Below are 56,049 nucleotides of genomic sequence, written 5' to 3' on the forward strand. Positions count from 1 at the left end.
GTGGTCGGCTTCGACCGGCCCACCTTCGTGCCCTTCATCAACCCCAACCGCACCACGCTGTTCTCCGCGCAGCTGTTCTACCAGCACATCTTCGACCACGAGTACGAGCGCGGCCAGTTCGGCCCGGTGGGCATGCCCGACTGGGAGAACAACGTGATCGCCACGCTGCTGATGAAGGCCTTCCTCGTCAACGACCGCGTCAGCCCGCAGCTGATCACGGCCTACGACGTGCAGGCCCGCGCGCTGGTCACGTCGCCGCAGGTCGACTGGATCGTCACCGACAAGTTCAAGATCAGCTTCGGCGGCAACTTCAAGCTGCGCAACGGCGACGAGCGCTGGAAGTTCGACGACTGCCGCTCGTGCAACCCGTTCGCGCCGTTCACCGCGCCGTTCGGCGATGCCGACCCCACCACCGCCTACTCGCGCGGCCTCGGTGGCCTCGAACCCCTCGGGCGCTTCCGCGCCGGCCCCATCGGCGCCGCATGGAAGGAGAACGAGATCTTCCTCACCGCCAGGTATCAGTTCTGAAGCCGCTCCGAAGAACCCCCCAGCGCTTCGTTCGCATCAGGAGACAACGATCATGGACCGTAAACACCTCAAGCCGTCGAGGCTCGTCCTCGCCGCGTTCGCCGCTGCCTGCCTCGGCCCTGCTCAGGCCGCCACGGAGGCCGACGTCGAGGCCTCGTTCAACCCCTACAAGAACGGCTTCCCGAGCTTCCCCGGGATGGCGCCCGGCCTGGTGATCAACAAGGCCAACGTCGAGCAGTTCAAGGACGCGATCGACGCGGGCCAGTACCTGGCCGTCAAGAACGGCTGGACCGAAATGACGGTCGGGCCGACCACGCAGTTCACGCTGACCAAGTACTACATCGACGCGACCAAGGCCAATCTCAACAAGGCCAAGCTCGGCGAGAAGACCGGCCAGATCACCGGCTTCGCGGCCGGTCGGCCGTTCCCGGAAGAGCCCCAGGAGGCCGACCCGCGCGCCGGCGAGAAGATCGCCTGGAACTACAAGTACGGCATCAACTGGGGCGACAACGCCGCGATCTACCCGTTCTACTGGAAGTACCGCAACATGACGAGCGGCCAGGTCGAGCGCACGCTGAAGTTCAACTTCCACTTCCTGAACTTCAAGCACCGTGTGCAGCACGCCCCGGTGCCCGAGGTGACGCCCAACCCCTCGGAGCTGTTCCGCGGCATCTACCTGACGGTGCTCGAACCGCAGGACCTGAAGAACACGCAGCTCCTGATCCAGCGCTACGAGAACGACCTGAAGTTCGACGACGCCTACCTCTACCTCGGCTTCCAGCGCCGCGTGCGCCGGCTCGCCACCGGGCAGACGACGGACGCCTTCCTCGGCGCGGACATCATGATCGAGGACTTCGAGGGCTACAACGGCCGCATCTCGGACATGAAGTGGACGTTCAAGGGCACGAAGAACATCTTGATGCCTTACTACAACCACAACGAACTCAAGCTCGCCGACGACCTGAAGGAGCCCGATGGCTACAAGTTCGTGGACTTCGGCGGCCAGGGCGGCTGCTTCCCGAACATCACCTGGCAGCTGCGCAAGGTCTATGTGCTGGAGGCGGTGCCGGTGAATCCAGCGCATCCGATCAGCAAGCGCACGCTGCACATCGACGCGCAGGTCTACAACATCAACCGCACGCTGATCTACGACCGCAAGGGCGAGCTGTGGAAGACCTTCACGATCGGCAAGTCGCACCCCGATNCACATCGACGCGCAGGTCTACAACATCAACCGCACGCTGATCTACGACCGCAAGGGCGAGCTGTGGAAGACCTTCACGATCGGCAAGTCGCACCCCGATCACCACCTGCCGGTCAACAAGGGCACCGGCATCGCGATCGACGACTCGTTCTCGGTGGTCGACGTGCAGGCCAAGCACTGCACCACCGGCCAGTTCAAGGGCCAGGTCGATCCCAAGCTCAACCCGCCCAGCCTGTTCCAGGTGCAGAACCTGCGCGGAGGAGACTGACATGACGGCACCCACCCTCAGCCGTGCGGCGATGGAGAAGGTGATCCGCACCTACTACGACGGCTGCAACGAGGCCGACGAGGCGAAGATGATCGCGTGCTTCGTGCCGGAGGCCGTGCACTACTTCCCGGCCGGCATGTACGGCGGTGCCTTCCGCGGCGCCGCGCAGATCGCCCACCGCTGGCGGACGGCCGTGGAGACGCTGGGCTCCTACTGGACCATCGACGCGCTGGTGATCGACGCCGAGACGGCCGAGGCGGCGATCGAGTGGACGCACTTCAAGACGAACCAGGACAAGGTGCTGCGCGGTGCCGAGTGCGTGGTGTTCGACCGCGCCTCGGGGCTGATCCGCGAGATCCGCGCCTTCTATGCGTCGCCGCAGGCCGAGGGCATCGCCCGGCTCGAGCTGGGGGACTTCGACTACGCCGGGCGCGGCTACCGGGTCACGTCGCCGCGCAAGCCGGCCTGAGCCGCCTCACGCCAGCCACTGGCTGGCCACCACCTGCACGCCCAGGCCGACGCTGAACAGCGCCACGACCACGCTGAGCGCGCGGTGGTAGCGGCCGAGGTGCGTGGCGGTCAGGCGCATCGGTAGCGCCACGGCCCAGGACAGCGCGGCCATGCCGGCCACCGAGCCCAGGCCGAACAGCACGACGTAGAGCAGGCCGATCCAGGGGTCGCGCACCTGCTGCAGCGTCAGCAGCACTAGCGCGGCCGAGCCGGCCAGCCCGTGCACCATGCCGACCAGCAGCGCGCGCAGCGGCAGCGGGCGGTGTTCGTGCCGGTGCTGGCGGCGGTCGTGCGGCGTGGTGTCGTCGCGGTGCGAGTGCGCGTGGAAGTGCTGGGTGGCCGTGGGGATGTCGAGCGAGGCGGCGGCCTCGGCCGGTGCATGCGTGTGGGCGTGGAAGTGCACGCGCTCGCGCCACAGCCGACGCAGCAGGTCCAGGCCCAGCAGCACCAGCATCACGCCGACGGCGCCTTCGAGGCCATGCACCCAGCGCTCCGACAGCACCACGCCGATCACCATCACCATGCCGCCGAACAGCAGCAGCGTGACGGTGTGGCCCAGTCCCCAGAACACGCCCTGGCGGACGGCGCGGCGGGTGTCCTTCTCGCGCGTGACCAGCGTGGCCACGGCGGCCAAGTGGTCGGCCTCCAGCGCATGCTGCATGCCGAACAGCAGGCCGAACAGGAGCACGGTGCCGGTGATCATGAGGTGGGCAATCCGAGGGCGCAGAGGCTGCTGGGCGAAGTGGCTGCATTCTCGGCGATCGGCGCAGCGGGCTGCAGGCGCGGTGGAACGACGAATCCCTTCAATCCACCGGCCCGGTCGCGATGCCCAACGCGGCACCGACGGCCTCGATGCGCTGCCGCTGGATGGCCGTGCCGACAGCCGGCCCGCGCTCGCCGCGCGCTGCCGCCGCGGCGGCGATCTGCGCCGTGTCGACGGCCCGGGCCGCAGCGAGCGCGGCCGCCAGCCGCGGCGACGGCGCATAGGGCGTGTCCTCGAAGCCGAGCCGGCCGCGCGCGTCGCATTCGCAGGCCAGCAGCACCTCGTCGAAACGCGCCGGCTTGCGAAAGGCGTCGCAGCGCTCGAGCAGGCGCACCAACGCGGCCGCGCCGAACTCGCCGCTGCGGTGCACGTTGCCGTGTTCGCGCGCCACCACGTCGGCGAGTTCGCGGCAGTCGGTCGGCACGCGCAGCCGCTCGTTCAGCGCCCGCAGCAGAGCCACGCTGCGCTGCTCGTGGCCGATGTGGCGCGGCAACAGCTCGGCCGGGGTGTTGCCCTTGCCGAGGTCGTGGCCGAGGCAGGCATAGCGCACCGTCAACGGCGCGTCGAGCCGGGCACTCATGTCCAGCACCATCATCAGGTGCACGCCGGTGTCGACCTCGGGGTGGTGCTCGGCGCGCTGCGGCACGCCCCACAGCCGTGCGACCTCGGGCAGCAGCCGCTGCAGCGCGCCGCATTCGCGCAGCAGCTCGAACATGCGCGAAGGGCAGCGCTCCATCAGGCCGCGGGCGAGTTCCTGCCACACGCGTTCGGGAACGAGGTGGTCGACCTCGCCGCTGTCGACCATGCCGCGCATCAGGGCCAGCGTCTCGGGCGCAACGGAGAAGCCGTCGAAGCGCGCCACGAAGCGCGCGACCCGCAGGATGCGCACCGGGTCCTCGGCAAAGGCCGGCGACACATGACGCAGCACGCGGGCCGCGAGGTCGTGCTGTCCGCCGTAGGGGTCGATCAGCGTGCCGTCGGCGGCGCGGGCGATGGCGTTGATGGTCAGGTCGCGTCGCGCCAGGTCCTGTTCCAGCGTCACGTCCGGCGCGGCGTGGAAGCTGAAGCCGTGGTAGCCCGGCCGGGTCTTGCGTTCGGAGCGTGCGAGTGCGTACTCCTCATGCGTCTGCGGGTGCAGGAAGACGGGGAAGTCACGCCCGACCGCCAGAAAGCCCGCATCGAGCATCGCTTGCGGCGTGCTGCCGACGACCACCCAGTCCCGGTCTCGAACGGCGATTCCCAGCAGTTCGTCGCGCACCGCACCACCGACAACGAAAACTTGAGCGTCTTGTGGCGCTGCCACGACGAAATGGACCCCTTGTTCGGGGGGTGGGCCTTGAGTCACGGGGTACCGCTCAAAGGACAGGGCGCATACAAATGGACACAGCGAGATGCAGCCTCTCCGACGCCAAAAGCGTCACCGCTGCAAAAGCATCTTAAACAGGGAAATGTCATGTTTATCAAACCGCTACTGGCCGCCGTGGTGCTCGCAAGCGCTCTCGCACCGAGTTTCGCCGACCAGAAAGCTCAACCGGCGACCGCGGTCCAGCCGACCGAAAGCGAAGTCGCGCTGAGCGCCACCGCACCGGCTTCGGAGCCGAGCAACCTCGCGTTGATGCTGGCCGCCGTGGGCGTGCTCGGTTTCGTCGCACACCGCCGCGGCCGTCACCGCTGAGCGCGCGTCAGGCAGCGCAACGACAACGGGCCTTCGGGCCCGTTTCTCATGGGGTGGCCGTCCGCGCCGTGCGGTACGGCTCCTCGAAGTCCAGGAACTCCTGTTCGGCCAGGGCCTCGGCCACCCAGGCCTGCATACCGGGCAGCGCGAACACCGCGTCGATGTAGGCCTCCACCTCCGGCGGCACCGGCAGGCCATAGGTCCTCAGCCGGCTGCACACCGGCGCGAAATAGGCGTCGGCGATGGTGAAGCGGCCGAACAGCAGCGGACCGCCGTGCTCGCCCAGCAACTCTGACCACAGTTCGACGATGCGCCGCAGATCGGCCCTCACGCCGGGCTGCTCTCGCAGCAGGCGGGCGCCCACATCGGGCAGTGCGGCCTCGACGTTCAGCGGGCAGTGGGTGCGCAGCGCACCGAAGCCGGCGTGCATTTCGGCGCAGACGCTGCGAGCGCGGGCGCGCGCCTTCGGATCGACCGGCCACAGGCCCGCCTGCGGAAACTTCTCGGCCAGGTACTCGGCGATCGCCAGTGTGTCCCAGACCACGAAGCCGTCGTCATCGATGAGCACCGGCACCTTGCCCGCCGGGGTGTGCCGGGCCAGCGCCTGCTGGAACTTCGAATCGGCCGCGAGGCTGTCGAAGCGGATCATCACTTCCTCGAAGGGAATGCCGGCCTGGCGCATCAGCACCCAGGGCCGCAGCGACCACGACGAATAGTTCTTGTTGCCGATCACGAGTTGCATGGGGCCTCCTGAGCGGTCGATGCTAGCGGGGCGCGACGCGCCCCGGATTGCATTCGGTGCATCGGATTGATGCGCGTTCCGGCGGCGCCCGGGCCGCACGAGCCGGTCAGTAGCGCCGTGCCAGCGCGCGCAGTCCGTCGAGCCGTGCCGGTCCGCGCCCGGGGCTCAGGTAGCTCGGCCCGATCGCCTCCAGCGCTGCCGGCGTGATGCCGAGCGCCTGCAGGCCGGGGAGGGTGCCGCTGGCGATGCTGGGCACACGCATCGACGCGAGGTTGTCGGCCGACATCAGCGGCACGCCGGGCGCCAGCCCCATCAGCGCGGCCTGGGCGCGGCCCAGCGCGTCGGACAGCGGCAGCACGGGCCGCTCGTGGCCCGACCAGCGGCCGGCGAGCCGCACCAGTTCGGCCAGCGTGTAGACGTGCGGGCCGACGCATTCCACGACCTCGGGCACCGGCGACGGCGACACCAGGCTGCGCACGATCGCCGCGGCCACGTCCTCGACCCACACCGGCTGGAACTTCGCGTCGGCGCCCGCCAGCGGCATCAGCGGGAACACCGCCTGCAACTGCACGAACAGGTTCAGGAAGCGGTCGCCGGACCCGAAGATGACCGACGGCCGCAGCACCGTCAGATCGAGCCCGGCGGCGCGCAGCGCGGCTTCGCCGGCGGCCTTGGAGCGCAGGTAGTTCGAGGGCGCGTCGGCCGCGGCGCCTAGCGCGCTCACGTGCACCATGCGCCGCACGCCGGCCACCCTGCAGGCCCGCGCCAGCCGCTGTGGCAGCGTGACGTGCACGCGCTCGAACTCGGCGGCGCTGCCATGCAGGATCGCCACCAGGTTGATCACCGCATCGCGGCCGAACAGCAGCCGTGTCAGCCGACCGTCGTCGCCGAGATCCGTCTCGACCAGTTCGACCGTCGGCAGCATTGCCAACCGCTTGGCGCGCTCGGCTCGACGGCTGGGCACCGTGAGGCGGGCACCCGCCGCACCGAAGTGCTCGACGAGCTTCTCGCACAAGGCGCTGCCGACGAAGCCGGTGCCGCCGAGGATCAGCAGGTTCTTCATGGAGGGGCTTTCAGGGCAGATCGCGCTCGACCGGAATGGGGGCGCCGGCGTGCGGGCCGATCGCTGCGCCCAGCCGTGCGCGCAGCGACTGCGGTTGGCCGCTCAGCAGCGCGGCATAGTCGGTGGCGTTGGACAGCACCTTCTTCACGTAGTCGCGTGTCTCGGTGAACGGGATGTTCTCGGCCCAGGCCGCCGCGTCGAGCGACGGCCCCTCGCGCCACTTGCGCGGCCGGTTCGGGCCGGCGTTGTAGCCGGCCGCCGCCATGGCCTGCGAGCCATCGAAACTGTCGAGCACCATCTTCAGGTAGCCGGTGCCGAGCCGCAGGTTGGTGCCGTGCTCGGTGATGCGATCCTGGGTGTAGTCGATGCCGAGCTTGCGGGCGGTCCACTTGGCGGTGGCGGGCATCAGCTGCATCAGCCCCGAGGCGCCGACCGACGAGCGCGCGCTGGTGACGAAGCGCGACTCCTGGCGGATCAGGCCGTACACATAGGCCGGGTCCAGACCCGCCTCGCGCGAGCGCGCGACCACGTCGCTGCGGTAGGGCGTGGGGAAGCGCTGCGCCATGTCGACCTGCTCGCGGGTGCGCTCGCTGGTGTTGATGCAGCGGTCCCACACTTGGCGTTCGCAGGCCAGCTGCGCGGCGGCCAGCAGCTCGCGCTCGCCCATGCCGAACAGCGAGAAGTTCCATTCGCGCACGCCTTCGCTGCGCAGGTCGAGTTCGATCAGCAGCAGCGCGCGCTTCAGGCCGGGGTGCTGCGCCGCGGCGTTGCGCTCCTCGGGGGTGAGCGGCGCCGGTGCGGCGGGCAGGACCAGCGGTTGCCCGAGGTCTTCCATGGCCAGCTTGCCGTAGAAGTGCAGCGGGTTCGCGATCGTCGCAAGCAGCTCGCGCCCCTGCGCGCCCAGCGCGCCGCCTTCCTGGCTGCTGCCGGCCAGCGCCTGCAGCGCGCGGGCCTTCCAGTAGATCCACGCGGGCTCGCGCTGCTCGCTGGCGCTCATCGCGGTGACGGCCTGCATCACCTGCTGCCAGCGGCCCGCGCCGTTGTTGGCGCGCAGTGCAGCGCGCAGCTTCCACGCCAGCGTGTCGTCGGGCAGCGCCACGTCGACGCTGCCGGTGCGCGTCAGCTCGGCGCGCTGGAAGTGGTCGGACGCGCTGTCGCTGAGCTTGAGCGCCGCCTGCTTGCCGATGCTGGCCCAGACCCACGCAGACAGTTCGGCCGGCAGCCGCGCGGCCCAGCGGTCGTTCATCGCGGTGGCCGCCACGTCGGGGTCGTTCGCGGCGCTGCGGATCAGCGCCAGCGCGGTCAGCTCGCTCGCGGTGCGGCCCTGGGTCGCGGCCTTGCGCGTCAGGTAGCGCTGCGGGTTGTCGCTCAGTTCACCGACCGCACTGGCCACGTCGTCGCCCAGCAGCGCGGCGGCCTGGCGCGCCATGCGCGGGCGGTTGGCCTCGACCGCCAGCCGCGTCTTGCGCCAGACGTCGTCGCGGTGGATCCGCTTGACCTCGAACAGCGTGCTGGCCAGCAACGCGCAGCCGTCGTCGGCGTCGCGCTGCGCCAGCCAGGCGCTGCGGGCCTCGTCCGTCACGTCCTGGCCGTCGAGGTGACGCGTCAGCAGCGCATAGCAGCGCACCTCGCGGTCGTCGTCGAGCTTGAAGCGCGGGTACTCCGCGCGGAAGTTGCTCCAGTCGCGGCGGCGGCCCAGCTCGAGCAGCCAGTCGTTGCGCAGGCGGTCCTCGACATAGGTGCCGGGCCAGCGCGCATAGAAGGCATCGAGCTCGTCCTGCTGCGCTTCGGCGAGGCGGTTGCCGAGGTCCCAGTAGTCGGGCCACATCGCGAGCGGGTGGTTCGCGGCCAGCGCGGCAGCGCGCGTGGCGGCCAGGCGGGGCTTGTCGCGCTTGCGCAGTGCCTCGCGGGCTTCGAGAACGGTGTCGTTGGCGGTCTGCGCGGCGATCGGCGCAGAGGGCAAGGCCAGGGCCCCGGTGATCGCGGCAAGGGCGACCGCGCGGAGCAAGGGGTGGCAGCGAAGGGGTGTCGGGGTCTGGGGGGTCATGCCACGGAGGGAGCCGTCTCGATCGGCTTCGGTTCCGCTCGAATTTAACGCAGTCCCCTGAGCGTGCGTGTGGCGCGCTCCTGAGGACAGGGTCAATCGACCCCCGTCTCGCCGATGGCCTGGCGCGTCGATGCACCCTGCGCCTGCACCCAGCTCGCGAAGCGCTGGACCTCGGCGCGGTCGCGCTTGCCGCCGGCGATGATCAGCCAGTAGGCGTAGGGGCTGCGGGTTCGGAAGGCCGGCCCGAAAGGCTCGACCAGCTCGCCGCGCGCCAGCGATTCGTCGACCAGGGCCAGCCGGGCCAGCGCGATGCCCTGGCCGGCCAGCGCGGCCTGCACCTGCTGGTAGGTGAAATTCAGGTAGATCCAGCGACGTGGCTCCAGTGCGGGCAGCGCCTGCACCGCCAGCCAGTGACGCCAGCTGACGAACTGGGTGCTCGCCTGCAGGCTGTCTTCTTCCAGCAGCGTGTGCAGCGCCAGGTCGGCCGGCGTGCGCAATGGCGGCGCGGCGCCGCTGGCGGCCTGCTCCAGCAGGCGCGGGCTCACCACCGGCGTCAGCGTCTCGCCGAACAGCCGCAGCGCGCCGGCCGGGGCGCGCTGCGCGCTGCAGTAGCGGATCACGATCTCCACCTCGGGGTCGTCCAGGTCGGCCAGCCGGTCGTTCGCGTCGATGCGGATGTCGAGGTCGGGGTGGTCGCGCTGGTAGGCCTCGATGCGCGGCAGCAGCCACAGCGAGGCGAACGACGGGAAGGTGTTGAGGTTCACGCCGCGCCGGCCGCGCGCGCTGCGGATCTGGCGAACGCCGGCATCGAGCCGCTCCAGCGCCGGCGTCACCGCGGCCAGCAACGCGACACCGTCGCCGGTGAGCGCGACGCTGCGCGTGCCGCGCGTGAACAGCGAGCTGCCCACCTCGTCCTCCAGCGACTGGATCTGGCGGCTGATGGCCGGTTGTGTGAGGTGCAGTTCCTCGGCCGCGGCGCGGAAGCTGAGGTGGCGCGCCACCGCCTCAAAGGCGCGGATCGGGCCGACGGCGAGCGGGCGCTGGCGCGAGGTATTCATGCGTTCAGATCATCAATGCGGGGCCGCGATCTCATTGGATCGACGATCGATTGTTCACGATGATATGACGCATGGACTCGCAAATACAGGGTCCTTGGGAGCGCAACATGAGCATGCATCAATCGCAAGAATCGACCAGCCGGGCGGACCCCGTCTGGCGGCTCGGCAGCGGCCAGACGCTGCGTCTGCAGGCCACCCGCAACGCCCGCTGGCTGCGGCTGCGCGAAGGCCGGCTCTGGGTGACCGCCGAGGGTCGCCTCGGCGCCCAGACGCCGGAAGACTGGTGGCTCGCGGCCGGGCAGAGCCTGCGGCTGCCGGCCGGTACCGAGGTGCTGGCCGAGGGCTGGTCGGCGGCCAGCTTCGAGGTGCTGGAAGAGCCGGCGGCGTGACGCGACCGGTGGCCGTGCCCGTCTACCGGGCCGGCTTGCGGCGGCGTGGCGCGGCGGCAGCGGGCTTACGGACCCGCGCCGCCTGCGCCCGCAGCGCGGCCTCCAGTGCCAGCCGCGCCCAGGGCCGAAGCGCGTCGGGCGATTCGCTCGCCTCGTCGGGCGGCGTCCAGTAGCTCATCGTCGCGGTCCGCACCACGCCATCGCGCGAGCTTTCGTAGACGAACGGCCGTCCGCCGGCGGCCTGCCATTGCGGCAGCGTCTGCGCATCGGTCTTCAGGTACAGCTGGTCGGCGGCGATCAGGCCGATCATCAGGCCGTCGAGGTAGAGCCCGTGACCGCCGAACATGCGCTTGGCGCGGGCCGGCCCCAGGGACGACAGCAGTTCGACGCAGTGCGCAGCGAATTCATCGCGGGGTGGGGCCATCGCCACAGTGTAGGCAGCGACCGTATGGCGAGGGCGCCCCTCGGGGCAAAATCACGCTGGCTTCCACTCCTCGCCATCCCGCCACGGACCCGCCCATGACCTTGCCCTACGACCCGATGAGCCGGCCGGACAAGGCGCAGCTGCGCCGCATGCTGCAGACCGAGCGGCAGAACCTGGCCGATCGCCTGGAGCGCGCCGAACAGCTGCAGGGCGTGCTGAGGGTGTGGCTGACACAGCGCGAGGACGTGACGGTCGGCGCCTACTGGGCCATCAAGGGCGAGTTCGATCCGCTGCCGGCATTGCATCGCTGGACCGAGGGCGCCGGGCACGGCACCGGCGACGGACCGCCGCGGCGCATCAGCCTGCCGGTGATGAACCGCCAGACCAAGCAGCTGCGCTTCCACCAGTGGTACCCCGGCTGTCCGATGGAAGAAGACGCCTACGACATCCCCAAGCCCAAGGGCACCGACCTCATGATGCCGACGCTGCTGCTGGTGCCCTGCGTCGGCTTCGGTCCGAAGGGCCTGCGGCTGGGCTACGGCGGCGGCTTCTACGACCGCACGCTGGCGGCGCTGGAGCCTCGGCCCTTCACCGTCGGCATCGGCTATCGGCACGGCTACATCGACTGGCTCGAGGGCGAGCCGCACGACATCCCGCTCGACGCGATGCTCACCGAAGACGGCGTCGCCTGGTCGCGCGAGGACTGATCGAGTCAGAAGCGCCAGCCGAGCCCGACGCCGAACAGCACCGGGTCGACCTTGAAGGTGCCTGCCTTCACGCCGGCGGCCGACACGTCGGTGCGGATCTGCACCTTCTTCACGTCCACGTTCAGCACCAGCCGGTCGCCGAGCGGCACGTCGAAACCGGCGCCCACGGACAGCCCCACGCTGCTCTTCTCGATGCTGAACGGCGCCGGCAGGTCCACCGACGAGAAGCGCGTGTAGTTGATGCCGGCGCCGAGATAGGGCTGGACCGTCGCGCCGGGAAGGAAGTGGTACTGCAGCGACAGCGTCGGCGGCAGGTGCTTGAGGCTGCCGATGCGCGTGCCGGCGGCGCTGACGTCCTGCTTCTGCGGATAGGTCAGCACCAGTTCGGCGGCCCAGTTCGGCGTGAAGAAGTAGCTGATGTCGAGTTCGGGGAAGGTCTTGCTGTCGATCGCCAGGCCGACGCCGGTGCTGTCCTTGTTGGCCGGATCGAGGTGCAGCGCGCGCACGCGCACCAGCCAGTCGCCGCCGGTCGGCGCGGCGGCCGCCGCGCCACCGAGGGCGGCCAGGGCGAGGGCGGCGAGGATCTTCTTCTTCATGATGAGCTTCACTCCGGAATGCACGGGGAGCTTCCCGCCCGTGCATTGCAGTGCGCGGCGGGATGCCGCGGCTTGCGTTGGCTCAAGCGCGCGGGCGCGCAGTGTCGAAGCCGCCGCGGCTTTCTGAGGCAGATCAACCCGGCGCGTCGCGGTGTGCACGCGGCGCTACAGTCGCCGCACCACCTTCCCGGGAGTCGCGATGGCCCGCTCGCCTGCCTACCTGAAGACCTACCGCGTCGGCCGCAAGCTGCGGCTCAAGGACATCGATCCCGGCGCGCGGCCGGCCGCCAGCAGCAGCCGCGAGGCCGACGATGCACGGCTCGCCGAGCTGGCGATCGAGATCGACCGCCTGCAGGACCTGCTCTACGCCAACGGCAGCGCTGGCCGGCCGCCCAAGCTGCTGCTGGTGCTGCAGGGCATGGACACCTCCGGCAAGGACGGCACCGCGCGCTCGGTGTTCCGCCAGTGCAGCCCGCTGGGGGTGCGGGTGGCAGCCTTCAAGGCGCCGACCGAGGTCGAGCGCGCGCACGATTTCCTGTGGCGCGTGCACGCCGTGGTGCCGCGCGCCGGCGAGGTGGTGGTGTTCAACCGCAGCCACTACGAGGACGTGCTGGTGCCCTTCGTCGAAGGCTGGATCGACGCTGCCGAGCGCCAGCGCCGGCTGGCCCACATCAATGCCTTCGAGCGCCTGTTGCACGACAGCGGCACGACGATCGTCAAGTGCTTCCTGCACATCTCGAAGGACGAGCAGCGCGAACGCCTGCAGGCCAGGCTCGACGACCCTGCCAAGCGCTGGAAATTCCAGGTCGGCGACCTCGAGACGCGCGCGAAGTGGAAGGCCTACCTGGCCGCCTACGAGACCGCGCTGGCGGCCACCTCGACCGCCTGCGCGCCCTGGCACGTGGTGCCGGCCGACAGCAAGAGCAACCGCAACCTGATGATCGCGACGCTGGTTGCGCAGGCCCTGGCCGGCATGAAGCTCAAGCCGCCGAAGCCCGACTTCGATCCGGCGGCCGTGCGCGTGGTCTGAGCCGCCGCGCGGCAGCGGCCGGGGCGCGCTCGGATCAGCCGTGCGTCGCCGCGAGTCGGCGGCAGACCTCCAGCGTCAGCGCCGACTGGTTGAGCGTGTAGAAGTGGATGGCCGGTGCGCCGCCGGCGATCAGCCGCTCGCACAGCCGCGACACCACCTCGATGCCGAAGGCGCGGATCGACGCGGCGTCGTCCATGTAGCCTTCCATCTTCAGCGCCACCCAGCGCGGGATCTCGATGCCGTCGCGCATCGCGAACTGCGCGATGCGCGCGTAGTTGTGGAAGGGCATGATGCCCGGCACGATCGGCACGTCGACGCCCAGCGCGCGCACCTCGTCGACGAAGTGGAAGTAGGCGTCGGGGTTGTAGAAGAACTGCGTGATCGCCGCGTCGGCGCCGGCCTTCACCTTGTTGGCGAAGTGCTGCAGGTCGCGCCGCGCGTAGCGCTGCTGCGGGTGGTACTCGGGGTAGGCGGCGACCTCGATGCGCAGCTCGTGGCCCTGGGTCTCGCGCACGAAGGCGATCAGCTCGTTCGCGTAGCGGAACTCGCCCGCGGTCGCGGTGCCGCTCGGCAGGTCGCCGCGCAGCGCGACCAGGCGGCGGATGTTCTGCGCCCGGTAGGTGGCCAGGATCTCGGCGATGCCGGCGCGCGTCGAGCCCACGCAGGACAGGTGAGGCGCGGCCTCGAAACCCAGCGCGGCGATATCGCGCACCGTCGACAGCGTGCGGTCGCGGGTCGAGCCGCCGGCACCGTAGGTCACGCTGAAGAACTCGGGTGCGGCGCTGCCCAGTTCGCGCACCACGTTCTTCAGCTTCTCGCCGCCGGCCTCGGTGTTGGGCGGGAAGAACTCGAAGCTCACCGGCACCGGCAGCTTCAGGGACGACGATGCATCACTCATGTGTCTGACTCCAGCGGCCGGCCCGCAGGCACGGCACAGATGAAAAATTCGCGGTTCCCATCGCCGCCGGCGACCACGCTGTCCAGCCAGGCCGTCACGTCCAGGCCCAGTTCGCCGCAGGTGGCCCGCAGCTTGCGCTGCACCTCGGCATAGGAGGCGGCGCTCTTCACCAGGCCGCCCTTGCCGATGTCCTTGGGCTGCAGCTCGAACTGCGGCTTGACCAGCGCGAGCAGGTGGCCGTCGGCCGCGAGCAGCGGCACCAGCGCCGGCAGCACGGTGGTCAGCGGGATGAAGCTCAGGTCGGCGACCACCAGGCCGAAGCCGCCGGCCGGCATGGCGGCGCCCAGCGCCTCGCGCGTCAGGCCGCGGGCGTTGATGCCCTCGAGGGCCGTCACCTGCGGGTGCGCGCGCAGCGAGGGATGCAGCTGGCCGCGGCCCACGTCCACGCCCACCACGTGGGCCACGCCATGCGCCAGCAGCACCTCGGTGAAGCCGCCGGTGCTCTGGCCGACGTCGAGCGCCGTCACGCCGGCCACCGCGAGTCCGCACTGCGCCAGCGCGCCGTCGAGCTTGAGCCCGGCGCGCGACACCCAGCGCAGCTCGGCGTCGTCGGTGATGCGCAGCTCGGTGGCCTCCGGCAGGTCCTCTCCGGACTTGCGCAGCCGCACCCAGTCGGCCGCCGCACGCCGTTCGACCGCGCCGCGATCGATCAGCCGCTGCGCGGCCGAGCGCGTCGGCGCAAGCCCGCGCTGGACAATCAACTGATCAACTCGTGGCATGAGATAGAACCGAGTAGACGCCGCGGACCGGCTCCGCCGATCCGCCAGCGTCGCCCCCTCGAGGGGGAGCGGCGCAGCCGCAACGGGGGTGGGCGTCAGTACCTATAGGTGTCGGCCTTGTACGGACCGGACTTGCTGACACCGATGTACGCGGCCTGCTCGTCGGTCAGTTCGGTCAGCATCGCGCCGACCTTCTTCAGGTGCAGGCGCGCCACCTTCTCGTCCAGGTGCTTGGGCAGCACGTAGACCTTGCCGTTCTCGTAGCTGGCGCTCTTGGTGAACAGCTCGATCTGCGCGATGGTCTGGTTGGCGAACGACGAGCTCATCACGAAGCTCGGGTGGCCGGTGGCGCAGCCCAGGTTGACCAGGCGGCCCTTGGCCAGCAGGGTGATCTTCTTGCCGTCGGGGAACTTGATGTGGTCGACCTGCGGCTTGATCTCGTCCCACTCGAGCTTCTCGAGCGAGGCGACGTCGATCTCGTTGTCGAAGTGGCCGATGTTGCAGACGATGGCCTCGTCCTTCATCGCCGCCATGTGCTCGTAGCGGATCACGTTCTTGTTGCCGGTGGCGCTGACGAAGATGTCGGCCTTGTCGGCCGCGTACTCCATCGTCACGACCTTGTAGCCTTCCATCGCGGCCTGCAGCGCGTTGATCGGGTCGATCTCCGTCACCCACACCTGGGCGCTCAACGCGCGCAGCGCCTGCGCCGAGCCCTTGCCCACGTCGCCGTAGCCGGCCACGCAGGCCACCTTGCCGGCGATCATCACGTCGGTCGCACGCTTGATGCTGTCGACCAGCGACTCGCGGCAGCCATAGAGGTTGTCGAACTTGCTCTTGGTCACCGAATCGTTGACGTTGATCGCGCGGAACAGCAGCGTGCCCTTCGCGCTCATCTCGTTCAGTCGGTGCACGCCGGTGGTCGTTTCCTCGGTCACGCCGATGATCTGGGCGCTCTTGCGCGTGTACCAGGTCGCATCGACAGCCAGCTTGGCCTTGATCGCGGCGAACAGGCAGGTCTCCTCTTCGCTGGTGGGCGTGGAAATCACCGACGGATCCTTCTCGGCCTTCTGGCCCAGGTGCATCAGCAGCGTCGCGTCGCCGCCGTCGTCGAGGATCATGTTCGGGCCTTCGCCGTCGGTTCCCTTGGCGCCGAAGTCGAAGATGCGGTGGGTGTAGTCCCAGTAGTCGGTGAGGTTCTCGCCCTTGTAGGCGAACACCGGCGTGCCGGCCGCCACCAGTGCGGCGGCGGCATGGTCCTGCGTCGAGAAGATGTTGCACGAGGCCCAGCGCACCTGGGCGCCCAGCGCCTGCAGCGTCTCCACCAGCACGGCGGTCTGGATCGTCATGTGCAACGAGCCGGTGATGCGCGCGCCGCGCAAAGGCTGGCTCTTGGCGAATTCCTGGCGGATCGCCATCAGGCCGGGCATCTCGGTCTCGGCGATCTTGATTTCCTTGCGGCCCCAGTCGGCAAGCGACAGGTCGGCAATCACGTGGTCGGCGTCAGCGGCGGGCTTCAGGACGGCGCTCATGGTGGTTCTCTCCGGTTCAACGACAGATGAACCGCAGGGGCCGCGACCGAAGGGGAGGGACACACAGACCACTCACCGCGCGTGACGAACCTGCGGGTGAGCGCCGTTGCCTTGGGGAAGGTTCCGAGCCTGGCCGTCGCGCCTGAACGAGTACGAACAGGGCGAGGGTTGCAACGCTCCTCGGAAGCCGGCATTGTAGCGGCGCCGGCCGGCTCTGCACCTGTGGCCACACGGCAGGCCGTCCCAGCGGCGACAATCGCACGTTGTTCGCGCCCGCCATCCTGCGGCCCGGCGCGCTGCCTCTTGGAGTTCTCCCGTGTCCCTCTCCCCCGACGCCAGCACGCTGTCCGGCGAAGTGCGCCGCCGCCGCACCTTCGCGATCATCTCCCACCCCGACGCCGGCAAGACCACGCTGACCGAGAAGCTGCTGCTGTTCTCGGGCGCGATCCACATCGCCGGGTCGGTGAAGGCACGCAAGGCCAGCCGCCATGCCACCTCGGACTGGATGGAGATCGAGAAGCAGCGCGGCATCTCGGTCGCCAGCTCGGTGATGCAGATGCTCTACCGCGACTGCGTGATCAACCTGCTCGACACCCCGGGCCACAAGGACTTCTCGGAAGACACCTACCGCGTGTTGACCGCGGTGGATGCCGCGCTGATGGTGATCGACGCGGCCAACGGCGTCGAGCCGCAGACCCGGCGCCTGATCGAGGTCTGCCGCCAGCGCGACACGCCCATCCTCACCTTCGTCAACAAGATGGACCGCGAAGGCAAGGAGCCGCTGGAGCTGCTCGACGAGATCGAGCAGGAGCTCGGCATGCCCTGCGTGCCGATGACCTGGCCGGTCGGCCAGGGCAAGGCCTTCGGCGGCATCGTCGACCTGCGCAAGCAGCAGATGCGCCTCTTCAAGGCCGGTGCCGACAAGCGCAACGACGAGGGCGACGAAGTCGTGCCGCTGTCGCAGGCCGACACGCTGCGCGCCCGCTTCGGGCACGACTACGAACTGGCCGAGCAGAACATCGAGCTGCTGACCGCCGCCGCGCCCGCCTTCGACGAGGCGGCCTTCGTCGCGGCGAAGCAGACGCCGGTGTTCTTCGGTTCCGGCGTCAACAACTTCGGCGTGCAGGAGGTGCTGGACGCGCTGGTCGACCTGGCGCCGCCGCCGGCCTCGCGCCACGTGACGCGGTCCGACGGCAGCGAGCACGAGGTGCCGCCGCAGTCGGCCGGCTTCTCGGGCGTGGTGTTCAAGGTGCAGGCCAACATGGACCCGTCGCACCGCGACCGCATCGCCTTCGTGCGCGTCAACTCCGGGCGCTACACCTCGGGCATGAAGCTGCGCGTGCAGCGCACCGCCAAGGAGCTGCGGCCCACCTCCGTGGTCACGTTCCTGTCGCAGCGGCGCGAGGCGGTCGAGGAGGCCTATGCCGGCGACATCATCGGCTTCACCACCCACGGCGGCGTGCAGCTCGGCGACACCATCACCGACAGCGAGGCGCCGGCCGGCTTCGGCACCTACACCGGCCTGCCGTTCTTTGCGCCCGAGCTGTTCCAGACCGTCGAGCTGGCCAACCCGATGAAGAGCAAGCAGCTGCAGCAGGGCCTGCTGCAACTCGGCGAGGAGGGCGCGATCCAGGTGTTCCGGCCCACGGTCGGCGGCTCGATGCTGCTGGGCGCGGTCGGCCAGCTGCAGTTCGAGGTGGTGCAGCACCGCCTGAAGGCCGAGTACAGCGTCGATGTGCGACTCACCGGCAGCCGTTTCCACGGCGCGCGCTGGGTCACCTGCGACGACGACGCCGCGATGCGCAAGTTCACCGACGAGGCCGCCAGCAAGCTCGCGCTCGACGCGGCCGACACGCTGGCCTACCTGATGACCTCGCCCTACGACCTGCGCCTGACGCAGGACCGCCATCCGCAGGTGGTGTTCCACCCGCTGCGCGAGCACGCCGGCCTGGCGCTGCAGCAGGCCGCCTGACCGTCTGCACGAGGAGGCCGCCGCCCGGCGCGCCAGGGGCTGGACGGCCTCGTCCGCTTTGTCGCAAGATGCGCGCGGGAGGGATGCGCCATGTCCCACACGCCGGTGCTCATCGTTGGGGCGGGCCCCACGGGCCTGATGCTCGCCTGCCAGCTAGCCCGTCACGGGGTCGAATTCCGCATCGTCGACGGCAAGGCCGGACCGACTCGCGAATCGCGCGCCCTCGGCGTGCAGGCCCGCACGCTGGAGCTGTTCGAGGCGATGGGCATCGCCGCCGAGGCGGTGGCGCAGGGCCGGCCCACCGTCGCGGGCAACATCTATGTCGGGCGCCGGCGCGTGCAGCGCATTCCGCTGGGCGACATCGGCCAGGCGGTGACGCCGTTTCCCTACCTGCTGATCCTCGAGCAGAGCCGCAACGAGGCGCTGCTCTACAAGACCCTGCGCGCCGCCGGCCGCGACGTGGAGTGGCAGACCGCGCTCACCGAGGTGCGCAACGAGGCCTCGACCGGTGCCATGGCCACGCTGTGGCACGCCGACGGCAGCAGCGAGACGCTGCGCTGCGACTGGCTGGTCGGCTGCGACGGCGCCCGCAGCCCGGTGCGCGAGCAGCTCGGCCTGCCGTTCTCCGGCGGCACCTACGAGAACGCCTTCTATGTGGCCGACACCCGCGTCGACTGGGCGCTGCCGCACGGTGAACTCACCGTCTGCCTGTCGAGCGAGACCTTTGTGGTGTTCTTCCCGATGCCCGGCGAGCAGCGCTACCGCGTCATCGGCACGCTGCCGCGTGACGCCGGCGGCGACGTGCCCGTGCTGCGCTTCGAGGACATCGAGGCCGCGGTGCGCGCGCAGATGGACATCGAGGTGCGCTTCGGTGAGACCGCGTGGTTCTCGTCCTACCGCGTCCACCACCGCTGCGTGGAGCGCCTGCGTGCCGGGCGCTGCTTCGTCGCCGGCGATGCCGCGCACGTGCACAGCCCGGTCGGCGCGCAGGGCATGAACACCGGCCTGCAGGACGTGAGCAACCTGGCCTGGAAACTGGCGCTGGTGGTGCAGGGCCGGGCGCGCGAAGACCTGCTCGACAGCTACCACGCCGAGCGCTGGCCGGTCGCGCAGCAGCTCCTGAAGACGACCGACAACGCCTTCCAGTTCATCATCAGCCCCAACCCGCTGGTGCGCGCCTTCCGGCTGCATGTGTTCCCGCGCATCGCCGCTCGCGTGATGGCGCGGCCGGCGGTGCGCAGGCGCCTGTTCCGGGTCATCTCGCAGACCGGCATTCACTACCGCGACAGCCGCCTGTCGCAGACCCCGGGCGCCACGCCGGCCGCCACGGCGATGAAGGTGCGCGCCGGTGACCGCCTGCCGTATGCCGAGATCGCGGCGCCGCTGGCCGACCCGCCGGCGTCGGTCTACGCCTGGCTGGCGGCGCCGGGCTTTCACCTGCTGTTGCTGCAGCGCAGTGACGAGGGTCTGGAGGCGTTCGCCGCCGCCTGGACGGCCCGGCTGGACAGCGCCTGCCCCGGCTGGTTCCATGTGCACGCGGTCGCGTCCGGCCGCGGCGCCGACGCGCTGTTCGACGCGCTCGGCATCACCGAACGGGCGATGGTGCTGGTGCGCCCCGACCAGTACATCGCCTGCCTCGACGAGCGCCTGGACGGGCCGGCGCTCGAGGCCTGGCTCGAGCGCGCGCTGGGCTGGCCGCGCGCCTGAGCCCCTGTTGAATCACTCGCGCGTGCCCGGCCCGGTGCCGAGCGCCGCAGCCGCCGACTTGCGGTACTCGCGCGGCGAGGCGCCGTAGCGCTGCTGGAAGCTGCGGCTGAAATGCGCCGCATCGCTGAAGCCGTGGCTGTAGGCGATCTGCGTCAGCGTCTGGCGAGCCGCGCGCGGATCGTTCAGGGCCCGCTCGCAGGCGGCCAGGCGCTGGGCCCAGATCCAGCGCTCCAGCGTGCTGCCCTCGGTGCGGAACAGCTGGTGCAGGTAGCTGGTCGACAGCCCGAAGGCCGTGGCGATGCCCGGCACCGTGAGTTGCGGGTCGCCCAGGTGGGTGGCCACGTGGGCCTTGATGCGCGCCAGCAGCGCGCGGCGCGAGTGCGGCGTCGGTGCGCGGCCGCCGGTGTCGCCGCGCAGCCCGCTGCCGACCGCCCCGAGCAGCGCCGTGGCCATGGCCGGTGCCGTGGCCGGGTGCGGCACGCCGGTCCCGCTGCAAGCCTCGCGGACCTGGCGGATCAGCCGACGCGCCGACGTGCTGGCCGCCGCAATGGCCTGCGCGGTCTGCGCATCGCAATCGGGCGCGAGCGCCTGCAGTGTCGAGCAGGGGATGCGCAGCACGGCCTGCTGGTAGTCCTCCTCCAGCAGCAGCTCGTAGGGGCGTCGGGTGTCGTAGATCGCGAACTGCCCCGGCGCCAGCCGCGTCTCGCGGCCGCCCTGCGCGATCCAGCACGAGCCCTCGAGCTGCACGCTGACCAGGAAGAAGTCCTCGTGCGCGCGAGCCACCTGGCGCTGCGAGCGGGTGATGTGCTTGAAGCCGTGGCCGACCGAGGTGATGCGCGTCACCGACAGTTCGGCGAGGTCGCGGTGCAGCATCGAGGCGACGAAGCGGTCCGGGTCCTGCACCTTGAAGCCCGACTCGACGAAGCGGTCCGAGGCGGCTTCCGTCCAGCGCGCGACGCGCTGGCCCGGTGGCAGGTGGAGGGTGGAGAACGCACGGTCGTGGCCCATCGGCGGCTGATCCTTCTCGGTCCTGCGGCAGCGGGTCCTTCAGTAGGAACCCTAGGGTGCACTCTCGGACAAGACCGCCGGCCGCCGTCGAGACACCCTGTTGCATTGTGTTGGCAACCGGCGCGGGCAAATGAGTTCAGCAGAACAGCTTCAGGACTGGCGGTCGATCGCGCAGCGGGTCGAGGCCGAGGTCGCCCGCGCGGTGATCGGCCAGCCGCAGACGATCCGGCTGATCAACGTGGCCACCTTCGCGCGCGGCCACGTGCTGCTCGAGGGCGACGTCGGCGTCGGCAAGACCACGGTGCTGCGCGCGTTCTCGCGCGCCATCGGCGGCGACTTCGAGCGCGTCGAGGGCACGGTCGACCTGATGCCCGGCGACCTGATCTATCACACCTATGTCGACGCCGAGGGCAAGCCGCGCATCGATCCGGGCCCGCTGCTGCGCCACGGCGAGGGCCTCACCACCTTCTTCTTCAACGAGATCAACCGAGCCCGCCCGCAGGTGCAGTCGCTGCTGCTGCGCGCGATGGCCGAGCGCACCGTGTCGGCCTTCAACCGCGAATACCGCTTTCCGCACATGACGGTGTTCGCCGACCGCAACAAGGTCGAGAAGGAAGAGACCTTCGAGCTCGCTTCGGCGGCGCGCGACCGCTTCATGTTCGAGCTCAACATGAGCAAGCCCACCGACCGCGGCATCCGCCGTGCGCTGGTGTTCGACACCGCATTCCACGACGCCGACCGGCTGATCGAGCAGGTGCCCCCGGCCCTGCTGCCGGCCGACCGGCTCAACGAGATCGGCGCGCTGATCCAGGCCAGCGTGCGCAGCAGCGAGACCATCGAGCGCTACGTGCTCGACCTGTGGGAGGCCAGCGAGGACCCGCTGCGCTTCGGCGTGCACCTCGAGGGCGTCGACATGAAGCGCCTGATCCTCGCCGGCGCCAGCCCGCGCGGCATGAGCGCGCTGATGCGCGCCGCACGCGTGGTGGCCTGGCTGGCGGGCCGCGACCACCTGCTGCCCGACGACGTGCACGCGGTGCTGCCGTCGGTGCTGGGCCACCGGGTGTTCTTCACGCCGATCTACGAGCTGCGCCGCGCCGAGCTGGCGCCGGCGCTGGTCGAGAAGATCATGGACCGCGTGGCCGCCCCCTGAACCGAGAGCGCCGACCGCTGCCGATGAGCCCGACGCACGACGAGTTCCACTACCGCCTGCCACTGCGCTACGGCGGACAGCGCCCCGGTGCGCATCGAGGCTCCAGCCTCGGCTCGGGGCAGGGTTTCGCTGCGCACCGGCGGCTGTTCGACCACCCCGACCCGCGCCGCATCGACCTGCGCGCCAGCCTGCGCGACGTGGGCCAGGAGTGGCTGGTGCGCATCCAGCGCCAGCGCGTGGCGGTGCCGGTGCAGGTGGTGGTCGACGTGTCGGCGTCGATGCACTTCGGCGCGCAGCGCAGCAAGCTGCAGGTGGCGGCCGACTTCGTCGAGGCGCTCGGCCCCAGCGCCTTCCGTGTCGGCGATGCAGTGGGCCTGCTCGCCTTCGACCACGAGGAGCGCGAGGACCTGTTCATGCCGCCGCGCCACAGCCGCGGTGCCGGCATCGCGATGGCCGAGGCGCTGCGCCGCTGCCGCTCGGAGAACGCCTGGCAGCACGACACCGCACGCCACAACGGCGCGGCGGCGCTGCAGCGCGTGGCCACGCGCCTGTCGGGCCGCCAGGGGCTGGTGTTCCTGGTGTCCGACTTCCACTGGGATCTCGGCGGGCTCGACGCGGTGCTCGACCTGCTGGCGCCGGCCTGCGTGGTGCCGATGATCGTCTGGGACCCGGCCGAGACCGAGCCACCGCCGGCGCACGCGCTGGTGGCCGTCAGCGACGCAGAGACCGGCGTGCGGCGCAGCCTGTGGATGCGCGAGCCGCTGCGCACGCAGTGGCGCGACGCGGTGGCCGCGCGGCGCGAGGCGCTGCATGCGCTGTTCGACGCGCACGGCATGCCGCCCTTCCATCTGCATGGCGCCTTCGACGCCGAGGCGCTGACGCGCTATTTCCTGGAGACGGTGGCATGAAGCGCGGCCCGTGCGTGCGGGTCGGCCGTGTGGCTCGGCCATGGCGGCGGCGGGTGGCGGTGCTCGCGCTGGCCCTGGGCAGTACGGCTTTGCCGTGGCGAGCTGCTGCGGGCGGCGGAGCCGGCAAACCCGGTGTCGCGGCCAGCGCGCCGGCGCCGGCGCCGACGGCTGCGGTGACCCCGGCCACGGTCGAGCAGCCGCGCGCCTTCGGCCACGTGCTCGGCGACGTTCTGACGCAGCGCGTGCTGCTGCAGCACGCCGGCCGTCCGGTCGACGTGACCACGCCGCCGGCGGCCGACCGCGTCGGCCTGTGGCTGGAGCGCCGCCCGGCGCGCGCCGAGACCGACGACCAGGGCCGCCGCTGGCTGGCGCTCGACTACCAGGTGGTCAATGCGCCGCGCGCGCTGAACACGCTGAGTCTGCCGGCCCTGTCGATCCCCACGCGGGGCGGCGCGCCGCTGGTGCTGCCGGCATGGCCGATCAGCGTCGGGCCGTTGACGCCGCCCGAAGTGGCGGGCCAGGGCGCGCTGCAGCCGCTGCGCCCGGACCGGCTGGTCGACGCCGCGCCGACTGCTGCGATCGAGCAGCGCTTCAAAGGAACGCTGCTCGCGCTGGGCGTCGTGCTGCTGGCCTGGCTGGCCTGGTGGAGCGGGCGCAACTGGCGCGAGTCGCGGCGCCTGCCGTTCGCCCGCGCCTGGCGCGAACTGCGCCGCGTCGACGCGGCCAGCCCCGAGGCCTGGCTCAGCCTGCACCGCGCCGTCAACGCCAGCGCCGGCCGCGTGGTGCACGGAGCCTCGCTGTCGCGCTGGCTCGACGAACGGCCGCACCTGCGGCCGCTGCAGGCGCAGCTCGAAGGCTTCTACCGCCATTCCAGCGAACGCTTCTTCGCCGGCGGCGCGGCGGCGGCCTATCCGCTGCACGCGCTGGGGCGCGCGCTGCGCGACGCCGAGCGCCAGCAGCACCGCTGAGCCATGAGCCTCGACTTCGTCCAGCCGCTGCTCCTGCTGCTGCTTCCGTTGGCGGCGCTGCCGCTGCTGCGCCGCCGCAGCGACACGCTGGTCTATTCGGCCATCGCCTGGCTGCCGGTCGACCGCATCGGCCGCATCGCCGGCTTCCTGTGGCGCGCCTTCGCGGTCGCGGCGATGGCCGCGGTGGTGATCGGCCTGGCCGGGCCCGGACAGTCGGGTGCGCAGGTGCTGCGCACCGGGCGCGGCGCCGAGATCCTGATCCTGATGGACCGCAGCAGCAGCATGGACGCCAACGTGGTGCCCAAGGACGTCAAGGCCGGCGGCCAGTTCAACGCCAGCATGCCGACCAAGAGCCAGGTGGTGCGCGAGCTGCTGAGCGAGTTCGTCGCCAAGCGGCCCGACGACCGCTTCGCGTTCATGGCCTTCAGCACCAGCCCGATGCGCATCGTGCCGTTCACGCAGCAGGGCGACGTGGTCCAGGCCGGCCTGGCCGCCACCGGCGTGGGCCGCGGCCTGCCCGACACGCACATGGGCAGCGCGCTGCTGGCGGCGATCGGCGAGTTCGAAGGCCGGCCTTACGCCGGCAGCCGCGTGATCCTGGTCGTCTCCGATGGTGGTGCGCAGCTCGACGAGACCACGCGCCAGCGCATCGAGGCCGGGCTGGTGCGGCAGAAGATCGGCCTGTACTGGATCTACATCCGCAGCAGCCCCAACTCGCCCGACCTGACGACCGACGCGGTCGGCAGCCTCGACTCGGTGGAAGAGTTGGCGCTGCACACCTTCTTCCGCGCGCTGCCCACGCCCTACCGACTGTTCCAGACCGACGACGCCAGCGCGATGGCGGCGGCGATGGCCGAGATCGACCGCCTGCAGAACTTTCCGCTGTCGGTGGTGGAGCGGGTGCCGCGGCGCGATTTCAGCGCCGCCTGCTACGGGGTGGCGCTGTTGTGCTGCCTGGGACTGCTGGCCTGCCGGGCCGTGCAGTTGCCGAGTTGGGCGCCGACGCGGCGCGACGGACGGAGCGCGTCATGAGAAGGCTGTCGGTGCATGGCGTGTTCGCGGTGGCGGCGGCGGTCTGCGCCGGCGTGCTGCTCTGGCAGGGGCTGCACTGGCGGCAGGTGGTGGCGCTCAACGAGGCGGTGGCCGCGGCCGCACGGCGGCCCGCAGAGAAGGACGCGGAGAAGAAGGACGCTCCGGCGTCGCGCGACGCGCCGCGCGAGGTGCGGCTGGCGCGCGCGATCGCGCTGGCCCAGGCCGGCGCCCACGACGCGGCCTTCAAGAGCTACAGCGGGCTGATCCAACCCGGCGCGCTCGATGCCATCGGCCGCCAGGCGCAGTTCAACCTCGGCAACATGTACCTGCGCCAGGCGCTCGCGGCGTCGCCCGGCGGCGCCACGGCCGCGCCGTCGGCCGAGTCCGCGCCGCTGATCGAACTGGCCAAGCAGCGCTACCGCGACCTGCTGCGCGCCGACCCCGGCGACTGGGACGCGCGCTACAACCTCGAGCGCGCACTGCGCCTCGCGCCGGAAGAGCAGGAAGCCTACGTCGAGGACCCGAACGTGCCGGTCGAGCGCCGCCGCGTGCAACTGCGTGGCATGGACCCGGGGGACCTGCCTTGAACCGCTTCATGCGGGTCGGCCGCTGGCTGGTCCGCCATGGCCGGCGCGCCGACCTCGCGCTCACGCTCGCGTTGCTGCTGCTGGTGGCCGCGGTGGCGTTGCCGCCCTTCATGCTGCAGCGGACCACCTTCCACTACCTGGTCACCTTCGACATCACGCAGAGCATGAATGTGGAGGACGTGGAGCGCGACGGCGCCAGCCTGAGCCGCCTGGCCTACGCACGCTCGGCGATGCGCGACGCGCTGCGCGAGATGCCCTGCGGCTCGAAGATCGGCTGGGCCGTGTTCGCCGACTACCGCGTGATGCCGCTGCTGCTGCCGGTCGAGGTGTGCAGTCACTACGAGGAGCTGCTCGCCTCGCTGGACCGCATCGACGGCCGCATGCGCTGGGCCAATGCCAGCAACATCGGCAAGGGCATGAGCTGGACCATCCGCACCGCACGCGCGATCGATCCGAACACGCGGGTGGTGTTCGTCACCGACGGCCAGGAGTCGCCGCCGCTGCGCGACGGCGCCGAGCTGCCGCCGATCCAGGACATCTCGCCCGGCGAGGTGGGCGGCTGGCTGATCGGCGTGGGCGGCGACCTGCCGGCGCGCATCCCGCGCACCGACCGCGACGGCAACCCGGCCGGCTACTGGGCCGCGACCGACGTGGTGCAGCGCAGCGGCGCGCAGGCGGCGCAGAGCCACGAGCATCTGTCGGAGCTGCGCGAGCCGCACCTGCAGTCGCTCGCCAAGCTGATGGGCTTCGGCTACCGGCGCCTGGCCGCACCCGACGTGCTGGGCCAGGCGATGCGCGACCCCGGCTTCGCGCAGCCCGAGCCGGTGCCGACCGACCTGCGCTGGCTGCCGGCCGCGCTGGCGCTGGCGCTGCTGGCGTGGCGCTTCCTGCCGGACCGGCGGCCGCGCCGCAGCGCGCCGCTGTAGGACGCGGCCCGCAGCGCGTCGCGGCGCCGTCCCATCGCGCGGCGGTGCGCCGCTGCCCATACTGAAATCAGCGAGCCCCGGACGCACCATCGTCCCGGCGACCGCTGCCCCATCACTCAGCAGGAGTCGTTGCCATGATCGAGAAGAACGCCAGCGTCCATTGGGAAGGCCGGGGCAAGGAAGGCCAGGGTCAGGTCAGCACCGAGACCGGCGCGTTGCAGGCCTACCCCTATGGCTTCGGCAGCCGCTTCGAGGACGACCGCCGCGGCAGCAACCCGGAAGAGCTGCTCGGTGCGGCTCACGCGGCCTGCTTCACGATGGCGTTCTCATTCGCCTGCGACAAGGCCGGCTTCGCGACCACGGCGGTCGACACCCGAGCCGCCGTGCGCCTGGCCAAACAGGGCGAGGGCTTCGTCATCGACCGCATCGCGCTGCAGCTCGACGCCGCCGTGCCCGGCCTCGACGAGGCGACGTTCCAGCAACTGGCGCAGAGTGCGAAGGAGAACTGCCCGTTGTCCAAGGCCCTGGCCAGTGTCCCGAGCATCACGCTCGTGGCGACGCTGCGCCATTGAGGCGGCTGTGACCTTCACCGAGGAGCTTCGGATGAACACATCGGGATCGTGGCACCGACTCGTGGCCGGCTGGCTGGGAACGCTGGCCTGCACGCTGGCTGCCGCGCAGATGGACACCCCGGCACCGCCCGGGCCGCCGGCCGCGCAATCGGTACAGCGCCCGCCGCCGAAGGCCCTGACGCCGCCTCCGCCGGCCGCGTCGGCCGGTCCCCTGCAGACCCTCCCGCCCACGCACCCGGGCGATCCGCAGATCAGTGTGCCGCTCGGCAGGCCAACGGCGCCGCCCGTTCCGCCGGCGTCCGCGCCGGAGGCGCCGCCACCGCCCGCACGGCCTGCGGCAGGCGCCGAACCGCGGGGTGAATCGATGGCGAGTTGCGATCGACTCGCCGGCAAGGCTGCGGTGGCCGAATGCCGCCGCCGCGTGGCGACGCAAGGCAGTGCGCGCCCGACGCCGCCCTGAATTCATCGTCTCAAAAAGAAGCCCGGTGCGGCTTTCGCCACACCGGGCAATTGACGATGATCATTCCTGGTGGATTGGCGTCCAGAGGAATGGATTCATCCTAGTGGCTGGCTGCGGCTTGCGGGCCGGGAAAGCCTCCCGAAGTGAGGGGGCTGCGGCCCAGTGACTAACGATTTCCCCGATCCGACCCCCCCGTGAGTGCGTGCAACTGCCGGTCGTGCCAGCGCGCCAGCAGCCACTGCGCCGCCATGGCGCCGAGCCAGGCGCAGAACATGTCCTTCTGGGTGTCGAAGGGATCCCCCTGGGTGCCGAGGAATTCATCGGCACCGCCCCCCAGCGCCTCCGCCGCGCCCCACTCGATCAGCTCGTAGAGCGCGCTGATCGCCAGGCAGACGGCGGTGACCAGCGTGAACAGCCAGCCGCCGCGCATCTCGGGCCGCGCCAGCGGCGTGAGCCGAAGCAGCAGTTCGCGCGCGACGATCGCCGGCACGAAGCCCTGCATCAGGTGGCCGATGCGGTCGTAGTGGTTGCGCTCGAAGCCGAACCATTGCTGCATCCAGTGGCCCAGCGGCACGCGCGCGTAGGTGTAGTGGCCGCCGAGGATCAGCACCGCCATGTGCAGCGCGATCAGGCCGTAGAGCAGTGGCGTGAGCGGGAAGCGCCGGTGCGTGGCCAGCAGCAGCGGCAGTGCGATCAGCACCGGCGCCACCTCCATCAACCAGGTGCTCCGCTCGTAGGGCGCGATGCCCGACCAGATCAGCAGCACCATCATGGCGACGGTGTAGATCCAAAGACCCTTGAGCGACAGACTGGCGGCGTTCGGCGACATGCGCCGATGCTGCCAGAGGAACGGGCGTTCGCGGCGACGCGCGGGCGATCAGGCGCCCGAGGCGGCGAGCTCCAGTTGCTGCGGGCCGATGGCCTCGATCGTCGGGTTCATGCTCAGCATGCGGGCCGGGCCGAACAGCGTGGCGAAGGCCACGTCCTTGGCGTCGCGGCCGCTGGCGATGCGGATCAGTTCGTCCACCGGCGACATCCGGGTCGCGTCGAACAGCACCCAACGCCCGCCCAGCCAGGCCTCGAACACCGCGTGAAAATCGGGTGGCGGATCGTCGAAACGCGCATAGCCCACGGCCAGCCGCGCCGGGATGTTGAGCGCACGACAGAAGGTGACGCCGAGGTGCGCGAAGTCGCGGCACACACCGGCTCTCTGCACGAACACCTCGCGCGCCGTGGTGGTCGGCCCGGTCGAGCCGACCGTGTAATCGACGTTGTCGTGGATCCAGTCGGCGATCGCCTGCACGCGCGCATGACCGGGCCTCAGGTGGCCGAACAGCTTGTAGGCGGTGCGGCCCAGCAGGTCGGACTCGCAGTAGCGCGTGGGCGCCAGGTTGTGCAGCACGTGGTCGGGCAGCTCGTGGATCGGGTGCTCGGGCGCATGCAGATCGCGCGTGAACGGCCGCTTCTTCACCAGCGCCCGGTACAGCAGTGTGAAGCGCCCGGCCTCGACGTGCACGCGCGTGAAGCGGTGTCCCTGCGTGGGGTCGGCGAAGACGTGGAAGGCGGCGTCGCTGTGGAAGTCGATCGATTCGCCGACGATGTGCTGCTCGGCATCCTTCAGCGCGTGCACCAGGAACACGAAGTCGGACGGCGCATCGACCTCGTAGGTCAGCTCGCAGTCGACCCGGAAGGCGCGCTCGACGCCGCGCCGCGAGGAGAGCCGAAACGGCTTGAGGAGGGCGGAAAGCGGCATGGTGGTCGACGAGGAAGACATGGCCGTGATTTCATCCTCGTGTGGCCTTCAGAACCATCGGACGCGTTGCCGCGGCCACGTAGGACGCTGCCGCAGCACCGAGATGGCGCATGTGCCGGCCCGGTGGCGATGCGATCGAGCCGGGTCGCATCGTCCGTTCGCGGGCCCGGGTTCGCGACGTCGCGGCGCTGGATGCGGACACTACAATTCCGTGGTCCATGCGTACCTCCGCCGTCCGTCTGCGCTCCGCTCTCGTCCTGGTCCTGCTGGCCTGGTTCGCGCAGCTCTGCCTGCCGGTGGCGCACGCGGCGATCATGTCCTCGCCTCGCGCCCAGCTGCTGGGGTGGTGCGGCGATCCTTCCGGCGCACTCGCGATCGCGGCCGAGTTGCCCGCCGAGATCCGCGAGGGGCTCGGGCTGGAGGGGCTGCATCCCGATCACCTCTCGTGCGCGCAGCTTTGCGCGACCGGGACCGCGCCACCGACGACTCCCGTCGCGAACACGGTGGCGCTGCGCGCGGCCGGTATCGAGCCCGCGCCGACGCGCCAGCGCCTCGCGCCGCGCACGCGTGAACAGGCGCTGACGCCCCCTTCGCACGGCCCTCCGGCGCACGCCTGAGACACCGGCGCGTCGGGCTGCCTCCGACGTCGCCCCGCACGCTCCCACGCCATTCCGATCGACACGGTGCTTCCGTGCGCATCGGTTCGCGCTGCGGCCCGCCCAGGGCGCGGCGACGGCGTGTCGAACGACGCGCGCCCGACGCCGGCCCGGCCGGCGGCAGCGCCGACTCAGCTTCCGGAACTTCTCACCATGCTTTCAAGATCACCTGCGGTCCTGTCCGCGCTCGTCCTCGGCCCGTGCGCGATCGCGCAGGCCCAGAGCCCGCAAGAGGCGCAACTGCCGCCCATCGTCATCACCGCCGAGCGAGTACCCGATCAGGTCAGGCAAGCGCTGACGGCGGAGCAGGCCGTCACGCCCGGCGGCGTGACGCTGGTCGACGGCGAAACCCTGCGCCAGCGCAACGTCACCAGCCTGGCCGACATGCTGCGCTACGTGCCCGGCGTGTGGGCCGCGAACGGCTCGACGGGTGACTCGTCCTTCCTCTCCAGCCGCGGCTCCAACCTCGACGCCACCAACTACGACGGCAACGGCATCAAGCTGCTGCAGGACGGCCTGCCGGTGACCGCCGCCGACGGCAACAACCACAACCGCGATGTCGACCCGCTGTCGGCGCGCTACGCCATCGTGGCGCGCGGCGCGAACGCGCTCACCTATGGCGCCAGCACGCTCGGCGGTGCGATCGACTTCATCACGCCCACGGCGCGCGACGGTGCGCCGAACGAGCTGCTGCTCAACGGCGGCAGCCACGGCCAGCGGCAGGCCCGGGTCACGCTGGGCGCGGTGGCAGGCGCGTTCGATGCGCTGGTCACCGCCGAAGGCAAGCGCAGCGACGGCTACCGCGAGCACCACCACCAGGAGCGCAGCGGCCTCTACGCCAATGCCGGCTGGCAGCTCGGCGATGCCGTGAGGACGCGTTTCTACGCCACCGCGATCGACAACGACCAGCAATTGCCGGGCGCACTGACACGCGACGAATGGCGTGCGAACCCGCGCCAGGCCCAGGCCGCCGCACTGGCCGGCGACTACCAGTACAACGTGAAGACCTGGCGCCTCGCCAACAAGACGACCTGGGACATCGACGCGAACAGCAGCCTCACGGCCGGCCTGTCGTACGAGGAGCAGCAGCTCGACCACCCGATCGTCTACGCGCCGCCGTTCTTCAGCCTGTTGATCGACACCGAGCAGCGCAACCTCGGCGGCACGCTGCGCTACCAGCGTCGCATCGGCGAGCACGACCTGCTGGTCGGCCTGAACGCGGGCCTCACCACCGTGAAAGGCGGGAACTACGGATACGAGCCCGGCGGCGCCGCGACGCTGTCGACGCAGGTCGACAACCGGGCCGACAGCCTGGAGCTGTTCGTGATGGACCGCTGGCAGTTCGCGCCGGACTGGACCGCGGTCTACGGCGCGCAGGCCGTGTCGTCCCGCCGCGAGATCCGCAACGTCACGGTGTCCAGTGGGGCGCTGCGCAATCCTGAGGCCGGCTACCACAGCATCAACCCGCGTGTGGGCCTGATCCACCAGCTGGCGCCGACCGTCCAGCTGTTCGCCAACCTGAGCCGCCTGTACGAAGCCCCCACGCTCTACGAGCTGGAGGACGACGTGCGCGGCGACCAGTCGACGCTGGATGCGATGAAGGGCACGGTGCTGGAAGTCGGCACGCGCGGCACGCACGACGCGGGCCGCAGCCAATGGCACTGGGACGTCGCCGTCTACTACGCGCGACTGCGCGACGAGATCCTGTCGCGCGCCCCGGTGCCCGGCGTCAGCCTGTCGACCAACGTCGACGGCACGGTCCACGCCGGCATCGAGGCCCTGCTGGGCGCCAGCCTGGCTGTCGACGACGCCGGAGCCCACCGCATCGAGCCGCTGGTCAATCTCACGGTCAACCACTTCCGCTTCAAGGACGACGCGGGCTACGGCAACAACCGGCTGCCCGCCGCGCCCACCTATGCGGTCCGCGGCGAACTGCTCTACCGCCATGCGAGCGGCTTCTTCGCCGGGCCGACCTTCGATGTCGTGGGGCGCCGGTACGCGGACTTCGCCAACACCTACACGGTCGACCGCTACACCCTGTGGGGCCTGCGCGCCGGCCTGACCCGCGATCACTGGGAGCTCTACGCCGAGGCCCGCAACCTCGCGAACCGGAACTACGTCTCGCTGTTCAGCGTGCAGGACGCGGCCGCGCCCGATGCGGCCATCCTCACACCCGGTGAGCCACGCTCGGTGTACGTCGGTGCGCGCTTCAGGTTCTGAGGCGGCCATGAGCGACGTGATCCCCGCAGCGGCCGCCGTCGCGGCCTCCGAGTCCGCGCTGTACCGGCGCGTCTGGCGCTGGCACTTCTACGCCGGGCTGGTCTGCCTGCCCTTCCTGGCGTTGCTGGCGACGACCGGCGCGCTGTACCTGTTCAAGGACCCGATCGAGTCGTTGCTCTATGCACGGCTGCGCGTCGTCGAGGCCGGGCCCGCGCCGGGGCTGGCGGCGTCGGCACTGGTCGAAAAGGCCCTCGCGGCCGAACCCGGCGTCGCGGTGCGCTATGTCGCGCCGGCCCGGCCGGGCCGCAGCGCCGAGGTGGGCGTCCGCACGGCCGAGGGCGTGGTCGCGGTCTACCTCGACCCGGCCGACGGCCGGGTGCTGGGCAGGCTGCGCGACGACCGCCGGCTGATGGAGGTCGTCAAGCGCATCCACTCGCTGGCGATCGTCGGTCCGGTGGCCAACCACTGGATCGAGATCGTGGCCGGCTGGGCGCTGGTGCTCGTCGTGTCCGGCGTGTTCCTGTGGTGGCCGCGCGGGCGCTCGGGCGGCGTCTACACCGTGCGCGAGCGTCCGGCGCAGCGCCTCTGGTGGCGCGATGTGCACGCGGTGACCGGGATCGTCGCCGCCGTCGCGATCGTGTTCCTGGCCGTGACGGGCATGCCGTGGTCGGCGTTCTGGGGCCAGCAGTTCGGCCGCCTGAGCGCCGAATGGGGCCTGGGCGTGCCGAAGTCCGTTTGGGGCCCGGCACCGCCGTCCGTGCTGCCGCCGCTGGCCGGCCTGCAGGCGGTGCCCTGGGGCGTGGGCCAGGTGCCGCCGCCGCGTTCGTCGGAGCCGCCTCGCCACCCCGGCGCACCTCATCACGGCGAGCACGGCGGCGGGCCTCACGACGCGCTCGCGACGCAGGTGGCGGAGTCTGCAGCGAAGGCCTCGCAGGCCGAGGTGCTGGGGCTGGACCCGGCGCTGCAGATCCTTGCGCAGCTGGGTGTGCCGGCCGGCACGCCGGTGCGCCTGCCCGACGGTCCGGGCGGCGCGTACACCGCGATGCGCTTCCCGGACGACGTCCGGGACGTGCGCGTGGTGCATCTCGACCGCTACTCGGGCGCCGTGCTCGCCGACATCCGCTACGCCGACTACGGCATCGTCGGCCGCGCGACCGAATGGGGCATCAGCCTCCACACGGGGCGCCAGTTCGGCTGGATCAACCAGCTGGTGATGCTGGCCGCCTGCCTGGCCATCGTGGCCCTGGCGGCATCGGCCGTGGTGATGTGGTGGAAGCGCCGCCCGCGCGGCCGGCTGGCGGCACCGCCGCGCAAGGCGGGCGACCGAGCGGCCGCCGGCGCGATCGCGGTTGCGCTGCTGCTCGGGCTGATCTATCCGCTGCTCGGGGCGTCGATGCTCGTCGCGCTGGTCGTCGATGCCTGCGTGCCCACGGGCTGGCGAATGCGCTACGGCTTGTAGGTCGATCGGCGAGGTTCATGTCCTCGATGCGGCGCTGCGGGCACGCCCGAACCGCCACGCGGCATCACCCGCCCGCCGTCGCCTCCGCCTCGAGCTCGCGCAGCACCGCGGCCACGGTCGAGAAGGAGCCGCACACCAGCACGCGGTCGTCCGGCCCGGCCGCGGCGACCGCGTCGCGGTAGGCGTCGAGCGGCGACGCGCACAGGTGCACCGTGCGCTGCACCTGCGCGGCGTCCAGTGCCGCGGCCATGTCGGCGGCCGAGGCGCCGCGCCGCTCGGCGATGCCGGCGACGAACCAGGCGTCGACGCCGTCGCGCAGCGCCTGTGCGGTGCCGGCGATGTCCTTGTCTCGCAGCATCGCGAACACCGCGAGCGTGCGGCCGCGCACCGGGTGCTGGGCCAGCGTCACCGCCAGCCGCTGCGCGGCGTGCGGGTTGTGCGCCACGTCGAGCAGCACCTCGGGGGCACCGGGTTGGCGCCGCCAGCGCTGGAAGCGGCCGATCAGCTGCACCTGCTGCAGGCCGCGGTGGATCTGCGCGGCGTCCACCGGCAGGATGCGGGCCAGCGTCTCCAGCGCCATCAGGCAGGCGCCGGCGTTGTGCAGTTGCACGTCGCCGGCCAGCGCCGGCAACGGCAGGCCCGTGAGCTCGCCGCTGCGGCGGATCAGCGTCCAGGTGTCGCCCGGGTCGCGGCGCACGCGGTAGTCGCGGCCGCTCTGCAGCAGCCGCGCGCCGAGGCGCTTGGCCTCCTGCGCGATCGTGACCGGCGGCTCGGGGTCGGCGCAGATCGCCGGCCGGCCGGCGCGGAACACGCCGGATTTCTCGACCGCGATGCTCTCGCGCGTCGGGCCGAGGTAGTCGACGTGGTCGATGCCGATGCTGGTGACGATGGCGCAGTCGGCGTCGAAGGCGTTCACCGCATCGAGCCGGCCGCCCAGCCCCACCTCCAGTACCGCGGCGTCGAGGTCGGCCTCGGCGAACACGCACATCGCCGCCAGCGTGCCGAACTCGAAGGGCGTGAGCGGCGTGTGGCCGCGCGCGCCCTCGACCCGCGCATAGGCCGCGCACAGCGCCGCGTCGCCGACCGGCGCGCCGTCGATGCGCACGCGCTCGTTGTAGCGCAGCAGGTGCGGCGAGCTGTAGACGCCGACGCGGTAGCCCGCGGCGCCCAGCACCGACGCGAGCAGCGCGCAGGTCGAGCCCTTGCCGTTGGTGCCGGCCACGGTGATCAGCGGGAAGCCGGGCTTCAGGCCCAGCGCGTCGCGCACCTTGACGACGCGCTCCAGCCCCATGTCGATGGTCTGCGCGTGCAGCGCATCGGCGTGGGCCAGCCAGGCGGCGAGGTCGGCGTCCTGGCGTGGGCGGCGCACGCGCAGTGCAGGCGCGGCGTCGGCGCGCAGGGGGGCAAGCATGGCGGTAGCTCCGGGCGGTGGGGGCCGGTCAGAACAGGCCGACGACCTTGCCGTCGTCGCCGAGATCGATCTTCTCGGCCGACGGCACCTTGGGCAGGCCGGGCATCGTCATCACGTCGCCGCAGATCATCACGATGAACTCGGCGCCGGCGGCCAGGCGCACCTCGCGGATGTCGATCGTGTGGCCCGACGGTGCGCCGCGCGCATTGGGGTTGGTCGAGAACGAGTACTGGGTCTTGGCCACGCACACCGGGTAGTGGCCGTAGCCGGCGTCCTGCAGCTTCTTGATCTCGCCGGCCACCTTGGCGCTGGCGTTGACCTTGGCCGCGCCGTAGATCTTGGTGGCGATCGCGGTGATCTTGTCCATCAGCGGCAGCGACTCGTCGTAGACGAACTTGAAGCCCGCGGCGCCGCTCTGGCCCTTCTCGACGATCTCGACCACCGCACGCGCCACGTCCTCGGCGCCCTTGCCGCCCTCGGCCCAGTGGCGCGCCACGATCACCGGCACCTCGTGCTTCGCCATGCGGTCCTGCAGCAGTTTCAGCTCGGCCGGTGTGTCGAAGGTGAAGTTGTTGATCGACACCACGCAGGGCAGGCCGTAGTGCTCGCGGATGTTGGCGACGTGGCGCTCGATGTTGGCGATGCCCTTCTCCAGCGCATCGAGGTTCTCGGTGTTGAGCTCCTTCACGTCGACGCCGCCATGGAACTTGAGCGCGCGGATGGTGGCCACCAGCACCACCGCGTCCGGGCGCAGGCCCGACTTGCGGCACTTGATGTCGATGAACTTCTCGGCCCCAAGGTCGGCGCCGAAGCCGGCCTCGGTGACCACGTAGTCGGCCAGCTTCAGGCTGGTCTGGGTGGCGATCACCGAGTTGCAGCCGTGGGCGATGTTGGCGAACGGGCCGCCGTGCAGGATGGCCGGGTTGTTCTCCAGCGTCTGCACCAGGTTGGGCTTGAGCGCGTCCTTCAGCAGCACGGTCATCGCGCCATGCGCCTTCAGGTCGCGCGCCGTCACCGGCTTCTGCTGGCGGGTGTAGCCGATGACGATGTTGCCCAGGCGCTCCTTCAGGTCCTTGATCGACGTGGCGAGGCAGAAGATCGCCATCACCTCCGAGGCCACGACGATGTCGAAGCCGTCCTCGCGCGGGTAGCCGTTGCCGGGGCCGCCGAGCGAGCAGGTGATGTCGCGCAGCGCGCGGTCGTTCATGTCGAGCACGCGCTTCCAGGTGATGCGCCGCACGTCGATGTCGAGCTCGTTGCCGTGGTGGATGTGGTTGTCGATCATCGCGGCCAGCAGGTTGTTGGCCAGCTGGATCGCGTTGAAGTCGCCGGTGAAGTGCAGGTTGATGTCCTCCATCGGCACCACCTGCGCATGGCCGCCGCCGGCCGCGCCGCCCTTCATGCCGAACACCGGGCCCAGCGAGGGCTCGCGCAGGCAGACCAGCGCCTTCTTGCCGATGCGGTTGAGCGCGTCGCCCAGGCCCACGGTGGTGGTGGTCTTGCCTTCGCCGGCCGGCGTCGGGCTGATCGCGGTGACGAGGATCAGCTTGCCGTTCGGGCGGTCCTTCAGCGAATCGACGTAGTCGAGCGAGAGCTTGGCCTTGTAGTGGCCGTAGGGCTCCAGGTGCTCGTCGGCGATGCCGAGCTTGTCGCTCGCCACCTGGGTGATGCGCTGGAGGGTGGCTTTCTGGGCGATTTCGATGTCGGAGGCCATCTTGTCTCTCTCTCTCTCGTCTTGTGCGGGTTGGATGGAAGGAAAGCGGAGGCGAGCCTGTCGTCGCGTCACTCGATCAGGATCGCGCGGAAGTCGTTCACGTTGGTCATCGTCGGGCCGGTCATCACCAGGTCGCCGAGCGCCGAGAAGTAGCTGTAGCCGTCGTTGTTGGCCAGGAAGGCCGGCGCATGCAGGCCCAGCGCACGCGCGCGGGCCAGCGTTTCGGGGGCGAGCAGGGCGCCGGCGTTGTCCTCGGTGCCGTCGATGCCGTCGGTGTCGCAGGCGATCGCGTGCATGCGCGGGTGGCCGTCGAGCGCCACCGCCAGCGCCAGCAGGAACTCGGCGTTGCGCCCGCCGCGGCCCTGGCCACGCACGGTGACCGTGCCTTCGCCGCCGGACAGCAGCACGCAGGGCGTCTTGCCGGGCTGGCCGTGCTCGGCCACCTGGCGTGCGATGCCGGCATGTACCAGCGCCATCTCGCGGGCCTCGCCCTCCAGGGCGTTGCCCAGGATGACCGGGTGGATGCCGGCCGCGCGCGCCACGCCGGCCGCGGCCTCGAGCGACATCTGCGGTGTCGCCACCATCACCTGGCGGGCACGGGCCAGGCGGGGATCGCCCGGCTTGGGCGTCTCGTCGTGGCCGCGGCGGATGTGGTCGATCGCCGCTTTCGGCTCGGTGATCGCATATTTGGCCAGGATCGCCAGCGCATCGGCGCAGGTCGTCGCATCGGCCACCGTCGGGCCGGAGGCGATCACCGAGGGGTCGTCGCCCGGCACGTCGGAGATCGTCAGCGTCAGCACCTGGGCCGGCGCGCAGGCGGCGGCGAGGCGGCCGCCCTTGATGGCCGACAGGTGCTTGCGTACGCAGTTCATCTCGGTGATGTTGGCGCCCGACTTCAGCAACGCGCGGTTCACCGCCTGCTTGTCCTCGAGCGTCAGGCCCTCGGCCGGCAGCGCCAGCAGCGACGAGCCGCCGCCAGAGATCAGGCAGATCACCAGGTCGTCCTCGTGCAGGCCCTGCACCCTCTGCAGCATGCGGCCTGCGGCGGCGCGGCCAGCGGCGTCGGGCACCGGATGGGCGGCCTCGACGACCTCGATGCGCTGCGTCGGAACGCGGTGGCCGTAGCGCGTGACCACCATGCCCGACAGCTCACCGGGCCACTGCGCCTCCAGCGCCTGGGCCATCGACGCGGCGGCCTTGCCGGCACCGATCACCAGCGTGCGGCCGCGCGGCAGCGGAGGCAGATGGGCGCCCAGGCAGCGCGAGGGCGCGGCCGCCGCGACCGCGGCATCGAACATCCGGCGAAGCAGGTCGGAACCCTGGGAAGACATGTCTCTGTGCGACCGGTGGTCGGTGGTTGCGGTGGAGCGATTTCAACAGACCGGTTTCGCACCGGACGGGTTGCGAACGATGTTAGGCGCGGTGTGCGGCGCCGGTCATTGGTCTTTCTGAGCCGGTCGGCCAAAAAGACTAATGAGTCATTTCGACCACCCGCTCCTAGACTTTCTTCACGGTCTGCAGCGGCCCCCAAAGTCGCAACGGACCTCCGAATCAACCCGTCTGGAGCCCACCGTGTTCGATCCTTCCCTGCGCATTGCCGATACCGATCCCGAGCTGTGGACTGCGATGCAGAACGAGCTGCAACGCCAGGAAGACCACGTCGAGCTGATCGCCTCCGAGAACTACGTCAGCCCCAGCGTGATGCGGGTGCAGGGCTCGGTGCTGACGAACAAGTACGCCGAGGGTTATCCCGGAAAGCGCTACTACGGCGGCTGCGAGCACGTCGACGTCGCCGAGCAGCTGGCGATCGACCGCGCGAAGGCCTTGTTCGGTGCCGAATATGCAAACGTGCAGCCACATTCAGGCTCGCAGGCCAATGCCGCCGTCTACATGGCGATGCTGCAGCCCGGCGACACCATCCTGGGCATGTCGCTGGCCCACGGCGGCCACCTGACCCACGGCGCGAGCGTCAGCTTCAGCGGCAAGCTCTACAAGGCGGTGTCCTACGGCCTGGAGCCGGAGACCGAGACGATCGACTACGCCCAGGTGGCCGAACTGGCGGCGACCCACAAGCCGAAGATGATCGTCGCCGGCGCGTCGGCCTACTCGCTGGTGATCGACTGGCAGCGCCTGCGCGACATCGCCGACCGCCACGGCGCCTACCTGCTGGTCGACATGGCGCACTACGCGGGGCTGATCGCCGCGGGTGAATACCCCAACCCGGTCGGCATCGCGCACTTCGTGACCTCGACCACCCACAAGACGCTGCGCGGCCCGCGCGGCGGCCTGATCCTGTCGAGCGCCGAGTTCGAGAAGCCGCTCAACTCGATGATCTTCCCCGGCATCCAGGGCGGCCCGCTGATGCACGTGATCGCCGCCAAGGCGCTGGCCTTCAAGGAGGCCGCCTCGCCGGCGTTCAAGACCTACCAGCAGCAGGTCAAGTCCAACGCCAAGGCGATGGCGAAGACGCTCACCGAGCGCGGCCTGCGCATCGTCTCGGGCGGTACGGAGAGCCACGTGTTCCTGCTCGACCTGCGCGCCAAGAAGATCACCGGCAAGGCCGCCGAGGCCGTGCTCGGCCGCGCGCACATGACCGTGAACAAGAACGCGATCCCCAACGACCCCGAGAAGCCCTTCGTCACCAGCGGCATCCGCATCGGCGCCCCGGCGATGACGACGCGCGGCTTCGGCACGACCGAAGCCACCGCGATCGCGAACCTGATGGCCGACGTGCTGGAGGCACCCGAAAACGATGCCGTCATCGCGCGCGTCGCCGCCGAGGTCACTGCGCTGTGCCGGCGATTCCCGGTCTACGGCGCCGACGTCCACGGCCTCTGACCGCGCGCACACCCCCGCACTTCGACTTTCCACCGATTCCGAATCACAGCAACCAAGGAGACCCTCATGGCTGGCCGCAATTTCCTGTTCGTTCCCGGACCCACCAACGTGCCCGAGCGTGTGCAGCGCGCAATGGTCGTGTCGATGGAAGACCATCGCTCGTCCAAGTTCCCCGACCTGACCAAGAGCGTGCTCGAGGACCTGAAGGCGGTCTTCAAGACCACCACCGGCACGCCGATCATCTTCCCCGCCACCGGCACCGGCGGCTGGGAAGCCGCGCTCACCAACACGCTGTCGCCCGGCGACCTGGTGCTGGCCTCGCGCTTCGGCCAGTTCAGCCACCTCTGGATCGACATGATCACGCGCCTGGGCTTCCAGGTGGAGACGGTCGAGTGCGAGTGGGGCGAGGGCGTGCCGGTCGAGAAGTACGCCGAGATCCTCTCGAAAGACAAGGGCCACAAGATCAAGGCGGTGATCGCCACCCACAACGAGACCGCCACCGGCGTGACCAGCGACATCGCCGGCGTGCGCAAGGCCCTCGATGACGCCAAGCACCCGGCGCTGCTGCTGGTCGACGCGGTCAGCTCGCTGGGCAGCATCGACTTCCGCATGGACGAGTGGGGCGTGGACATCTGCGTCAGCGGCTCGCAGAAGGGCCTGATGCTGCCGGCCGGCCTGGGCATCGTGTGCGCCAGCGAGAAGGCGCTGAAGGCGCGCGAGTCCTCGACGGCGCCGCGCTGCTTCTTCGACTTCGGCGACATGATCAAGGCCAACGCCACCGGCTACTTCCCGTACACGCCGGCGCTGCCGATGCTCTACGGTCTGCGCGAATCGCTGACGATGATCAAGGAAGAGGGCCTGGAGAACATCTTCTGGCGCCACACCTACCTGGCCTCCGGCGTGCGTGCCGCGGTGCTGGACGGCTGGAAGCTCGGCCTGTGCGCGAAGGAGCCGAAGTGGTACTCCGACACCGTGTCGGCGATCGTGGTGCCCGAGGGCATCAACGGCGCGCACGTGATCGACGTGGCCTTCCGCCGCTACAACCTGTCGCTGGGCGCGGGCCTGAGCAAGGTGGCCGGCAAGGTGTTCCGCATCGGCCACCTGGGCGACCTGAACGAGCTGATGGTGCTGGGTGCGCTGGCCGGCGCCGAGATGTCCATGCTCGACGTGGGCATCAAGATCGAGCCGGGCTCGGGCGTGGCCGCAGCGCAGAAGTACTTCCGCACCCACGACAACGTGCCCAAGAAGAAGGTCGCCCGCAGCGAGGTGGTGTATGCCTCGCAGTCGATGGGGTCGACAGAAGGCGCGCATTGATTGGCCCACCCCCGTTGTGGATGACGCCCACCCCCGTTGCGCCAGCGGCGCTCCCCCTCGAGGGGGCGCCGCTGGCGGACCGGCGGAGCCGGATCCGCGGCGGCCGCGCGGCTGGGCAGTGGTTGGGTGAGTGGGTGGTGATGAAGAACGATGGAGACTGACATGAGCCATTCCGTGGTGTTCCTGGACCGTGAATCGCTGAAGGCGAAGGTCCGAAAGCCGGCGCAGGCCGAGCGCTATGTGGAGCACGCCAAGACCTCGGTCGACGAGGTGGTGGCGAAGCTGCAGGGCGCGACCGTGGCGATCACCAACAAGGTGCCGCTGCGGGCCGAGACGCTGAAGCAGCTGCCGCAGCTGAAGATGATCGCGGTGGCCGCCACCGGCTACGACGTAATCGACGTGCCCTACTGCAAGGAGCACGGCATCGCGGTCGCCAACATCCGCAACTACGCGGTGCACACGGTGCCGGAGCATGCCTTCGCGCTGATCCTGGCGCTGCGCCGCAACATCCTGGCCTACCGGCAGGACGTGGAAGCCGGCGTGTGGCAGAAGTCGGACCAGTTCTGCTTCTTCACACACGACATCGGCGACCTGCACGGCGCCACGCTGGGCATCATCGGCGAAGGCGCGATCGGGCAGGGCACCGCGGCCATCGCGCGCGGCTTCGGCATGAAGGTGATCTTCGCCGACCACGAGCCGCCGAAGATGCCGGGCGTCGAGTTCACGCCCTTCGAGCAGGTGCTCGCCGAGAGCGACGTGATCTCGATGCACTGCCCGCTGACGCCGTCGACGCGCAACCTGATCGGGCTGGAGCAGATGCGCCGCATGAAGCGCAATGCGCTGCTGATCAACACCTCGCGCGGCGGACTGGTCGACGAGGCAGCGTTGATCCAGGCGCTGGACGAAGGCCTGATCGCCGGCGCCGGCTTCGACGTGCTCACCACCGAGCCGCCGAAGAACGGCCACCCGCTGCTGGACGTGCGGCGCCCGAACTTCATCCTCACCCCGCACGTGGCCTGGGCCTCGGACGGCGCGATGCAGTTCCTGGCCGACCAGCTCATCGACAACATCGATCGGTGGGCCGAAGGCCAACCGCAGCATCTGGTGACCTGAGGAGCCGGCGATGAAGAAACTGCTGTACCAATTCGACACCGACCCCCACCCGGCGGTGTTCGACAACGTCGTCGCCTACGACGGCGGCGCCGATCACGTCACGGCCTATGGCGGCATCACGCCGGCCAACGTGGGCGGGCTCGTCGACGGCGCGATCTTCACGCGCGCGCCGAAGGACAAGAAGAACACCGCGATCTTCGTCGGCGGCTCCAACATGGCCGACGGCGAGGCGCTGTTCAAGGCGGTGCGCAAGAAGTTCTTCGCCAACTTCCGCGTCTCGGTGATGCTCGACAGCAACGGCTCGAACACCACCGCGGCGGCTGGCGTGGCCTGGCTGGCGCACGGCCGCTCGCTGGCCGGCAAGCGCGCCGTGGTGCTGGCCGGCACCGGGCCGGTGGGCCAGCGCGCTGCGGTGATGCTGGCGAAGGAGGGCGCGCGCGTGGCGATCACCAGCCGCACGCTGGCGCGGGCACAGGCGGCGGCGCAAGCCATCGCCGAGCGCTTCAAGATCGAGGTCGACGCGATCGAGGCGGCCGACAACGCCGCCCGGGCGCGCGCCATCGAGGGCGCGAACCTGGTATTCGCCACCGGCGCGGCCGGTGTCGCGCTGCTCGACGAGGCCGCGTGGAAGGACCACCCGCAGCTCGAGCTGCTGTCGGACGCCAACGCCACGCCCACGCTGGGCATCGAGGGCATCGACATGATGGACAAGGGCGCACAGCGCCACGGCAAGACGGTGTTCGGCGCCATCGGCTTCGGCGCACTGAAGATCGCGCTGCACCGCGCCTGCATCGCCAGGATGTTCGAGCAGCAGGACCTGGTGCTCGATGGCGAGGAGATCTACGCCATTGCGAAAACCATGGTGGGGTAGATGACGACCCCCCCGTTGCGGCTGCGCCGCTCCCCCCAGGGGGCGCCGCTGGCGGGCCGGCGGAGCCGGACCCGCGGCGGCCACTCGGTGGGTCGTGAGATGCGGATGGGTGTGTGAAGGAGACAGGAACGTGATCGACGATCTGACGACAAGCAAATTTCTCGACGCACTGGCCAGCGGCAACGCCACGCCCGGCGGCGGCAGTGCCGCCGCGATCATGGGCGCGATGGGCGCTGCGCTGGTATCGATGGTGGCCAACCTGACCATCGGCAAGAAGGGCTACGAGGCCGTCGAGACCGAGATGCGCGAGCTGCTGGCCGAGTCGGAGGCGCTGCGCGTCCGCCTGACCGGCATGGTGGCCGAGGACGTGGCGGCCTTCGACACGCTGATGGCCGCCTACAAGCTGCCGAAGGCGAGCGACGACGAGAAGGCCGCGCGCAGCGCCGCCATCCAGGTCGGTCTGAAGCTCGCCACCGAGGCGCCGCTGGCCTGCGCACGCGCCTGCGCAGAGGCGGTGCGTCTGACCGAGCGCGCCGTCGCGCACGGCAATCTCAATGTCATCAGCGACGTCGGCGTCGGCGTGGTCGCGGCCTGGGCCGCGCTGCGCAGCGCCGCGCTCAACGTGCACATCAACGCGCCGCAGATCAAGGACCGCGCCTGGGCCGACCGCGCGCTGACCGAGCTGCAGGGCCTGCTCGCCGAGTGCGGGCCGCTCTCCGAGCGCGTGCACGACACCGTCAAGGGCAAGCTCGGCTGAGGCCGGGCACCGCCGCACCACCGCATTCCACAGAACCCACAGGAGACCGACGATGGACATTCATGAATACCAGGCCAAGGAACTGCTCGCCGGCTTCGGCGTGCCGGTGCCGCGCGGCAGCGTGGCCTACAGCGCCGACCAGGCCGTCTATGCCGCCACCGAACTCGGCGGCTGGCACTGGGCCGTGAAGGCGCAGATCCACTCCGGCGGCCGCGGCAAGGCCGGCGGCGTGAAGCTGTGCCGCACCTACCAGGAAGTCGCCGCCGCCGCCAAGGCGATGCTCGGCGCGACGCTGGTGACCAACCAGACCGGCCCGGCCGGCAAGGTGGTGAACCGCCTCTACGTCGAGCAGGCCGAGCCCTTCGAGCGCGAGCTCTACCTCGGCTTCGTGCTGGACCGCAAGATCGAGCGCATCCGCGTCATCGCGTCGGCCAACGGCGGCATGGAGATCGAGGAGATCGCGCACGACAAGCCCGAGTCGATCCTGCAGATCGAGGTCGAGCCGGCGGTCGGCCTGCAGCCCTTCCAGGCGCGAGAGATCGCCTTCGGCCTGGGTCTCAACATCAAGCAGGTGAGCCAGGCGGTCACGGCCATCATGGGCTGCTACCGCGCCTTCCGCGATCTCGACGCGACGATGGTCGAGATCAACCCCCTGGTGGTCACCAAGGACCAGCGCGTGCTGGCGCTCGACGCGAAGATGAGCTTCGACGACAACGCGCTGTTCCGCCGCCGCCAGATCGCCGAGATGCGCGACGTGGCCGAGGAGGACCCGCGCGAGGCCACCGCCAACCAGCACGGCCTGAACTACGTGGGCCTAGAGGGCGACATCGGCTGCATCATCAACGGCGCCGGTCTCGCGATGGCGACGATGGACATGATCAAGTACGCCGGCGGCGAGCCCGCGAACTTCCTCGACGTCGGTGGCGGGGCCTCGCCCGAGCGCGTCGGGCAGGCCTTCAACCTCGTGCTCTCGGACCGCAACGTCAAGGCGATCCTGGTCAACATCTTCGCCGGCATCAACCGCTGCGACTGGGTGGCGCAGGGCGTGGTGCAGGCCGCAAAGGGCCTGCGCGTGCCGCTGATCGTGCGGCTGGCCGGCACCAACGTGGAGGAGGGCCAGAAGATCGTGCGCGAGTGCGGCCTGCCCATCATCACCGCCGACTCGCTGGCCGAAGCCGCGCAGAAGGCCGTGCAGGCCGCGCGCGATCACGTGCCGGCCTGATCGAGCCCGACGAACCTCACCGACTAGAAAGCGAGACACCCATGAGCATCCTGATCGACGAGAAGACCCCCGTCATCGTGCAGGGCTTCACCGGCGACAAGGCGACCTTCCACGCGAAGGAGATGATCGCCTACGGCACCAACGTGGTCGGCGGCGTGACGCCCGGCAAGGGCGGCCAGCGCCACCTGGAGCGGCCGGTGTTCAACACCGTCAAGGAGGCGGTGCACGCCACCGGCGCCGAGGCCAGCCTGCTGTTCGTGCCGCCGCCGTTCGCCGCCGACGCACTGATGGAAGCGGCCGACGCCGGCCTGAAGCTGGTGTGCATCATCACCGATGGCATTCCTGCGCAGGACATGATGCGCGTCAAGCGCTACCTGCGCCGCTACGCGAAGGACCAACGCACCACCATCGTCGGCCCCAACTGCGCCGGCATCATCAGCGCCGGCAAGGCCATGCTGGGCATCATGCCGGGCAACATCTACCAGCGCGGCAACGTCGGCATCGTGTCGCGTTCGGGCACGCTGGGCTACGAGGCTGCCGCGCAGATGAAGGCGCTGGGCATCGGCGTGACCACCAGCGTGGGCATCGGCGGCGACCCGATCAACGGCAGCTCCTTCCTCGACCACCTCGAGCGCTTCGAGCAAGACCCGGAGACCAAAGCCGTCATCATGATCGGCGAGATCGGCGGCCCGCAGGAGGCCGAGGCCTCGGCCTGGGTCAAGGCCCACATGAGCAAGCCGGTGGTCGGCTACGTGGCCGGCCTCACCGCGCCGAAGGGGCGCCGCATGGGCCATGCGGGCGCCATCATCTCCGCAGTGGGCGACACGGCGGCCGAGAAGGCCGAGATCATGCGCTCCTACGGCCTGCTGGTGTCGCCGAGCGCGGCCGAGCTGGGCAAGACCGTCGCGCAGGCGTTGACGCGCGTGCAGTGATGGGCGAACGTTCCCGCCCCGACCTCGCGGACCCCGACGAGTCGGCCGCCGGCGCCGAACGCGCCGACTCGCTGGCCCGCTCGGAGCTGCTGCGCGCGGCGCTGATCGGCGTCATCGAGCGCTACGAGCCCGAGGTCGCGCGTGTGCTGCGTGGCGAGGCGCCGCAGGAGCGCATGTCCACCCGCCTGCTGGCCCGCACGATCCAGGCGCAGGCGATCTGGTTCCAGCTGCTGGCGATCGCCGAGCAGAACCGCGACATGCGGCGCCGTCGCGAGGTCGAGCGCCAGCGTGGCCACGCGCAGGTGCGCGGCACCTTCGCGCACGTGTTCCACACCGCCGTCGAGGCCGGGCTCGATGCGAAGCAGATCCGCGAGGCGCTGTGCAGCCTGCGCATCCGCCCGGTCATCACCGCGCACCCGACCGAGGCCAAGCGCGTGACGGTGCTCGAACGCCACCGCCGCATCTACCTGCGCCTGTTCGACCTGGAGTCGCCGCGCTGGACAAACCGCGAGCGCGAGGACCTGACGCGCGCGATCAGCGACGAGGTCGAGCTGCTGTGGCTCACCGGCGAGCTGAAGCTCGACAAGCCCACGGTCGACCAGGAAGTGGCCTGGGGCCTGTACTTCTTCGACGAGAACCTGTTCGACGTCGTGCCGCAACTCTACGGCCGCATCGAGGCCGCGTTCGCGAAGCAGTTCCCCGGCGAGACGCTGGAGCTGCCGGTGGTGTTCGGCTTCGGCTCGTGGATCGGCGGCGACCGCGACGGCAACCCCTTCGTGACCAGCACGGTCACGCGCCACACGCTGTGGCAGATGCGCCTGGCGAGCCTGCGCCGCTACCGCAGCCGGCTGGCCGACCTGGCACGCAACCTCAGCATCAGCGAGCGGGCCGCCGCGTTGCCGGAGGACTTCCGCACCGCCGTCGCCGCGGCGCTGGCCGCGCTGCCCGACGGCGCCGGCGTGGCCGCGCGCAACCCCGGCGAGTTGTTCCGGCAGTTCATCGCCGGCATGCTGGCGCGGCTCGACGCGACGATCGCGCGCAACGGCGAGCAGCCCGAACCGGCCGACGCCGAACGCGATGCCGCACCCTACGAACACGCCGACCAACTGATCGGCGACATCGAGCTGATGCACCGTGCGCTGGTCGAGACCGGCGCCCAGCCGCTCGCGAAGACCTTCCTCGCGCCGCTGCTGCGCGAGGTGCGCACCTTCCGCTTCGCGACGGTGCGGCTCGACATCCGCGAGAACACGATCCGCATCAACGCCACGCTCGGCGAGCTCTACCGTGCCGCCCGCAACAGCGAGCCGCCGCCCAGCGACAGCGCCGACTGGAAGGACTGGCTGCTCACCGAGCTGGCCGCGCCGCGCCGCGCCGGCGATGCGCCGCTCGCCACCACCGGCCTCACGCCCGAGGCGCAGGAGACGCTGGCCACCTTCCGCACGGTCGCCGAGATGCGCGACCGCGTCGACCGCGAGGCCTTCGGGACGCTGATCCTCAGCATGACCCACAGCGCCACCGACGTGCTGGGCGTCTACCTACTGGCCAAGCACGCCGGGCTGTTCAACGACGCGCAGGCGGTGGAGCGCTGCACGTTGCCGGTGGTGCCGTTGCTCGAGACCATTCCCGACCTGCGGCGCGCCCCGGCCATCCTGAAGGAGCTGCTCGCGGTGCCGCTGGTGCAGCGCTCGCTGCGCCTGCACGGCAACGTGCAGGAGGTGATGATCGGCTACTCCGACTCCAACAAGGACGGCGGCTATTTCACCGCCAACTGGGAGTTGAGCAAGGCGCAGGCGACGATGACGCGGCTGGGCGAGGAGCTCGGCGTCAAGATCGCCTTCTTCCATGGCCGCGGCGGTTCGGTGAGCCGCGGCGGCGCGCCCACCGGCCGCGCGATCGCGGCGCTGCCCGCGGGCTCGATCCGTGGCGGCTTCCGCAGCACCGAGCAGGGCGAGGTGGTGTCGTACAAGTACGCCAACCGCGGCACGGCGCACTACCAGGTCGAGCTGCTCACGTCGTCGGTGCTGCAGCACGTGCTGCTGTCGGAGCGTGAGGCGGCGCTGGTGCCCAAGCACGAGTTCGACGAGGCGATGGAGGCGATCTCCGGCGTGTCGTGGACGGCCTACCGCCAGCTGATGGAGTCGGAGCACCTGCTCGCCTACCTGCAGGGCTCCAGCCCGCTGGAGGAACTGGCCATGCTCAACATCGGCTCGCGGCCGGCACGGCGCACGCAGGCCCGCACGCTGGCCGACCTGCGCGCGATTCCCTGGGTGTTCGCGTGGACGCAGAACCGCCACATGCTGACCGGCTGGTACGGCCTGGGCAGCGGTCTGGCGGCCTTCGTCGAGGTGCGCAAGGCGCGCGGGCTCGACCTGCTGCAGCGCATGTTCCACGAGGGCCGGCTGTTCCGCACCGTGATCGACGAGGTGGAGAAGACATTGCTGACGGTCGACCTCGACATCGCGCGCGAGTTCGCCGGCCTGGTGGCCGATCCGGCCGTGCGCGAGCCGATCTTCCAGGCCATCGAGCGCGAGTACCGCCTCACCTGCGAGATGGTGCTGAAGGTGTCGGGCGGCGGGCAGGTCGCCGAGCGCTTCCCGCAGCTGCGCCGCCGGCTTGCGCGCCGGCTGCAGACCATGAACCAGGTCAGCCGCGAGCAGGTGCAGTTGCTGCGCGCGCTGCGCGACGGCGGCGACGACGACGTGCGCACCGCCTTCCTGCTGTCGATCAACTGCGCGGCCGCCGGCCTGGGTGCCACCGGCTGACAGGCCGGGCGTGCTGCCGCTGCTTTCCGATTTCCCCTTTTTTTCATCATCGAGGACTTGCTGCCATGAGCTTCACCATCATCGACCAGGCCACGCCGCGCCTGCACCGCTCCGAGCTGGCCGTGCCGGGCACCAACACGGCGATGTTCGAGAAGGCCGCCGCGTCGGCCGCCGACATCGTCTTTCTCGACCTCGAGGACGCGGTGGCGCCCGACGACAAGCCGCAGGCGCGCAAGAACATCATCCAGGGCCTCAACGAGGTGGACTGGGGCACGAAGACGATGATGATCCGCATCAACGGCCTCGACACCCATTACATGTACCGCGACGTCGTCGATATCGTCGAGGCCTGCCCGCGGCTCGACATGATCCTGATCCCGAAGGCCGGCGTCGCCGCCGACGTGTACGCGATCGACATGCTGGTCACGCAGATCGAGAACGCCAAGGGCCGCAGCAAGCGCATCGGCTTCGAGGTGCTGATCGAGACGGCACTCGGCATGGTCAACGTCGAGGCGATCGCGCAGTCGAGCAAGCGGCTGGAGGCGATGAGCTTCGGCGTGGCCGACTACGCCGCGTCGACGCGCGCCCGCACCACGGTGATCGGTGGCGTCAACAAGGACTCGGTGGTGCTGACCGACAAGGACGAGCAGGGGAACCGCCAGGCGTTCTGGACCGACCCCTGGCATGCCGCGCAGACCCGCATGATGGTGGCCTGCCGCGCCTACGGCCTGCGACCGATCGACGGCCCGTTCGGCGACTTCGGCGACCCGGACGGCTACAAGGCCGCCGCCAACCGTGCCGCGGTGCTGGGCTACGAGGGCAAGTGGGCGATTCACCCGTCGCAGATCGAGCTGGCCAACGGTGTGTTCACGCCGTCCGAGGCCGAGGTGACCAAGGCACGCCGCATCCTCGAGGCGATGGCGCAGGCCGCGAAGGAGGGCCGCGGCGCGGTCTCGCTCGACGGCCGACTGATCGACATCGCCAGCATCCGCATGGCCGAGGCGCTGCTCGCGAAGGCCGACTCGATCAGCGCGGCAAAGGGCTGAGGCGGCGCGCGGACCCTCACCCCGACCCTCTCCCGCCAGCGGGAGAGGGGGCTGTCAAGACCTGCGGGTTCCTCCCTCTCCCGCTGGCGGGAGAGGGCCGGGGTGAGGGCTCTCGACGCGCGCCCGGCTGTCTCAAGCCGCGCTGCGCACCACCTTCTTGCGCGCCGGGACGGCCGGCTCTGCGGAGGCGGTCACGGCCGGTGCGGCGGCCGCCGCAGTCTTGCGCCGCATGTGCTCCAGCCGCCAGTGGATCCACGCCTGGCCGTGCACGCGCAGGAACTGCTCGAAGGCGGCGGCGGCGGCCGGCACCGGCCGGCCGGCCAGGTGCATCACGTGCCAGTCGCGCTCGATCGGGCAGTCCGGCATCGGCAGGATGGCCAGCAGGCCGGTCTCGAGCTCCAGCACGCAGGAGTGCAAGGACAGGAAGGCCACGCCGAAACCGGCCGCGCACATCTGCTTGATCGCCTCGTTGCTCGACATCTCGGAGCCGATGGTCAGCGACACGCCGGCGTCCTTGAACATCTGCTCGACCGTGGTGCGCGTGCCGGAACCGCGCTCGCGCACCAGCAGGTTGGCCTGGTTCAGCGCGGCGAGGCCGGGCTTGGGCGTGGTCATCAGTGGGTGCGAGGGCGCGGCGACGAAGGCCATCGGGTGCTTCGCGAACGCCGCGGAGATGGTCTTCAGCTCGGCCGGCGGGCGGCCCATGATCGCCAGGTCGATGTCCTGTCCGGCGAGCTGATTCACCACGTCGGCGCGGTTGCCGATCTGCAGCTTCACCTTCACCTGCGGGTGCTCGCGCACGAACTCCAGCAGCAGCGGCGGCAGCAGGTACTCGGCGGTGGTCACCGCGCCGATGCGCAGCAGCCCGGCGATGTCGCCGCAGTGAGCGGCCATCGCGTCGCCGGCCTCGCCCCACAGGTCGAGGATGCGGCTGGCATAGCCGGCCAGCAGTTCGCCGGCCTCGGTGAGCTTCACGCCACGCGCGCTGCGTCGCAGCAGCGGCGTGCCGGCTGCGTCCTCCAGGATGCCGAGCTGGATCGACACCGCCGGCTGCGTGAGGTGCATCTCGTCGGCGGCGCGCGACACGCTGCCGAGCCGCGCGACCGCATTGAAGGCGGCGAGCTGGCGGAAGGTGGCGTTGCGGAGAGGGTTGCTCATCGGACGACGGATCGACAGTGAAGCCTACGCCATCGGTCCGGGCCGTTCGTGTTTTGCAGAACCGAATAGTCCGGACGGAAAAAGGGCGACCTCCTGGGGGCGCCCTTGGATGGGATGGCTGCGGGACAGCCGGTCTTGAGTGGGTTGTCGGCGGGCCGTGCATGAACAGTCGCCGCGGCCTGGACGGCCGCGGCATTCAGTCAGCGGCTGCGCCGGGCATTCTTCTGGCTGCGGCACGGGCTTCGAGGCCCTTCACTTCGCTGGCGCGAAATGAGCCTGTGCCGGAAGACCGGCAAACCGCGCGCGTTGCGCGCGGCGGCCTTACAGGCCAGCTGCGGCGCGGAGCGCCGCAGCTTTGTCGGTCTTCTCCCAGCTGAACTCGGGCTCTTCGCGGCCGAAGTGGCCGTAGGCCGCGGTCTTCTCGTAGATCGGGCGCAGCAGGTCGAGCATCTGGATGATGCCCTTGGGGCGCAGGTCGAAGTGCTCGGCCACCAGCTTGGCGAGTTGGTCGTCGGGAATCACGCCGGTGCCTTCGGTGTAGATCGTGATGTTCATCGGCCGCGCCACGCCGATCGCGTAGGCCACCTGGATCTGGCACTGACGCGCCAGGCCGGCGGCCACGATGTTCTTGGCCACGTAGCGCGCGGCATAGGCGGCCGAGCGGTCGACCTTGGTCGGGTCCTTGCCGGAGAACGCACCGCCGCCGTGCGGGCAGGCGCCACCGTAGGTGTCGACGATGATCTTGCGGCCGGTCAGCCCGCAGTCACCCTGAGGGCCGCCGATGACGAAGCGGCCGGTCGGGTTGATCAGGTACTTGGTGTCCTTCAGCCATTCCTTGGGCAGCACCGGCTTGATGATCTCCTCGATCACCGCCTCGGTGAACGAGGCCTTCATCTTCTTCGCGGTCTCGCTCTGGTCGGGGCTGTGCTGGGTGGACAGCACCACGGTGTCGATGCTGTGCGGCTTGCCGTCCACATAGCGCATCGTCACCTGGCTCTTCGCGTCGGGGCGCAGGAAGGGCAGGCGGCCGTCCTTGCGCAGTTGCGCCTGACGCTCGACGAGGCGGTGCGCGTAGTAGATCGGCGCGGGCATCAGCTCGGGCGTCTCGTCGCAGGCGTAGCCGAACATCAGCCCCTGGTCGCCGGCGCCGGTGTTGAGGTGGTCGTCGCTGGCTTGGTCCACGCCCTGTGCGATATCGTTGCTCTGCTTGTCGTAGGCCACCAGCACCGCGCAGCCCTTGTGGTCGATGCCGTACTCGGTGTTGTCGTAGCCGATGCGCTTGATCGTGTCACGCGCGACCTGGATGTAGTCGACGTGCGCGTTGGTCGTGATCTCGCCGGCCAGCACCACGAGGCCGGTGTTGGTCAGCGTCTCGGCGGCCACGCGCGAGAGCGGGTCCTGCGCGAAGATCGCATCGAGGATGGCGTCCGAGATCTGGTCGGCCACCTTGTCGGGGTGCCCTTCGGAGACGGACTCTGAGGTGAAAAGGAAGTCGTTTGCCACTCTTAAACTCCATCAATCGGTCGATTGCAACTCGCGTTGCCGGCCTGGGTTGGGAGGAGCGGCGAACGCTTTAGCGGTTTGTTGAGTCCTTCGACCCGGCAGACCCGACCGGCCCTGCAATCGCCCCGCAAGTAGTTCCGTAACTCGGCGACGCCACAATTCTAACGAACCCGATGAGCCGATTCCTGACGACCCTGATGCGCGCGCTGGCCGGCTGGCCGCTGTCGCTGCTGCACGGTATCGGCGCGCCGATCGGCTGGCTGGTCTATGCCGCGTCGGGCGACTACCGGCGGCGCTTTCGCGCCAACGTGGCGCTCGCCGGCGTGCCGTGGCCGCAGGCGCGTCAGGCCATCGGTGCGGCCGGGCGCATGCTCACCGAACTCCCGCCGCTGTGGGCCCGCCCGCCCGAGGCGGCGTTGCCGATGGCGGTGCAGTGGCAGGGCGGCGAACTGATCGAACGGGCCCAGGCCGCCGGCCGCGGGCTGGTCATGCTGACGCCGCACCTCGGCTGCTTCGAGGTCGTGGGGCAGTCGTATGCCGAGCACTACGGTGCCGGCCGCGGCGCGATGACGGTGCTCTACCGCCCGGCGCGCAAGCCCTGGCTGCGCCCGCTGGTCGAGGCCGCGCGGCGCCGGCCCGGGCTCGACGCCGCGCCCGCCACGCTGGGCGGCGTGCGCCAGATGATCCGCGCACTCAAGCGCGGCGAGGTCGTCGGCCTGTTGCCCGACCAGGTGCCGCCGGAGGGCCTGGGCGTCTGGGCGCCGTTCTTCGGCCAGCCGGCCTACACGATGACCCTCGCCGCGCGCCTGGTGCAGCAGACCGGTGCGGCGCTGCTGCTGATCTGGGGCGAGCGCCTGCCCGGCGGGACCGGCTACCGGGTGCGCGTCAGCGAACTGGGCGAGCCGCTGCCCGCCGATCCGGCCGAGGCCGCCGCCACCATCAACCGCGCGATGGAAGGACTGATCCGCCAGTGCCCGCAGCAGTACCTGTGGGGCTACCACCGCTACAAGCAACCTCGTGCCGGCGCCGTGGCCGGCGCCGACGACTGACATGCGCCTCGTCCTGTTCCTGCTGTGGCTGCTGCACTGGCTGCCCTTGCCGATCCTCGCCGCGCTGGGCCGCGGCCTCGGGCGGCTGCTGTGGCACGTGGCCGGGTCGCGCCGGCGCATCGCGCTGCGCAACCTCGCGCTGTGCTTTCCGGCCTGGACCGAAGACCAGCGCCGTGCACTGGCGCGCGAACACTTCCAGTGGCTGGGCCGCAGCCTGCTGGAGCGCGGCCTGCTCTGGTACGCCTCGCCGGCCCGCCTGCGGCGCCTGATGCACGTCGAGGGGCCGGCCAGCTTCGCCGACACCCACGCCGGCCCGGTGATGTGGCTGGTGCCGCACTTCATGGGCCTCGACGTGGCCGGCGCCGCGGTGCAGCTGTTCGTGGCGCGGCCCGGCTGCTCCATCTACCAGGCGCAGAGCAACAAGGTGTTCGACGCGGCGCTGCGCCGCGCCCGGCTGCGCTACGGCAACGCGAAGATCTTCGCGCGCAACGAGACCGCCAAGCCGCTGATGCGCGCTATCAAGGACGGCATGGGCTTCTTCAACCTGCCCGACATGGATTTCGGCGCCAAGGACGCGGCCTTCGTGCCCTTCTTCGGCGTTCCGGCCGCCACGCTGCTGGCGCCGTCGCGCATGGCGCGGCTGCTGGGCATGAAGGTGCAGCCGGTGATCGCCTACATGCTGCCCGGAGGCCGCGGCTACCGGGTGCGCTTCTTCGAGCCCTGGGCCGACTTCCCCAGCGCCGATGCCGAGGCCGACACCCTGCGCATGAACCGCTGGATCGAAGAGCGCATCCGCGAGCACGCGGCGCAGTATCTTTGGGTCCACAAGCGCTTCAAGACGCGACCGCCCGGCGAGGCGCCGCTGTACGGCGGCTGAACTGCGCCGCCGGAGCGCGCTCCACCTGCTTTGCACACGACAGGAGACGAGACATGAACCTTCACGCGATGCTCGCGCAGCGTGCCGCCGACGGCCGCCCGCTGCGGGTGGCCCTGATCGGCGCCGGCAAGTTCGGCTCCATGTTCCTGAGCCAGGTGCGCCGCACGCCCGGCCTGCACCTGGTGGCGGTGTCCGACCTGAGCCCGGCGCGCGCGAAGGCGGCACTGCTGTCGGTAGGCTGGGCCGAGGACCTGCTCGGCGCGAAGACACTGGACGACGCCCGGCGCAGCGGCCGCACCTGCCTCACCGACGACACGCCGGCCGTGATCGCCAGCGACGCGGTCGAGGTGGTGATCGACGCCACCGGTTCGCCGGCCGCCGGCATCGCCCACGTGCTGGCCTGCTGCCGGCACGGCAAGCACATCGTGATGGTCAACGTGGAGGCCGACGCGCTGGCCGGCCCGCTGCTGGCGCGCAAGGCGCGCGAGGCCGGCATCGTTTACTCGCTGGCCTACGGCGACCAGCCGGCGCTGATCTGCGAGATGGTGGACTGGGCGCGCACGGCCGGCTTCCAGGTCGTGGCCGCCGGCAAGGGCACCAAGTACCTGCCGGCCTACCACGCCAGCACGCCCGACACGGTGTGGAACCACTATGGCCTGAGCGCCGACGACGCCAAGGCCGGCGGCATGAACGCGCAGATGTTCAACAGCTTCCTCGACGGCACCAAGAGCGCCATCGAGATGGCCGCGGTGGCCAACGCCTGCGGCCTGACGCCAGCCGACGACGGGCTGGCCTTCCCGCCCTGCGGCGTCGACGACCTGGCGCGCCTGCTCAAGCCGCGCGCCGACGGCGGCCTGCTGCAGCACCGCGGCCAGGTCGAGGTGATCTCTTCGCTGGAGCGCGACGGCCGCCCGGTGTTCCGCGACCTGCGCTGGGGCGTCTACGTCACCTTCGCGGCCGACAGCGAGTACGTGCGGCGCTGCTTCAAGGAGTACGGCCTCGTCACCGACCCGAGCGGCGAGTACTCGTCGATGTACAAGCCCTTCCACCTGATCGGCCTGGAACTCGGCATCAGCGTGGCCAGCGCCGGCCTGCGCCGCGAGGCCACGGGCGCGGCCACCGGCTGGCGCGGCGACGTGGTGGCGACCGCCAAGCGCGCGCTGCGTGCCGGCGAGGTGCTCGACGGCGAGGGCGGCTTCACCGTCTACGGCAAGCTGATGCCGGCCGCCGCCTCGCTGGCCGGCGGCTACCTGCCGCTGGGCCTGGCGCACAAGGTCAGGCTCAGGCGCGACATCGCCGACGGCCAGCCTGTCGGCTGGGACGACGTGGAGTTCGATGCTCGCAGCGAGGCGGTGCAGTTCCGCCGCGAGATGGAAGCGGCCTTCCGCTGAACGTTGGGGCCCGGAAAGCGCATCCGTGGGCGCCGGGAAGGAGAACGCGATGAGCGAACAGGCAGCCTCCGAGTTCCGGCGTGGCAGCGTGCGTGCCGCCGGCCTGCAGTTCCACTATCTCGAAGCCGGCAGCGGGCCGCTGGCACTGTGCCTGCACGGCTTTCCGGATTCGCCCTGGACCTACCGCCACCTGCTGCCGCGCCTGGCCCAGGCCGGCTACCGCGCCGTGGCGCCCTTCATGCGCGGCTACGCGCCCACCGAGGTGCCGGCCGATGGCAACTACTCGAGCCGTGCGCTGGCGAACGACCCGAATGCGCTGCACCAGGCTCTGGGCGGCGCCGGCGACGCCGTGCTGATCGCCCACGACTGGGGCGCCTTCGCCGCCTATGGCGCGCTGGCTGCCGAGCCCGCGCGCTGGCGCCGCGCGGTGATCGGCAGCGTGCCGCACTTCCGCGTGTTCGGCACGATCGCGTCGCGCTATCCGCAACTCAAGCGCTCGTTCT

Annotated in this window: 52 protein-coding genes, 1 pseudogene and 1 riboswitch (1 of these 54 only partly in view); of the genes and pseudogenes, 34 read left to right on the forward strand and 19 right to left on the reverse strand. The window is 70.6% G+C overall.

Annotated elements, in window-relative coordinates; all coding sequences use genetic code 11:
* From ASC67_RS20780 to ASC67_RS05805, 4 genes and pseudogenes are all read left to right on the forward strand, one after another.
* Positions 1–528 (forward strand): annotated as a pseudogene (locus ASC67_RS20780) (DUF1302 family protein); the annotation flags it as partial.
* Positions 529–580: 52 nt separating this feature from the next.
* A partial coding sequence (locus tag ASC67_RS05800; RefSeq protein ID WP_255353665.1) for a DUF1329 domain-containing protein occupies positions 581–1,732 on the forward strand: 1,152 nt, incomplete at its 3' end.
* A gap of 40 nt (positions 1,733–1,772) precedes the next feature.
* Positions 1,773–2,000 (forward strand): DUF1329 domain-containing protein, encoded by a 228-nt coding sequence (locus ASC67_RS20965; RefSeq protein ID WP_255353668.1) that lies wholly within the window; start codon positions 1,773–1,775, stop codon positions 1,998–2,000.
* Position 2,001: 1 nt separating this feature from the next.
* Positions 2,002–2,469, forward strand: a complete 468-nt coding sequence (locus ASC67_RS05805) for a nuclear transport factor 2 family protein (protein ID WP_056316363.1) — start codon at positions 2,002–2,004, stop codon at positions 2,467–2,469.
* A gap of 6 nt (positions 2,470–2,475) precedes the next feature.
* On the opposite strand, the gene ASC67_RS05810 is transcribed toward ASC67_RS05805, so the two are convergent.
* Positions 2,476–3,213, reverse strand: a complete 738-nt coding sequence (locus tag ASC67_RS05810; protein ID WP_056316366.1) for an urease accessory protein — start codon at positions 3,211–3,213, stop codon at positions 2,476–2,478.
* A 100-nt stretch (positions 3,214–3,313) separates the two neighbouring features.
* A complete protein-coding gene (locus ASC67_RS05815; protein WP_056316370.1) occupies positions 3,314–4,576 on the reverse strand; it encodes a multifunctional CCA addition/repair protein in 1,263 nt (420 codons plus the stop codon).
* Positions 4,577–4,582: 6 nt separating this feature from the next.
* Here ASC67_RS05815 and ASC67_RS20500 point away from each other — a divergent pair, with 6 nt between their 5' ends.
* Positions 4,583–4,948: a hypothetical protein gene (locus tag ASC67_RS20500; RefSeq protein ID WP_235566235.1), complete on the forward strand. Its 366-nt coding sequence runs from the start codon at positions 4,583–4,585 to the stop codon at positions 4,946–4,948.
* A gap of 46 nt (positions 4,949–4,994) precedes the next feature.
* Here ASC67_RS20500 and ASC67_RS05825 read toward each other — a convergent pair whose 3' ends face one another.
* From ASC67_RS05825 to ASC67_RS05840, 4 genes are all read right to left on the reverse strand, one after another.
* The gene (locus ASC67_RS05825; RefSeq protein ID WP_056316377.1) at positions 4,995–5,690 is read right to left on the reverse strand and encodes a glutathione S-transferase family protein; all 696 of its coding nucleotides are present in this window, start codon (positions 5,688–5,690) and stop codon (positions 4,995–4,997) included.
* Positions 5,691–5,796: 106 nt separating this feature from the next.
* Positions 5,797–6,753, reverse strand: a complete 957-nt coding sequence (locus ASC67_RS05830) for a complex I NDUFA9 subunit family protein (RefSeq protein ID WP_056316379.1) — start codon at positions 6,751–6,753, stop codon at positions 5,797–5,799.
* A 10-nt stretch (positions 6,754–6,763) separates the two neighbouring features.
* The gene (locus tag ASC67_RS05835) at positions 6,764–8,800 is read right to left on the reverse strand and encodes a lytic transglycosylase domain-containing protein (protein WP_156466680.1); all 2,037 of its coding nucleotides are present in this window, start codon (positions 8,798–8,800) and stop codon (positions 6,764–6,766) included.
* A 92-nt stretch (positions 8,801–8,892) separates the two neighbouring features.
* Positions 8,893–9,858 (reverse strand): LysR family transcriptional regulator, encoded by a 966-nt coding sequence (locus tag ASC67_RS05840; RefSeq protein ID WP_056316385.1) that lies wholly within the window; start codon positions 9,856–9,858, stop codon positions 8,893–8,895.
* A gap of 107 nt (positions 9,859–9,965) precedes the next feature.
* Here ASC67_RS05840 and ASC67_RS05845 point away from each other — a divergent pair, with 107 nt between their 5' ends.
* Positions 9,966–10,247 (forward strand): DUF2917 domain-containing protein, encoded by a 282-nt coding sequence (locus tag ASC67_RS05845; RefSeq protein ID WP_056316389.1) that lies wholly within the window; start codon positions 9,966–9,968, stop codon positions 10,245–10,247.
* 22 nt (positions 10,248–10,269) lie between these two features.
* Here the strand turns inward: ASC67_RS05845 and ASC67_RS05850 are convergent, their stop codons facing one another.
* Positions 10,270–10,671, reverse strand: coding sequence for a TfoX/Sxy family protein (locus ASC67_RS05850; protein ID WP_056318142.1), 402 nt, complete (start codon positions 10,669–10,671; stop codon positions 10,270–10,272).
* 95 nt (positions 10,672–10,766) lie between these two features.
* Here ASC67_RS05850 and ASC67_RS05855 point away from each other — a divergent pair, with 95 nt between their 5' ends.
* Positions 10,767–11,378: a 5-formyltetrahydrofolate cyclo-ligase gene (locus ASC67_RS05855; RefSeq protein WP_056316396.1), complete on the forward strand. Its 612-nt coding sequence runs from the start codon at positions 10,767–10,769 to the stop codon at positions 11,376–11,378.
* Between the two features lie 5 nt (positions 11,379–11,383).
* On the opposite strand, the gene ASC67_RS05860 is transcribed toward ASC67_RS05855, so the two are convergent.
* Positions 11,384–11,974, reverse strand: a complete 591-nt coding sequence (locus ASC67_RS05860) for an OmpW family protein (protein WP_056318143.1) — start codon at positions 11,972–11,974, stop codon at positions 11,384–11,386.
* 199 nt (positions 11,975–12,173) lie between these two features.
* On the opposite strand from ASC67_RS05860, the gene ASC67_RS05865 reads away from it, so the two are divergent.
* A complete protein-coding gene (locus ASC67_RS05865; protein WP_056316399.1) occupies positions 12,174–13,004 on the forward strand; it encodes a polyphosphate kinase 2 family protein in 831 nt (276 codons plus the stop codon).
* Between the two features lie 34 nt (positions 13,005–13,038).
* Here the strand turns inward: ASC67_RS05865 and metF are convergent, their stop codons facing one another.
* From metF to ahcY, 3 genes are all read right to left on the reverse strand, one after another.
* A complete protein-coding gene (gene metF / locus ASC67_RS05870; protein ID WP_056316402.1) occupies positions 13,039–13,902 on the reverse strand; it encodes a methylenetetrahydrofolate reductase [NAD(P)H] in 864 nt (287 codons plus the stop codon).
* Positions 13,899–14,681 (reverse strand): TlyA family RNA methyltransferase, encoded by a 783-nt coding sequence (locus tag ASC67_RS05875; RefSeq protein WP_056316405.1) that lies wholly within the window; start codon positions 14,679–14,681, stop codon positions 13,899–13,901. Before ASC67_RS05875 ends, metF begins: the two co-directional genes overlap by 4 nt.
* Before the next feature lie 95 nt (positions 14,682–14,776).
* Positions 14,777–16,210: an adenosylhomocysteinase gene (ahcY, locus tag ASC67_RS05880; protein ID WP_056316409.1), complete on the reverse strand. Its 1,434-nt coding sequence runs from the start codon at positions 16,208–16,210 to the stop codon at positions 14,777–14,779.
* Between the two features lie 91 nt (positions 16,211–16,301).
* Positions 16,302–16,398: riboswitch (S-adenosyl-L-homocysteine riboswitch) on the reverse strand.
* A gap of 128 nt (positions 16,399–16,526) precedes the next feature.
* Between ahcY and ASC67_RS05885 the strand changes: the two genes are divergently transcribed.
* Positions 16,527–18,182: a peptide chain release factor 3 gene (locus ASC67_RS05885; RefSeq protein ID WP_235566236.1), complete on the forward strand. Its 1,656-nt coding sequence runs from the start codon at positions 16,527–16,529 to the stop codon at positions 18,180–18,182.
* Between the two features lie 90 nt (positions 18,183–18,272).
* On the forward strand, positions 18,273–19,889 hold the full coding sequence (locus ASC67_RS05890) for an FAD-dependent monooxygenase (RefSeq protein WP_056316412.1): 1,617 nt from the start codon (positions 18,273–18,275) through the stop codon (positions 19,887–19,889).
* A 12-nt stretch (positions 19,890–19,901) separates the two neighbouring features.
* Here ASC67_RS05890 and ASC67_RS05895 read toward each other — a convergent pair whose 3' ends face one another.
* Entirely contained in the window at positions 19,902–20,897 is a 996-nt protein-coding gene (locus ASC67_RS05895) for a helix-turn-helix domain-containing protein (RefSeq protein ID WP_056316414.1), read from the reverse strand.
* Positions 20,898–21,027: 130 nt separating this feature from the next.
* On the opposite strand from ASC67_RS05895, the gene ASC67_RS05900 reads away from it, so the two are divergent.
* The 8 genes from ASC67_RS05900 to ASC67_RS05935 all read left to right on the forward strand — a co-directional run bounded on the left by ASC67_RS05900 (position 21,028) and on the right by ASC67_RS05935 (position 27,500).
* Positions 21,028–22,047: a MoxR family ATPase gene (locus ASC67_RS05900; RefSeq protein ID WP_056316418.1), complete on the forward strand. Its 1,020-nt coding sequence runs from the start codon at positions 21,028–21,030 to the stop codon at positions 22,045–22,047.
* 23 nt (positions 22,048–22,070) lie between these two features.
* The gene (locus ASC67_RS05905; protein WP_056316422.1) at positions 22,071–22,955 is read left to right on the forward strand and encodes a DUF58 domain-containing protein; all 885 of its coding nucleotides are present in this window, start codon (positions 22,071–22,073) and stop codon (positions 22,953–22,955) included.
* On the forward strand, positions 22,952–23,923 hold the full coding sequence (locus tag ASC67_RS05910) for a hypothetical protein (RefSeq protein WP_056316425.1): 972 nt from the start codon (positions 22,952–22,954) through the stop codon (positions 23,921–23,923). The genes ASC67_RS05905 and ASC67_RS05910 overlap by 4 nt, the downstream gene beginning before the upstream one ends.
* A 3-nt stretch (positions 23,924–23,926) precedes the next feature.
* A complete protein-coding gene (locus tag ASC67_RS05915) occupies positions 23,927–24,955 on the forward strand; it encodes a vWA domain-containing protein (protein ID WP_056316428.1) in 1,029 nt (342 codons plus the stop codon).
* Entirely contained in the window at positions 24,952–25,542 is a 591-nt protein-coding gene (locus ASC67_RS05920) for a hypothetical protein (protein ID WP_056316431.1), read from the forward strand. Before ASC67_RS05915 ends, ASC67_RS05920 begins: the two co-directional genes overlap by 4 nt.
* The gene (locus ASC67_RS05925; protein ID WP_156466681.1) at positions 25,539–26,468 is read left to right on the forward strand and encodes a VWA domain-containing protein; all 930 of its coding nucleotides are present in this window, start codon (positions 25,539–25,541) and stop codon (positions 26,466–26,468) included. Before ASC67_RS05920 ends, ASC67_RS05925 begins: the two co-directional genes overlap by 4 nt.
* Before the next feature lie 134 nt (positions 26,469–26,602).
* Complete coding sequence (locus ASC67_RS05930) at positions 26,603–27,040, forward strand: OsmC family protein (protein WP_056316434.1); 438 nt, start codon at positions 26,603–26,605, stop codon at positions 27,038–27,040.
* 7 nt (positions 27,041–27,047) lie between these two features.
* A complete protein-coding gene (locus ASC67_RS05935) occupies positions 27,048–27,500 on the forward strand; it encodes a hypothetical protein (protein ID WP_056316438.1) in 453 nt (150 codons plus the stop codon).
* Positions 27,501–27,666: 166 nt separating this feature from the next.
* On the opposite strand, the gene ASC67_RS05940 is transcribed toward ASC67_RS05935, so the two are convergent.
* Positions 27,667–28,329 (reverse strand): DUF2238 domain-containing protein, encoded by a 663-nt coding sequence (locus ASC67_RS05940; protein WP_082535853.1) that lies wholly within the window; start codon positions 28,327–28,329, stop codon positions 27,667–27,669.
* A gap of 48 nt (positions 28,330–28,377) precedes the next feature.
* The gene (locus ASC67_RS05945) at positions 28,378–29,274 is read right to left on the reverse strand and encodes a transglutaminase family protein (protein WP_235566237.1); all 897 of its coding nucleotides are present in this window, start codon (positions 29,272–29,274) and stop codon (positions 28,378–28,380) included.
* Between the two features lie 197 nt (positions 29,275–29,471).
* Here ASC67_RS05945 and ASC67_RS05950 point away from each other — a divergent pair, with 197 nt between their 5' ends.
* From ASC67_RS05950 to ASC67_RS05960, 3 genes are all read left to right on the forward strand, one after another.
* Complete coding sequence (locus ASC67_RS05950) at positions 29,472–29,870, forward strand: hypothetical protein (protein ID WP_056318156.1); 399 nt, start codon at positions 29,472–29,474, stop codon at positions 29,868–29,870.
* Between the two features lie 192 nt (positions 29,871–30,062).
* Positions 30,063–32,129 carry a TonB-dependent receptor gene (locus ASC67_RS05955; RefSeq protein ID WP_235566238.1) on the forward strand — a complete coding sequence of 689 codons (2,067 nt, stop codon included), beginning with the start codon at positions 30,063–30,065 and terminating at the stop codon, positions 32,127–32,129.
* A 7-nt stretch (positions 32,130–32,136) separates the two neighbouring features.
* A complete protein-coding gene (locus tag ASC67_RS05960; RefSeq protein ID WP_056316446.1) occupies positions 32,137–33,588 on the forward strand; it encodes a PepSY domain-containing protein in 1,452 nt (483 codons plus the stop codon).
* A gap of 64 nt (positions 33,589–33,652) precedes the next feature.
* Here the strand turns inward: ASC67_RS05960 and folC are convergent, their stop codons facing one another.
* From folC to ASC67_RS05975, 3 genes are all read right to left on the reverse strand, one after another.
* On the reverse strand, positions 33,653–34,999 hold the full coding sequence (gene folC / locus ASC67_RS05965) for a bifunctional tetrahydrofolate synthase/dihydrofolate synthase (protein ID WP_082535854.1): 1,347 nt from the start codon (positions 34,997–34,999) through the stop codon (positions 33,653–33,655).
* A 28-nt stretch (positions 35,000–35,027) separates the two neighbouring features.
* Complete coding sequence (locus tag ASC67_RS05970; RefSeq protein ID WP_056316448.1) at positions 35,028–36,713, reverse strand: formate--tetrahydrofolate ligase; 1,686 nt, start codon at positions 36,711–36,713, stop codon at positions 35,028–35,030.
* Between the two features lie 68 nt (positions 36,714–36,781).
* Entirely contained in the window at positions 36,782–38,044 is a 1,263-nt protein-coding gene (locus ASC67_RS05975) for a glycerate kinase (protein WP_056316451.1), read from the reverse strand.
* Positions 38,045–38,285: 241 nt separating this feature from the next.
* Here ASC67_RS05975 and glyA point away from each other — a divergent pair, with 241 nt between their 5' ends.
* The 9 genes from glyA to ASC67_RS06020 all read left to right on the forward strand — a co-directional run bounded on the left by glyA (position 38,286) and on the right by ASC67_RS06020 (position 49,568).
* Positions 38,286–39,551, forward strand: a complete 1,266-nt coding sequence (glyA, locus tag ASC67_RS05980) for a serine hydroxymethyltransferase (protein ID WP_056316454.1) — start codon at positions 38,286–38,288, stop codon at positions 39,549–39,551.
* Positions 39,552–39,617: 66 nt separating this feature from the next.
* Positions 39,618–40,865, forward strand: coding sequence for an aminotransferase class V-fold PLP-dependent enzyme (locus ASC67_RS05985; RefSeq protein ID WP_056316457.1), 1,248 nt, complete (start codon positions 39,618–39,620; stop codon positions 40,863–40,865).
* 162 nt (positions 40,866–41,027) lie between these two features.
* Positions 41,028–41,978: a D-2-hydroxyacid dehydrogenase gene (locus tag ASC67_RS05990; protein WP_056316461.1), complete on the forward strand. Its 951-nt coding sequence runs from the start codon at positions 41,028–41,030 to the stop codon at positions 41,976–41,978.
* A gap of 10 nt (positions 41,979–41,988) precedes the next feature.
* The gene (locus tag ASC67_RS05995; RefSeq protein WP_056316464.1) at positions 41,989–42,849 is read left to right on the forward strand and encodes an NADP-dependent methylenetetrahydromethanopterin/methylenetetrahydrofolate dehydrogenase; all 861 of its coding nucleotides are present in this window, start codon (positions 41,989–41,991) and stop codon (positions 42,847–42,849) included.
* A 130-nt stretch (positions 42,850–42,979) separates the two neighbouring features.
* Entirely contained in the window at positions 42,980–43,606 is a 627-nt protein-coding gene (gene fchA / locus ASC67_RS06000; RefSeq protein WP_056316468.1) for a methenyltetrahydrofolate cyclohydrolase, read from the forward strand.
* A gap of 52 nt (positions 43,607–43,658) precedes the next feature.
* The gene (locus ASC67_RS06005; protein WP_056316472.1) at positions 43,659–44,828 is read left to right on the forward strand and encodes a malate--CoA ligase subunit beta; all 1,170 of its coding nucleotides are present in this window, start codon (positions 43,659–43,661) and stop codon (positions 44,826–44,828) included.
* Positions 44,829–44,869: 41 nt separating this feature from the next.
* Complete coding sequence (gene sucD, locus ASC67_RS06010; RefSeq protein WP_056316475.1) at positions 44,870–45,760, forward strand: succinate--CoA ligase subunit alpha; 891 nt, start codon at positions 44,870–44,872, stop codon at positions 45,758–45,760.
* Positions 45,760–48,522, forward strand: a complete 2,763-nt coding sequence (locus tag ASC67_RS06015) for a phosphoenolpyruvate carboxylase (protein ID WP_056316479.1) — start codon at positions 45,760–45,762, stop codon at positions 48,520–48,522. Before sucD ends, ASC67_RS06015 begins: the two co-directional genes overlap by 1 nt.
* A 65-nt stretch (positions 48,523–48,587) precedes the next feature.
* The gene (locus ASC67_RS06020) at positions 48,588–49,568 is read left to right on the forward strand and encodes a CoA ester lyase (protein ID WP_056316483.1); all 981 of its coding nucleotides are present in this window, start codon (positions 48,588–48,590) and stop codon (positions 49,566–49,568) included.
* A 132-nt stretch (positions 49,569–49,700) separates the two neighbouring features.
* Here the strand turns inward: ASC67_RS06020 and ASC67_RS06025 are convergent, their stop codons facing one another.
* Entirely contained in the window at positions 49,701–50,726 is a 1,026-nt protein-coding gene (locus tag ASC67_RS06025; RefSeq protein WP_056316486.1) for a LysR family transcriptional regulator, read from the reverse strand.
* 321 nt (positions 50,727–51,047) lie between these two features.
* Positions 51,048–52,229 carry a methionine adenosyltransferase gene (gene metK / locus ASC67_RS06030; protein ID WP_056316489.1) on the reverse strand — a complete coding sequence of 394 codons (1,182 nt, stop codon included), beginning with the start codon at positions 52,227–52,229 and terminating at the stop codon, positions 51,048–51,050.
* Between the two features lie 173 nt (positions 52,230–52,402).
* Here metK and ASC67_RS06035 point away from each other — a divergent pair, with 173 nt between their 5' ends.
* The 4 genes in view from ASC67_RS06035 to ASC67_RS06050 are tightly spaced (at most 53 nt apart) and all read left to right on the forward strand, a layout consistent with a single transcriptional unit that may run on beyond the window.
* Positions 52,403–53,278, forward strand: coding sequence for a lysophospholipid acyltransferase family protein (locus ASC67_RS06035; RefSeq protein WP_056316493.1), 876 nt, complete (start codon positions 52,403–52,405; stop codon positions 53,276–53,278).
* Position 53,279: 1 nt separating this feature from the next.
* Positions 53,280–54,155, forward strand: a complete 876-nt coding sequence (locus ASC67_RS06040) for a lipid A biosynthesis acyltransferase (protein WP_056318162.1) — start codon at positions 53,280–53,282, stop codon at positions 54,153–54,155.
* A 53-nt stretch (positions 54,156–54,208) separates the two neighbouring features.
* Positions 54,209–55,546, forward strand: coding sequence for an NAD(P)H-dependent oxidoreductase (locus tag ASC67_RS06045; protein WP_056316496.1), 1,338 nt, complete (start codon positions 54,209–54,211; stop codon positions 55,544–55,546).
* Between the two features lie 49 nt (positions 55,547–55,595).
* On the forward strand, positions 55,596–56,049 hold the 5' portion of the coding sequence (locus ASC67_RS06050) for an alpha/beta fold hydrolase (protein WP_056316500.1). 449 nt of this gene lie beyond the right edge of the window; 454 of the gene's 903 nt are visible here — the first part of the coding sequence; it begins with the start codon at positions 55,596–55,598; its stop codon lies beyond the right edge, outside the window.

It is taken from the genome of Methylibium sp. Root1272 (assembly GCF_001425905.1).
Lineage (GTDB): Bacteria > Pseudomonadota > Gammaproteobacteria > Burkholderiales > Burkholderiaceae_C > Methylibium.

What these genes read in the sequence shown, in the direction of transcription:
- ASC67_RS05805 (WP_056316363.1), top strand. Translation starts at nt 2,002, where the DNA reads ATGACGGCACCCACCCTCAGCCGTGCGGCGATGGAGAAGGTGATCCGC.
- ASC67_RS05810 (WP_056316366.1), bottom strand. Translation starts at nt 3,213, where the DNA reads ATGATCACCGGCACCGTGCTCCTGTTCGGCCTGCTGTTCGGCATGCAG.
- ASC67_RS20500 (WP_235566235.1), top strand. Translation starts at nt 4,583, where the DNA reads ATGGACCCCTTGTTCGGGGGGTGGGCCTTGAGTCACGGGGTACCGCTC.
- ASC67_RS05825 (WP_056316377.1), bottom strand. Translation starts at nt 5,690, where the DNA reads ATGCAACTCGTGATCGGCAACAAGAACTATTCGTCGTGGTCGCTGCGG.
- ASC67_RS05830 (WP_056316379.1), bottom strand. Translation starts at nt 6,753, where the DNA reads ATGAAGAACCTGCTGATCCTCGGCGGCACCGGCTTCGTCGGCAGCGCC.
- ASC67_RS05835 (WP_156466680.1), bottom strand. Translation starts at nt 8,800, where the DNA reads ATGACCCCCCAGACCCCGACACCCCTTCGCTGCCACCCCTTGCTCCGC.
- ASC67_RS05840 (WP_056316385.1), bottom strand. Translation starts at nt 9,858, where the DNA reads ATGAATACCTCGCGCCAGCGCCCGCTCGCCGTCGGCCCGATCCGCGCC.
- ASC67_RS05845 (WP_056316389.1), top strand. Translation starts at nt 9,966, where the DNA reads ATGAGCATGCATCAATCGCAAGAATCGACCAGCCGGGCGGACCCCGTC.
- ASC67_RS05850 (WP_056318142.1), bottom strand. Translation starts at nt 10,671, where the DNA reads ATGGCCCCACCCCGCGATGAATTCGCTGCGCACTGCGTCGAACTGCTG.
- ASC67_RS05855 (WP_056316396.1), top strand. Translation starts at nt 10,767, where the DNA reads ATGACCTTGCCCTACGACCCGATGAGCCGGCCGGACAAGGCGCAGCTG.
- ASC67_RS05860 (WP_056318143.1), bottom strand. Translation starts at nt 11,974, where the DNA reads ATGAAGAAGAAGATCCTCGCCGCCCTCGCCCTGGCCGCCCTCGGTGGC.
- ASC67_RS05865 (WP_056316399.1), top strand. Translation starts at nt 12,174, where the DNA reads ATGGCCCGCTCGCCTGCCTACCTGAAGACCTACCGCGTCGGCCGCAAG.
- metF (WP_056316402.1), bottom strand. Translation starts at nt 13,902, where the DNA reads ATGAGTGATGCATCGTCGTCCCTGAAGCTGCCGGTGCCGGTGAGCTTC.
- ASC67_RS05875 (WP_056316405.1), bottom strand. Translation starts at nt 14,681, where the DNA reads ATGCCACGAGTTGATCAGTTGATTGTCCAGCGCGGGCTTGCGCCGACG.
- ahcY (WP_056316409.1), bottom strand. Translation starts at nt 16,210, where the DNA reads ATGAGCGCCGTCCTGAAGCCCGCCGCTGACGCCGACCACGTGATTGCC.
- ASC67_RS05890 (WP_056316412.1), top strand. Translation starts at nt 18,273, where the DNA reads ATGTCCCACACGCCGGTGCTCATCGTTGGGGCGGGCCCCACGGGCCTG.
- ASC67_RS05895 (WP_056316414.1), bottom strand. Translation starts at nt 20,897, where the DNA reads ATGGGCCACGACCGTGCGTTCTCCACCCTCCACCTGCCACCGGGCCAG.
- ASC67_RS05900 (WP_056316418.1), top strand. Translation starts at nt 21,028, where the DNA reads ATGAGTTCAGCAGAACAGCTTCAGGACTGGCGGTCGATCGCGCAGCGG.
- ASC67_RS05905 (WP_056316422.1), top strand. Translation starts at nt 22,071, where the DNA reads ATGAGCCCGACGCACGACGAGTTCCACTACCGCCTGCCACTGCGCTAC.
- ASC67_RS05910 (WP_056316425.1), top strand. Translation starts at nt 22,952, where the DNA reads ATGAAGCGCGGCCCGTGCGTGCGGGTCGGCCGTGTGGCTCGGCCATGG.
- ASC67_RS05915 (WP_056316428.1), top strand. Translation starts at nt 23,927, where the DNA reads ATGAGCCTCGACTTCGTCCAGCCGCTGCTCCTGCTGCTGCTTCCGTTG.
- ASC67_RS05920 (WP_056316431.1), top strand. Translation starts at nt 24,952, where the DNA reads ATGAGAAGGCTGTCGGTGCATGGCGTGTTCGCGGTGGCGGCGGCGGTC.
- ASC67_RS05930 (WP_056316434.1), top strand. Translation starts at nt 26,603, where the DNA reads ATGATCGAGAAGAACGCCAGCGTCCATTGGGAAGGCCGGGGCAAGGAA.
- ASC67_RS05940 (WP_082535853.1), bottom strand. Translation starts at nt 28,329, where the DNA reads ATGTCGCCGAACGCCGCCAGTCTGTCGCTCAAGGGTCTTTGGATCTAC.
- ASC67_RS05945 (WP_235566237.1), bottom strand. Translation starts at nt 29,274, where the DNA reads ATGTCTTCCTCGTCGACCACCATGCCGCTTTCCGCCCTCCTCAAGCCG.
- ASC67_RS05950 (WP_056318156.1), top strand. Translation starts at nt 29,472, where the DNA reads ATGCGTACCTCCGCCGTCCGTCTGCGCTCCGCTCTCGTCCTGGTCCTG.
- ASC67_RS05955 (WP_235566238.1), top strand. Translation starts at nt 30,063, where the DNA reads ATGCTTTCAAGATCACCTGCGGTCCTGTCCGCGCTCGTCCTCGGCCCG.
- ASC67_RS05960 (WP_056316446.1), top strand. Translation starts at nt 32,137, where the DNA reads ATGAGCGACGTGATCCCCGCAGCGGCCGCCGTCGCGGCCTCCGAGTCC.
- folC (WP_082535854.1), bottom strand. Translation starts at nt 34,999, where the DNA reads ATGCTTGCCCCCCTGCGCGCCGACGCCGCGCCTGCACTGCGCGTGCGC.
- ASC67_RS05970 (WP_056316448.1), bottom strand. Translation starts at nt 36,713, where the DNA reads ATGGCCTCCGACATCGAAATCGCCCAGAAAGCCACCCTCCAGCGCATC.
- ASC67_RS05975 (WP_056316451.1), bottom strand. Translation starts at nt 38,044, where the DNA reads ATGTCTTCCCAGGGTTCCGACCTGCTTCGCCGGATGTTCGATGCCGCG.
- ASC67_RS05985 (WP_056316457.1), top strand. Translation starts at nt 39,618, where the DNA reads ATGGCTGGCCGCAATTTCCTGTTCGTTCCCGGACCCACCAACGTGCCC.
- ASC67_RS05990 (WP_056316461.1), top strand. Translation starts at nt 41,028, where the DNA reads ATGAGCCATTCCGTGGTGTTCCTGGACCGTGAATCGCTGAAGGCGAAG.
- ASC67_RS05995 (WP_056316464.1), top strand. Translation starts at nt 41,989, where the DNA reads ATGAAGAAACTGCTGTACCAATTCGACACCGACCCCCACCCGGCGGTG.
- ASC67_RS06005 (WP_056316472.1), top strand. Translation starts at nt 43,659, where the DNA reads ATGGACATTCATGAATACCAGGCCAAGGAACTGCTCGCCGGCTTCGGC.
- sucD (WP_056316475.1), top strand. Translation starts at nt 44,870, where the DNA reads ATGAGCATCCTGATCGACGAGAAGACCCCCGTCATCGTGCAGGGCTTC.
- ASC67_RS06015 (WP_056316479.1), top strand. Translation starts at nt 45,760, where the DNA reads ATGGGCGAACGTTCCCGCCCCGACCTCGCGGACCCCGACGAGTCGGCC.
- ASC67_RS06020 (WP_056316483.1), top strand. Translation starts at nt 48,588, where the DNA reads ATGAGCTTCACCATCATCGACCAGGCCACGCCGCGCCTGCACCGCTCC.
- ASC67_RS06025 (WP_056316486.1), bottom strand. Translation starts at nt 50,726, where the DNA reads ATGAGCAACCCTCTCCGCAACGCCACCTTCCGCCAGCTCGCCGCCTTC.
- ASC67_RS06035 (WP_056316493.1), top strand. Translation starts at nt 52,403, where the DNA reads ATGAGCCGATTCCTGACGACCCTGATGCGCGCGCTGGCCGGCTGGCCG.
- ASC67_RS06040 (WP_056318162.1), top strand. Translation starts at nt 53,280, where the DNA reads ATGCGCCTCGTCCTGTTCCTGCTGTGGCTGCTGCACTGGCTGCCCTTG.
- ASC67_RS06045 (WP_056316496.1), top strand. Translation starts at nt 54,209, where the DNA reads ATGAACCTTCACGCGATGCTCGCGCAGCGTGCCGCCGACGGCCGCCCG.